The following is a 41,653-nucleotide window of genomic DNA, read 5'->3' as shown; positions in this document are numbered from 1 at the left end:
CCTCCAAGAGCTCCTTGTATAGGCTGTTTCCGCCCATTGAGATCAGGAGCTGCATAACCGTTTCAAAGGGTAACTTTTTCTTTCGCGTAAAGTCTTTTTCGGGGTTTTTGACATACAGTGCTGGTGCGGCTGACATTTCTTGAATAAGGGATGTCAGCTTTTGTTTTAGTGAATTCGCGTACGTATTCATGGGCGAAACCTCCTCGTTTTTTCAAGGGGCTTCGCCACACATTTTCAACTGCTTGTCAAGTTCTTTTACTCTTTTTCACGCAAAAAAGGAGCAGGCTATCTTTCGATAACCTGCTCCTTTGCATAGATATTTGGTTCAACACCTTAACTTAATGACATTGGCTGCTCGGTCCATCTTCGGGTGCTTCGGTATGGGCGGCAATTGAGCAAGCCCGCCGAATTGGAGAGGGCGGGCGTGTACTTTGTATCGCGCCGGACAGCGGCGAGCGGTACTTAAGTATGGGACTGTTCGAATAGCTGCAAGAATCGTAACCGTAACCGCATTTTTGAATCTGTGATCGCTAATCGTTAATCCTTCCATGAATCAAGCACTTCTTGCACAATGGCCCTGCGTTCTTCAATGTAGTCGCGAAACAGCTGCGGCTCCTGTTCGAAGGCGTAATAGGGCCATTTTCGCGTAAAATCGTCCCGAATCGCAGGACCAAGCTTCTCGTACAGGTCCGCAATCATTGGCTCTATCGTTTCCACTGTAAACTTGGTCGCGAGCAGGCTCTTTAATATTTTGCGATACATCACTCTGCAGGACTTGTAGGAAAGCACCTTCCGCGTAAGCGTATTGTACCCCTTCACATCGACAAGATCGCTGCCACAGAGCTTCCCGTAACAGTTTCTTCCCCACGTACCTTCATAATCCCACGGAATGATCCGGTATTTGCTCGTATTCGTATGCTCATACAGCGCGTAGTTCTGGTCGAACCCGTCGTAGTTGCCGGTTAACACCGCGCCTGCGAGCCATTTCAGATATAAATAAATATCAAGCCGGTTTGCCAGGTATGTTCGCAGCGATGAGTTTGCCGGCCGATTAATCCGTTTGACGAAGCGAATAAGCTTCGTTCTCGTATAATCTGTTCCTTTCATGACCCGATAACCTTCGAACTTCGTCTCTTTCTCTTCGTCCGTGTACGGATCGATGATGCTGAAGTTGGCCTTGTCATTCACGGCATAGATCAGCGATCTTGCGCCGATGCCCCGCTTGCGGAAAAACCTCGTATCGACCGATTCAAGCTCCAAATAACAGCCATGCGGGTTGCCGTTCCATTCGAGCCACATATGCTTCGTCTTCGGCGAAGGGACACCGATTATATTGAAAAATTGAAACGAGAGCGCGTTACGAATCATGGATGGATCGTCAAATTCGGCGTTCCAATGCAGGATTCGATTGTATCCATAATGGATCTCATATGATTTCTTCGGATAGTTGCGTGTGTGACCGCCGCGGAACCGGAGTTTTGCGTTCATGACGACGCCGTTCATCTCCAATTTAACGGGAGCGAACTCGTTGCTCCAAACGTCCGATTCCAGCCTCCGCAAATCATCGAGGTCAATAGTTATTTTACGAGTAGGCAGTCCTTCCCCGGACATTAGACCATCTCCTTAGGCAAAAGATAAAGCCTATCGCATTCGATAGGCTTCAGCTTATTTACACTATGCGGGTATTCGTCTAATGGTGCGGCACTGGAGGCGCCGACTTAGCAGCGGTCGCCGCGAGAGCCTTGCGAACCTTGGGAACCGCGGGAGCCTTGCGAACCTTGGCTGCCACGTGAGCCTTGCGAACCTTGGGAACCGCGAGAGCCTTGCGAACCTTGGCTGCCACGTGAGCCTTGGGAACCGCGAGAGCCTTGCGAACCTTGGGAACCGCGCGAACCTTGAGAGCCTTGGGAACCACGCGAACCTTGGGAGCCGCGCGAACCTTGGCTGCCGCCGCTCTTGTTGTTTCCGCCGCTTTTGTTATTTCCTCCGCTTTGGTTATTTCCGCCGCTTTGGTTATTGCGTCCCCGCGTATAAGCATTCATACCAAAGGACCCGTCAGATTTGCTGTTTCCCCAGTCGTATTCATTGCCTCCAGATCCTTCGTAGCCTTCCCAACCGCGAGACCCTTGGGAACCGCGAGAACCTTGCGATCCACGTGAACCTTGCGATCCACGTGAACCTTGCGATCCACGTGAACCTTGAGATCCACGCGATCCTTGGGAACCACGGGAACCTTGAGATCCTTGCGAACCTTGGGAACCACGGGAACCTTGGGAGCCTTGCGAACCCTGGGAACCGCGCGAACCTTGAGTTGGTTGGCTGCCTTGAGATCCTTGGGAACCTTGAGAAGGTTGGTTGCCTTGAGATCCTTGAGATCCTTGCGACATTGTCATTTTTCTTTGCAAGATGTGTTATTCCTCCTTTGATAGTTTCTAATACAAGCTATGTTGCAAATCTATCAATCGCACTGGGTTCGTGCTTAATCTTCTAGAAAATAGATATAAATCTAGTACCTCTATGATACGGGATACATATAAATACATTATAAATTGTCTCCCATGATAGATTTCACCGGGGCAAGTAATGGAGGGATGAATGCCGAAGCGAGATGGATGAACCGTAAGTTTGGTAGTCGAATCGTCAAGTATTTGCACCGGTGTTAACGTCATGGTACAGGTCAAAATCTATTACTTTACGGAGGGATTTTGGTATGGAAGCAAAGAGCAACAACTGGCAAATGGGAAATGGCGGCTGCTGCAACCGCAGCGGATCCGGCAACAGAACACAAGGTAATCAAGGAAATCATGGAAATCAACCACCAAAACATGAATCGGGAGGTCAAAACTTCTTGGAAGCTCAAATGGGTATGAATGTTCGTATTAACCGCGGCGGTCCTGAATCGCTTGATGGCCGCATGATTGGTGTTCAAAAAGGTTATCTCGTGCTTCGCAACAGCACAGGCACCGTGTATGTAAACTCCTCGCATGTGAGAAGCGTAACGGATCTTCCTACTAACTCCAGCCGCGGCATGAGCCAAGCACAATTCATTAAAGCTGACAGCTTCAACGGCGTACTCCACGCACTCACTCGCAAATTCGTTCAAATCAACTGGGGCGGTCCAGAACGCATCGAAGGCTTCATCGCACAAGTAGGCAACCAAGCACTGATGCTTGTTGTTGGTCAAGAATTGGTACAAATCCCGCTCTATCACATCAAAACCGTTAAAACTGCAGGCATCTATGCATCCGGCGGCAGCAAAGGCAGCCAAGGCAGCCGTGGAACAGGCGGCAGCGGCGGTAACAAAAGCGGCGGAAACGCCAACAACAATAACAGCGGTGGCGCAAAAGGCAACCGCAACGCTTCGGCGAAAGGCGGCCGCAGCAGCAAAAGCAGATCCGGGAAATAATTCTCCCACAGTTAATAAGGCCTAGGTCATGTCGGGGCTGCACGTTCAGTCAGCCCCGGCTAAGCCTTAAACGCTGACAAGGGGAGAGATTCATGATTACTTCCAGCACACATACACCATTTCCAGAACGTCTTCCTGTCGATTGGCGGCTGTTTCAGATTTGCATAACCATCGTCGTCGCAAGCGTACGAGATGTGGCAGCAAAGACTCCTTGGCAACTCCTCTTCTTTGCGTTCGGTATTGATGTGATTGTGGACGGCTTGCAGCAAACTGGTCTGATCCGCTTTCTCGCTTCGGAACTTGCTTTCGTAAATCAGTGTCCGCTATTCTCGCCGGCGGCGGGCAACGCTGCTTGCAAGTCTACTCAGTCTCTATTGCATGGACGCATTTAATAGGATGAAAGGAGGCCGATTTCATGAAACATCGTCACCCTTTATTAGATCGTTATGTCGAGCTTGACATCTCAGGAAAGTCCGTCCCTATTCGCGGCAAGCTAATCGATCTAGGTCAAGATATTCTCGTGCTTCATAACGGTACGCAATTTCTGTACGTTCCTTTAATCCATCTGCAGCAGCTCAGGCTGGCCAAGAGCGATTCCCAGCAAGAAATCGATGTACCCGAGCTCCCTTTTGAACCGCAGAACGATCCGATCTCTTACCGCAAAGTGCTCATGAATGCAAAAGGGATGTTCTCCGAGCTCTATATAACAGGCAACCAGTCGATCCATGGTTATTTAACCAGCGTGATGAACGATTTCTTCGTATTCTACTCACCTGTATACCATTCGGTTATCGTCTCTTTGCAGCATCTGAAATATCTAATTCCGTACAATCCTAATGTGACGCCATATACGCTTACACCAGAGCAATTTCCACTCAAGCCCTCTCCGATTACACTCGCCAGAACCTTTGATCAACAGCTTCGCAAGCTGATTGGAGAATTTGTCATACTCGACTTAGGGGAGAATCCGAACAAGATCGGCGTACTCAAGGGCATCGACCAAAATATGATTGAACTGTCTACAGCAGGCGGCAACCCGGTATATCTTCATTTTGATCATGTCAAAACCGTTCATCTGCCATAAGCGAACGTCTCCGCTTTCTTCCCCGCGAGGGGAGAAACGGCTACATAAGAATTGGGAAGCAAGGACACAATAGCCAAGTAAAACTTACATCTCTACATTCGGGAGGTACAGACATTGCTTCAAGCTTTAACAGGCAAGGAACTTGAGTATTTGGTGGATTCGATCTCCAACGAGGATTTGCTCATTAAGCAAAATGCGGTGATGGCGGAGTCTGCAACGAATATGCAATTACGGCAGCTTGGCCAGCAAATGATCCAAACTCACCGGCAGCATGTCCAAATGCTGCTTCAATCCATTAGCCAACATCAGCAGCTTGCACCGCTGCAGCCGCAGCAATAATGCGTAGTAAAGGGGAGGAATAGCGACCATGTATCAGCAATCGTATCAACCGCATCAGCAAGGACAAGCCCAGCATCAACCGATTTTGACCGATGAAGATTTAGCCTATACCGTACTAGCCGACCTGAAGCGTGTCGTGAACGAATATGCGACCGCGGCAACAGAATCCAGCTGCCAGCAAGTGCGCTCGCTCTTTACGAACCTTCTGAACAGCACGCTGCAAATGCAAGGGCAGCTGTTTAAGACGATGGAACAGAACAACATGTACAGCACATCATCGCCTGCGCTTCGTCAGGAGATCGATAAACAGTTGAAACAGAATCAGCAGACTGCGCAGAAGACAGACCAGTTCCTGCAGCAGCTCTCGCTTGGCGGCCGTATGCAGCAGCCATATCAGCAGGCTCAAGCGCCATATATGAACCAACAGCAGAACAATCCATATTCGCCAAATAGTCAGTATCAGCAGCAGTCCGGCCAGTCTGGGCAGCATCATCACGGACCGAATCCTTACTATATGTAAGGAGCGCTGCACCTCAAGACCCCTCGGGGTCTTTTTTGATGGGAGACATGGAGCAAGGTGCGCTTTAATGCTTTGCAGGACGCACTAATTCGTTGTAATATAATCTTTATAGCTATTTCACTTTGGGAGCTTGGAAGCTTCGCATCGTGAAGGAAACAGGAGGGTTTGACGATGAATGAACAGAAACGGAAAATACTTGAACTGCTTAAAGAGGATGCAAGACGCAGCGCGGATCTAATCGCGACAATGCTTGACGCGCCCGCCGCGGAGGTAAAGCAGGCGATTGCGGAATTGGAGCAGGATCATGTCATCGTCAAATATGCGACCGTTGTGAATTGGAGCAAGGTTGAAGACGAGAAAGTCACTGCACTGATCGAAGTTCAAATTACACCGGAGCGGGGCCGCGGTTTCGAAGGCATCGCAGAACGGATTTATTTATATCCTGAAGTGAAATCGGTTTATCTGATGTCCGGCGCTTACGATTTGCTCGTTGAAGTGCAAGGCAAGACGCTCAAGGACGTTGCTTCCTTCGTCTCGAATAAGCTGTCGCCAATCGACGCAGTACTCTCTACGAAAACGTTCTTTATTCTTAAGAAATATAAGCAGGACGGCATTATATTCGAAGAGCATGAGGACGATCACCGTCTTCTTGTCTCACCGTAAAGGGGAGTAATTCCGTATGATTAAGGACGAGGAAAAGCAAACCGGAACGTTAATACGCCGCGCATCGATGGCGGACTATCTGTCGGAGCAGGTACGGTCCATTAAACCTTCAGGCATTCGCCGCTTCTTCGATTTGGCAAGCGGCCGCAAAGATATTATTACGCTTGGCGTCGGTGAGCCTGATTTTGTAACGCCATGGCATGTGCGCGAAGCAAGCGTGTATGCGCTTGAAACAGGCAAGACGCAGTATACGTCGAATGCCGGAACGCCTGAGCTGCGTGAGGAAATCGGCATTTATTTGAACCGCGAATTTGACGTCACTTACGATCCGGCGAAAGAAATCCTTGTCACGGTCGGCGGCAGTGAAGCGATTGACCTTGCACTTCGTGCCTTGATTGAACCAGGCGATGAAATTCTTGTGCCTGAGCCATGTTATATCTCGTATTCACCGATTACTGCGCTTAGCGGCGGTGTTGCCGTAGGCGTTGAGACGTTCGCGAAGGATAACTTCAAGCTGACGGCAGAGTCGCTCAAAACAGCGATTACACCGCGCTCGAAGGTGCTTATCCTATGCTACCCGAGCAACCCGACCGGCGGGATTATGACGTATGAGGATTGGCTCCCAATTGCGAAGATCGTTGAGGAGCATGATCTTATCGTCATCTCAGACGAAATCTATGCGGAGCTGACTTATGGCACGAAGCATGTCAGCTTCCCATCGATCCCTGGCATGAAGGATCGCACCATTCTGGTCAGCGGCTTTTCCAAGGCGTTTGCAATGACTGGATGGCGGATCGGCTACGCTTGCGGTCATCCCGAGCTGATCGCTGCCATGCTTAAGATTCACCAGTACACGGTAATGTGTGCGTCCAACATGGCACAGGTAGCAGCGCTTGAAGCGCTTCGCAACGGAATGGAAGAGAAGGACCGGATGATTGAATCGTACAATCAGCGCCGTAGAATCGTCGTGCGCGGTTTCCGCGAGATCGGTCTGGAATGCCACGAGCCGCAAGGTGCATTTTACGCATTCCCGTCTATTGCTGGCCTAGGGCTCACTTCGGAGGAATTTGCGACAGGACTCTTGAATAAGCATAGCGTTGCGGCGGTACCTGGCGATGTATTCGGTCTCGGCGGCGAAGGCCATCTCCGCTGCTCGTACGCGACTCAAGTGAACTTGATTACCGAAGCGATCGAGCGGATCGGCAATTACGTGAGGGAGCTGAAAGGAAACTAGTACTTCAATTGTGTGTAATAGGTCGTTTTTACTAAAATTGGATACTACTCAGATTTCCCAATCTTTGTTATAATTTAATAAAACTTTATAACAGGTGCGCGCAAGTTACGTTCGTTGAGCTGATGACAGGAGGGATGGCAATGGCTTGTGCAAAAACGGGTCGTAAGCTTATGTCCTCATCCATACGTCTTCTTGAAGACGAGATCTATGCGCTGCGAATCAAAATGGAGCAATCCTATATTGAAGAAGCGACATTTAGTTCGGAGAAGGTTATCGATTTAAGCCGGCTTCTCGATATGAAAATAAACGAATATATGCAATTTCGAAGAAGCTTCGCGGGTCAGCAGTCTTAATTAAGACTTCGCTTGGCCACGAGGCTAGGCTCCGGAAGAGGAAGAGGTCCTGACAAGGACTTCTTTTCTTTTTTGCAACGAGTAGAAGGAGTATACGACAACGCATGAAATCCCCCGCTAATTTGCGCTTATTTAATTTTTTATTTTTCGCCCTGCTGGCGATGTTTATTTCGTTCTTGCCCGTCTATCTGGATGCGCAAGGGCAATCCGCAACACGAATCGGCATCATTATTGGAACAGGCGGCTTCGTATCCATCTTCGCGCAGCCGTTCTGGGGCATGATCAGCGACCGCGCGAAAACAATCCGCAAGGTGCTGCTTGTCCTAATCGCGTGCTCGGCCGTACTTGGCTACTTGCTCTATGCTTCAGGGAGCTTCTTGCTGCTCGTACTGTTTACGATGCTGCTCTACTGCTTCCTGCTGCCGATGGATCCGTTGACAGAGAGCCTCAACTTCCAGACGTCGGAGCTGCACGGTGTCAGCTATGGCTCGATCCGTACCTTCGGTGCGCTGGGCTATGCGGTTATGTCGCTGGCGGTCGGTTACGTCATGCTTTATTTTGGCGTGAACGGCATGGCGCCGCTATTCGCTGCATTATGCGCGGTGAGTTTCATCGTCTGCATGACGTTGACGGATGCGCCTGCGGCGAGCAAGCCCGTCTCGATGAAGAGCTTGGGTAAGTTTCTGAGCCATCGCGAAACATTGATGTTTCTTGTATTGATCTTTATCGCTGCAGTGCCATCCCGGATGAACGATACGTACATGGGGGTTTCGCTGCATGATTTGGGAGGCAGTCCAGAGCTTGTCGGTCAGGCGTGGTTCTTGGCGGCGGGTACGGAAATTCTCGTCTTCGCGCTGAGCTTCTGGTGGATGCGCAAAGGGCATGAGCTGGCGATGATCGCTTTTGCAAGCTTCTTCTACTTCCTGCGGTTCTTTATATCGGCATGGGTGACGGACCCGCACGCGCTCGTTTTCATTCAAGGGCTTCAAATGTTCACTTTCCCGATCTTCTACTCGGCAGCGATTCAATATTTGTATCGGATCGTACCGGAGGAGTGGAAGGCGACCGGCCAGACAGTGCTGGCGCTGCTGTTCTTCGGCGTGTCTGGTATCGTCGCATCCTATGCGGGCGGGGTTATTTATGAGGCTGCAGGCGTTCATTACTTCTATATCATCATCTCGTGCGTGTCGCTATGCGCGCTGTTGTTCAGCCTCGTTCTGCTTGCCAAGTATGGGAAGCGGGGCAGTGTGGCTGCACAGGAAATTGGCACCACCTAGGGCGATTGAGGCGGGCTTTTGTGCTATGATGGATAGTAGGTTTTTGCGATCGATAGGACGGGATGGTGGCGAGCGGTGAAACTGTATACACGTACAGGTGATAAAGGCAATACTTCGGTCAAAGGCGGCCGTGTCCGCAAAGACGACAGCCGCGTTGAAGCATACGGCACGGTGGATGAACTGAACAGCTTCGTTGGTCAGGCAGCAGCAGTCGCTGCGTCGGCGGGACTGAAGGAACTCGTAGAAGAGCTGTTTGAAATTCAGCAGGAGCTGTTCGATTGCGGCTCGGATCTCGCGTTCGCCGATCCAAACGGACGCGAGCTGAAGATGACGGCGGCTTCGGCACAGCGGCTTGAAGGCTGGATCGATGCGCATACGGATGCGGCTCCGGCGATTGCGAAGTTTATTTTGCCTGGGGGAAGTGAAGTATCTGCGCTGCTGCATCTATGCCGGACGGTGTGCCGCAGAGCGGAGCGCCGCATTGTGACGCTGGCTGGAGAGCTGCCGGTACATGAGCCGGTGCAGACGTACATGAACCGGTTGTCCGATTATTTCTTCGCGGCTGCGCGCGCGGCGAATGCGAAGCTTGGCGTGCCGGATACGGAATATATTCGGAGTGCGGATGTGTTCAGCAAGAAGAGTGAAGACGGAAAAGAGAGACAGGAAGGAAGCAATGGAACATCATAGTAGAATCGTGCCAGTAGCAGCGGAATATTATGAGCCGCTTGCAGTGGTTGTTAGCAGCGAAGATGACGGAAAAATGGTGCGTAATGTGCTGGAGCGCCGCCTCGGCGTCTCCCGCAAGCTGCTGTCAAGGCTGAAGCTGACGGAGCTGGGTATTACGGTCAATGGCGAGCGAGTCTATACGAATGACCGCGTCGCCGGGGGAGATCTGGTCGAGATCCGGATGGAGCAGGAAGAATCCGATGATATCCTGCCAGAGCCGATCGCGCTCGATATCGTGTACGAGGATAAGTACTTACTCATCGTGAACAAGCCGCCAGGGCTTATTGTTCATCCAACGCAGGGGCATTATACGGGCACGCTGGCAAATGGTGCTGTGTACCATTGGAAGTCGCGCGGGGAGCGAGTGCGATTCCGCCCGATTCACAGATTGGATGAGGAGACGAGCGGGCTTGTCGCGATCGCAAAAAATCCATACATTCACCAGCAGATGTCCGAGCAGCTGCAAGCTGGTGAGGTGAATAAGCGGTATCGCACCTATGTATACGGCGCACCTGCTGCTGCAGCTGGCACGGTGGATGAGCCGATTGACCGCGATACGGACAATCCGCATCTGCGCGTAGTGCGTGAGGACGGTTATCCGTCCGTTACGCACTATGAGGTTGAAGCCGTCTACGGCGGCGGTGCCGCTGCGAAGGTGCGCATCAAGCTGGAGACAGGCCGAACGCACCAAATCCGGGTGCATATGAAGCATATCGGCTGCCCGCTCATCGGCGATAAGCTGTACGGCTTCGCCGGCGAAGGAGCCGAAGGCGGCTCCGCAGCGCTGGAAGCAGCCGTGCAGCGCCAAGCGCTCCATGCGGCGATCCTCTCATTCAAGCACCCGATGACGGGGGAGCAAATGACCTTCGAAGCCGCGCTGCCCGATGATTTGCAGCAGCTGGAAGCAGCGCTCCGCGCGCTGGAGTAGCGGCGCTTCGAAGCGCTAGTCGCGTTCGCGCGGCTGGTGGCGCCAATATAGCTGGCTAGACCAGCAACATTGGAAAAGAGTATCCCTCAGGGATACACATTGGCTGATATTCGCCGAAATCGGCTAAAGAGTATCCCTCAGGGATACACATGGGCGGAAATTCGCCGAAAGTGGTCAAAGAGTATCCTCCAGGGATACACATGGGCGGAAATCCGCCGAAAATGTTCAAAGAGGATAATCTAAGTATCTTCTTTAGCATGAGCCATTCGCTCGAGATGGTGAGAGTCGGATTTTCCTACTCTCGGCTCTGGAATGGCGGCTTTTATTTACTGAGAGTGGGATTTTCCGACGCCCAACTCTGGATTGACGCATCTCAGTAACCTTAACACCATTTCTACGCACCACGTCTTTCAACTAACAATCAGCGCCGATCGTGAAGCGTGTCCCGTAAGGGACGAAAGCGATCCATCCACTAAAACCACAATCGAGCACATATCTAACTCAGACGTTACACCTTTCGGGTGTCCAGAGGGGGAGCCCTCGGGGTCCCCCTTCTAGAGGGATTTAGGGGGTGTCCCAAATCCTTTCGGGTGTCCAGAGGGCGGGAGACCTTGGGGTCCCCCTTCTAGGGGGATTTAGGGGGGGGCCAAATCCTTTCGGGTGTCCAGAGGGCGGAGCCCTCGGAATCCCCCACTAGGGGGACGTAGGGGGTGTCCCTCCGATTTAGGGGGGGCGTCCCTCTGACTTAGGGGTAGTCTATATTTTAGGAGTAGATTTCATTGAAAAAACTAACCATCTACGAATATCCAAAATGCGGTACATGCCGCAGCGCAATAAAAGTACTGAAGAATAAAGGCTACGAGCTCGACTCGCACAACGTGTTCGAGTCAGCGCCGCCGGTGAAAGACCTCGAGCGCATCATCAAGCTGAGCGGGCTCGAAGTGAAGAAGTTCTTCAACACTTCCGGTGAAGTGTACAAGGAGCTTGGCTTGAAAGACAAGCTGCCTAGCATGTCCGATCAAGAGAAGATTGAGCTGCTCGCATCGAATGGACGCCTGATCAAGCGCCCTGTCGTCACAGACGGCAAAACGGTGACAGTCGGCTTCAAAGAAGAAGAGTTCGAACAAGTTTGGCGCGGGTAGAAACCGGATCGCAACCGGATCGACAACCATGGGGGAGGCACACTGACGGTGACTACGAAAGGATGGCGAGCAGAGCGATTGTCGCATCTGGGCTCGTCAATTTTTGCGGAAGTAGCAGAGTGGAAGAAAGCGGCGATCGACCGTGGTGTCGACGTCATCGATTTAAGCATCGGCAGCCCGGACCTGCCGCCATCGCAAGAGATTCGCAGCGCACTAAGCGAAGCGGTGCTGCGTGACAACGCATACGGCTACCCCGGCTCCAAAGGGTCCGTTCGCTTCCTGAAGCATGCCTCGGACTGGCTGGCATACCGCTTCGGCGTGCAGATCGATCCGGAGCATGAGCTCGTCTCGCTAATGGGCTCCCAAGACGGTCTCGGTCACTTGGCGCTGTCGTTATGCAACCCAGGGGATATCGCTCTTTTACCAGATCCTGGGTACCCGGTCTATGCCGCTGGTCTTGCACTGGCAGGCGTAGAACCGTATCTCATGCCGCTGCGGGAAGAGAATCAGTTCCTTCCCGAGTTTGACGCGATTCCGGAGCAGGTGTGGCAGCGGACGAAATTTATGCTGCTGAACTACCCGAGCAATCCGGTGTCTGCCACAGCGGACCTGGACTTCTTCAAGAAAGCAGTCGCGGTCGCGAAGCAGCATAATGTGCTGATCGTTCACGATCTTGCTTACTCGGAAATGGCATTTGACGGCTACAGGCCTCCTAGTATTTTGCAAGTGGAAGGTGCATTAGATGTAGCAGTAGAGTTCCATTCCTTATCCAAAAGCTTCAACATGGCCGGCTGCCGCATCGGCTTTCTCGCGGGGAATCGAGAAGCAGTCGGAGCGCTGCGTGAGCTGAAGGCGAACATCGATTACGGCGTGTTCCTCCCCGTCCAAGAGGCTGGAATCATAGCCCTTCAAGAGGATATGAAAGGTATCAACAAACCGGTCGGGACGCTCTACGAGAAGCGTAGAGATCAGTTCGTTCAGGCACTCCGAAGCCATGGCTGGGAAGTGCCGTACCCGAAAGCGACCATGTTCATCTGGGCGAAACTCCCGGTTATGCAATGGGAGCTGTCGGAACCATGGGACTCCCGTCGCATTTCCCGGGAAATGCTCGAACGGGCAGGAGTAGCTGTGATTCCAGGCGATGCTTTTGGCGCTGAAGGAGAGGGCTATGTCCGAATCGCACTCGTAGAGAGCGAAGAGAGATTAGTAGAAGCTGCAGCACGAATCGGCAAATTCATAAGAGGCGAGCAGCAATCATAGATTCATATAAACACACCACACATCATGGGGGAGATAAAATGTCTGAGAGCACGAACCGTAAAGTGCTGCTTGTTGACGGGATGGCTATACTGTTCCGCGCGTTCTACGCCACATCCTATACCGGCTACATCCGCAAGACGAAGGCAGGACTGCCGACGAACGCGGTCTACGGCTTTATCCAATATTTCTTTGACGCGATTAATACGTTCAAACCAACGCATGTGGTCTGCTGCTGGGATATGGGGAGCAAGACGTTCCGCACCGAGCAATTCGCCGATTACAAAGGCAATCGGGGCGAAGCGCCGCTCGAGCTCATTCCGCAATTCGACCTTGTAAAAGAAGTCACTGAAGCGATGGGCATTCAAAATATCGGCGTCGTCGGCTTTGAAGCGGATGATTGCCTCGGCACGCTTGCGTCACAACTGAGCACGGACTCGGAAGTGTTTATTCTGACAGGTGACCATGATATGCTCCAGCTCGTCAGCGAGACTGTGAAAGTGGTCATCATGAAGAAAGGCAAGCTGAACTACGCGGTCTACGATCCGGCGGTTCTGCTTGAAGAGAAGCAGCTGACCCCGCCGCAAGTCATCGATCTGAAAGGCTTCATGGGGGACACGAGCGATAACTATCCTGGCGTGAAAGGGATTGGCGAGAAAACAGCGCTTAAGCTCATTCAAGAATACCAGTCTATCGAAGGCGTGTTGCTGAACCTGGAAAAGCTGCCGAAGGGCGTTCGTTCCAAAATCGAAGCCGATCTCGATATGCTGCACCTCTCCCGTGACCTCGCGACGATTCGCATTAATGCGCCGGTAAGCTGCGAGCTGCACACTTGCACGTGGCATATAACGAAGGAGATTGCTGCGCAGAAGTTTGAAGAGCTCGAGTTTGGCGCACTGGTGAAAATCCTTGATGGCCATCCGGTACGTGAGCTGGACCCATTCGCTGCCGTATAATAAGCATCATTTTTCCCAAGCAATAACCGAGGCGCTTTTCATCCGTTCTCGGTTTTTTGACATTCCGCTTCAAAAATTTCTTTGTTGACAGCTGAAACGCTTACATGCTAGTCTATCGCTGTGAATGCGGTTCCAAAATGAACCATTTTTTTTATAGGGATATGTAACCGGTACCATATGATTTACCACACCTGCATGCCGAAAGGAGTCCTTATGAAAAAGTCACCTCTTTTGCATCCGGAAATATCAAGAGTAATCGCAGAGCTCGGCCATTTGGATGAGCTAGTTATCTGTGATAGCGGGTATCCGATTCCTGCGGGCGTGAAGCGAATTGACCTTGCGCTCACGAAAGGCATACCCGGTTTTATCGAGACGCTGCAGGTCGTACTGGACGAATTGTGCGTGCAGGAGCTTTACATTGCGGAAGAAATGATTGCGAAGAGCTCGGAGACGTACGCTCAACTGAGGGCGTTGACAGGAGCGCTGCCCATTCATCAAATGTCACATCAAGCATTCAAAACGCATGTGCAGCAAGGTGCGAGGGCGATCATCCGGACAGGTGAATTTACTCCATACGCGAATGTATCTCTTGTATGCGGAGTTGTATTTTAGCTAAGGGAAGGGGAAGCAGCGTGACGACTAAGCCGTTTTATTATTTATTTTGCAATCATTGGACCCAAGGGGGCATCGGCTTCGCATTTCCATCCGGATGGCTGGACGGGAAGAAGTACGTCAGAACCTATTCATCAGTGTACACGATTCAGAAGATGCTCGATGCCGCGGATGATTTTCCAGGGCTAAAGGTGTCAATGGAGCTGGATGCGTATTTGTACGAGGAAGTAGCCAAGGAAGATCCGGCATGCATCGAACGGCTGAAGCGCTACATCGCGGAAGGGAAAGCCGGTGTCGACGGAGGCACCTACGGCCAGCCGTTCGGACAGGATTATGGCTGGGAGCCGAACATCCGCCAGTTAACCTTCGGCCGCCAATCTCTCCTTGACACGCTCGGCGCGGATATCAAGGCATTCCTGGTCGAAGAGCAGTGGTTCCATCCGCAGCTCCCGCAGCTGCTGCTCCAATCCGGATTCAAATATGCCTCGCTGCAAAATCAAAACTCCGGTCAAGTGATGCCGATGAACGAATCGATGATCAATTGGCGCGGCATAGACGGCTCGGTCATTCCGGCTGTGCCGGCAAACGACCTGCAGGTGTCCTGCGTCAGACAGTACACCGATTATTCCGCGTACGCGGAACGGCTGGGCGGCTACGAGCGGCCGCTTCTCTTCCAATGGGTCGAAATTTGGCCGCCGGGCATGGATTGGGGCGCGAGCGCGCTGCCTTTCAAGGAAGCCATTCAACAGGTGCTGGAATGGGGCGGACGTCCGGTAACGCTTGGCGATTATTTCGAAGCGGAAGCCGACAGGACGGATTTGAAGGACATCTACATTCCGCTCGACGCATCGAACTACGCGAACAATTGGTATCAAGGCGGCGGCTGGGGCTATGACGGCGACCGCATCCTTCAAGCGGACAAACGCGCTGAACGGGCATTGCTTGCTTGGGAAACGCTCGCAGCCTGGAATGCGGTCCGCAGCGGCGGCAACGTCGATGAAGCGCTCTGGGAGCGGGAATGGAAAGAGATCATGGTGCTGCAAAATCACGACTATTCCGTCGCCCGAAGCTACCGCGCCGTGACCGAGCAGGGTATCGTCACGAACGCAGGCTCATATGGCGTTATCGCCTATGATGCGATGACAAGCCGCAACATGCAGCGCGCAGGCGAGCTTGCAGCAGGCAAGAACAAGCCGATGATCGTTAATCCGATTGGCGTCGCTTACCGGAGAACTGTCGAGTTGCCGGATGGGGTCATGGCTGCTCGTGAGGGCGAAATGCTTCGCATTAACGGAGCTTCGGTACCGACCCAAAAGGTAAAGCGCGGAGGGCGGGACAAATGGATAACTGTCATCGAGCTTCCAGCTTACGGTGAAGCAGGGTTCGATACGGTGCCGCAAGCTGGAGATGCTGCGGCATCGGATGAAGTTCAGCGCTGGGAAACCGGTTTCGAGGATGAGCGATACCGCGTCGAATGGGTCAAGCCGCGCTGGGATGTCTGGATTACGGACAAGCAGCAGCAGGTGTCTTGGACGGTCAAAGGCTTTACAGGCTCGATCGGTAAAGTGAATGAGCATGACGGAGCGATGTTCCACGCGCTGAGCCCGGGCCATGAGCAGTTTGCGTTCGCGTTCGACGGCACGACGCATGCGCCGGATCAGCTCGCTTGGGTGACGGCAAGCGTTGAAGAGTCGGGGCCGGTACGCACGACTCTCTGTTTGCGCAGCGATCTTGTTACGCTGCATACGACGAATACGCCAGTCGCTTTTGCGGAAGCTCGCATCAGCGTCGATCATGTCACAGGCCGCATCGAAATCCGCAACCATCTAAATGCAGGCGTTTACTTGAACGTGCAGAACTGGATGGAGCTGGCCTACGACATTGCAGGCGCGGAGGTTTATCGCGACTTCCCGTTCGGCGAAGAGAAGACGGACATCCGCGATTTGTATCCGAACACGTACACGCGAGTAAGCAATGGCAGCCAAGGCTTTACGCTGGTCCATACCGGCACGCAGCGCATGAAGCTGGAACGTACGGCGGAGGGCGGAACGATCCGCCATCTGCAAGCGCGCGACCGGGTTCACGGCGACTACGAATGGATATTCACGCTCGTCCCAGGCTGCCACGAACCGTGGGAAAGCGCTCAGCTGGCGCAGGTGCTGACGACGGAGCCGGTATTTGCCGCTCTGAACGCCGCAGCAGCGCAGGAGCAGTTACAGGCGCCGCATGCGAGCGGTAATCAGCCTGGCATCGCTGGCTTTACATCGAGCGATGCCAGGCTCATTCCTTCCGCGCTCTATATGAAGGACGGACAGCTCTTCCTGCGCATCGTCAACTATTCGCCGGATGCGGTTCAAGAAGCAGCCTTATCGCTGCGTCATCCGTTCACGAAGGCGGCCGTTACGAACATGGAGGGTTGCTTGGTCCAATCCGTTGCGCTGCGAAGCGATGCGGAAAGCGTCATGTGGAACCAGTCGTTCAACCCGTGGCAGATTGTGACCATCGCATTGTCTTAAATCGAATCGCACGTACTTACTTAATGAGAAAGGTGAATGCATAATGGCTACGATTCGCGAAGTGGCTGCACTCGCCGGCGTTTCCGTTGCGACGGTTTCCCGGTTAATCAATCGCAACGGTTACGTGAACAAGGAGACCGAGTTCAAAATCAACAAAGCCATCGAGGAGCTGAATTATCAGCCGAGCTCGATCGCCCGCGGACTGGCGGGGAAGCGGATGGACGTTGTCGCGCTCGTGCTGCCGGATATCAACAACCCCTTCTTCCCGGAGCTCGCCCGCGCAGTCGAGGATATATGCCTCAGCCGAGGCTATACGCTCATTCTGTGCAACTCGGATAATGACCGGGAGAAGGAGCTTAACTATATCAAGTCGCTGAGCCGCAACAGCGTCTCCGGTTTTATATTTGCGACGGATTCGTTGTCGCAGGAGGATCTGCAGGAGCTGCGCCAATCCGGCACGCCGATTGTCGTGCTCGACCGCAGCGGCAATGCGGACAACTGCAGCATTATCCGCGCGGACAGCCGCAAGGGCGCGATGATGGCGGTGCAGCATTTGCTCGATAAAGGCCGCCGCAAAATCGCCCACATTTACGGTCCGCAGTCGATTGTCACCGCGCGCGAGCGTCTCGAGGGGTATGAGCAAATTGCGCAGCAATACGATTGGTATTCGCCTTCGCTGCTGATCCCGGGAAATTTTCGGCTTGAAAGCGGAATTGAGGCGGTCGAGCTGCTGCTGGAACGCCATCCCGATGTGGACGGCATCTTCGCGGGCAACGATATGATGGCAATCGGCGCGCTGAAAGGCTTGATCCGGCGGGGAATCCGGGTGCCGGAGCAGATCGCACTGTGCGGCTTTGACGGCATCGGCATGACGCGCATGACCGAGCCTGAATTGACGACGATTGCTCAGCCGATTGCGGAGATGGGCAAGATGGCGGCAGAAATATTGATCGGCAAGATTGAATCGAACGGCGGGGAAAACCGGTTTTATGAGCTTGACGTTCATCTTATTGAACGAAGCTCGACCTAGCATTAATCGCGATAGGGAGTGGCGGAGAAAGCATGCTGAAGCAAACGGTAACATTGACGGACAATTGGGAGCTTTTATTCGATTTTGATCATCAATACGAGAATCCGGCCGATGCGCTCGCGTCGTCAGCGTGGCGGGCAGCGAAGGTTCCGGGTTGCTGGGATGTGCTGACGGACAACAAGCTCGCAGATGGAGCGGTATGGTATAAGCTGACTTTCACCGCGCCAAGCGAGTACGGCGGCGAGCAGGCCGCGATTGATTTTGAAGGCGTGAACTACTTCTCCGAAATATGGCTCAATGGGCAAAAGATCGGCGAGCACGAAGGCGGCTGGAGCGGCTTCCGTATCGTAACCGGCGAAGCGCTTCGGGTAGGGGAAACGAACGACCTCGTGCTGCGCATTTACAAGCAGGGGGAGAAGTATCCGTTGCGCCAATGCTTAGCGGGATTCCTGCCGGACGTCGGCATTATTTTCGGCGGCATCTGGAAGCCGGTTCATCTGGGCGTAATCCCGCAGGGAGAGCTGGCGGACGTATTCGTGGAGACGCACACGCTCGAAGGCACGCCTCGCGCAGCGATCTCCTACCGCTTGGAAACGGCGGCAAGCGCGGGAGCATGGACTGTCGACGCGCGGCTGCGCGGAGTGGACGGAAGCGTCGTGACGGAGCGGCTCGGCATTTCGGCATCAGACGGGAATGGCATAATCGAACTGTCCGGGAATGAGAGCATCGCGCTTTGGTCGCCGGAGAAGCCCGTGCTGTACACGGTGGAATTGACGCTTTCCCATAGCGGGGAGGCGATAGACCGCTACGAGCATCGCTTCGGCTTCAAAACGTGGTCGATCGAAGGCGAGCGGCTGCTGCTGAACGGCAATCCGGTGCATATGCGCGGCATTTTGCATTGGGGCTGGTACGGAGACCTTATCGCGCCGATCCCGGACCGCGAGACCATTCGCGCGGAGCTGAGCCGGTTGAAGGAAGGCGGCTTCAACATGGTGAAGCACTGCCTGTACGTGCCTGTCCGGGAGTATTATGAGCTGGCGGACGAGCTTGGTTTCATTCTGTGGCAGGAGCTTCCGATGTGGCTGCCGGAAGTCAACGAGGAGTTCAAGGCACGTGCGTTCGAGCAGTACGAAGCGATTATCAAGGAGATCCGCAGCTATACGTCGATCGGGATCTGGACGCTTGGCTGCGAGCTGAATCATGAGGCGGACTCCGAGTTTCTGAAGGATCTCTACGAGCAGGCGAAGAGGCTGACCGGCGGCGCGATTATCCGTGACAACAGCGGTTCAGGCGAATGCTATGGCGGCTTGCTCAAGGAGTATGCGGATTTCTACGACTATCATTTCTATACCGACGTTCACTTCTATCCGGACCTGTTGAGCCGGTTCGCAGGACCATGGCGCGAGAAGAAGCCTTGGGTGTTCGGCGAGTTCTGCGATTATGACGAGTTCAGGCCGATCAGCCGAGTGATCGAACGCAAAGGCGAACGTCCATGGTGGCTGCAATCCGACATCGAGGCCAATCCAATCGCCCGCGACGTCAGAGTTCAGTACCATAGGCAGGATGCGAAGCTGAACATGCTTCCGCTGCCGTTCACCGAAGCGGAGCTGACGGCGAATTCGCGCGAGAGCGCATATGTGTACCGCAAGGCGGTGCTTGAACAGGTACGTGCTTATCCGCATATTAACGGCTACACGCTGACGTCGATTCAAGATTCCGGCCTTGCGTCCAGCGCCGTGTTCGACGACTTCGGCGAGTGGAAACAGCCGCCTGCACGCTTCAAGCAAATTAACGGTGCGACGATGATTACCGTTACTTGGGACGCGCGAAGAAATTGGATTAACGGGGGCGACCGACTTACGCCTTGGGATTCGTTCAACTACAACCCGGGAGAAACGATCCGTCCTCATCTAGCCATCTCCCATTACGGAGATACCGCTATTGAAGCGGGTACGCTGCGCTGGACTTGGACGATTGACGGACAGCTCGCAAGCAGCGGCGAACGTACAGTAGAGCACCTCGCTTCTGGCGACTTTAAAGAAATTGCTGTCGCCGAGTGGACGCTGCCGCAGACGGAAGTACCGCTCCAATTGGTCCTTCACGCAGAGGTGGAAGCGAACGGTCAGGTAATCGCGACGAACGAGTGGCCGATTTGGGTGCTGCCGAAGGCGGCTCGACCAGCTGAGCAGCTTGCTGCGATTGCGATTGACGACGGCGGAAACGGACAGTTCCGCGGCTGGGCAGAAGCGAATCCAGGTGTTCGCAAGTGGAAGGAGACCGGCGACAACGATGGCGCTCGCGTATTGCTGACGGCAAGATGGACACCGGCAATGGAGAAGTTCGTTGCCGATGGCGGTCATGCGCTCTATGTGGAGCGCGGCTACGGTCCGCTAGCGGTGAAGCCGATGCCGTTCTGGCGCGAATCGCTGCAATTATTCCATAAACACCCGATTATGGACGCATTCCCGCACCGCGACCACACTTCGATGCTGCTGTACGGGCTCGCGACAGATCTTGTATTGGACCGTCTGCAGCTCGGCGAGCATACGCCGATCATGGACCGTCTCGATGCGCGGATTTTTGAGCTGGACCGCTACATGATTGAGGAACGAGTCGGCGCAGGCAAGCGCATATCGACAACGCTTCGGCTTGAAGGCGGACTCGGCAGCCAGCCGAACGGGCTCATGAGTAATCCGGCTGCGCTCTATTTGCTGGACTGTATCTTAAACGAACTGCTATAAGGAGGAACGATTGCAATGACTATGGGCTACTCTTCCATGGCAGACCTGGCACGCCTTCGCGATGCGAGACGGCGCCGCGTATCGAGCTATGACCGAACCGGAGGTAACTACGACTGGACGATCATTCCTGGGGGGGAAACCTCCGTCATTATGGATGTGAAAGGTGCAGGTTCCATCCGGCACATCTGGTGCACGCTGTTCGCGGCTGAGGAAGGCATCACGCCATCCGACGAGCAGCATGTGCTGCGCAAGCTAATCATACGCATGTACTGGGACGGCGAGACCGAGCCGAGCGTCGAAGCGCCAATCGGCGACTTCTTCGGTATTGGCCATGGCGTGACGCGTAATTTCTGGTCGCTGCCTTTTGTCATGGCGCCAGATGAGGGCCGTGGCTTCAACTGTTTCTTCGCGATGCCTTACGGGGATTCGGCGAGGGTGGAAATCGTGAATGATTGCGATAGCCAAGTGAATTTCTATTACTATATCGACTATGAAGAGTACGACCAGCTGGAGCAAGGTCTTGGTCGATTCCACGCGCAGTGGAGACGCGAAAATGCAACCGATTCGTGGGGAGCAGAACTGCCGCTCGACGCACCGCTTGGTTCGACGCACGAGGGGCATATCAAGCTGACGCAGGAGCTGTGGAAGGTGCCGAACCTGGACGGCAAGGGAAACTATGTCATCCTGGAGGCGAAAGGCCGCGGCCACTATGTCGGCTGCAACCTCAACATCGACTGCTTCGCACAGGAGAAGAACAATTGGTACGGCGAAGGCGATGACATGATCTTCATCGATGGCGATCCGCTGCCGACGTTGTACGGCACAGGGACGGAGGATTATTTTAACACCGCATTCTGTCCGCGTACGGAATTCAGCACGCCTTACTTCGGCATCCATATGAACTCGGGCGATGAAGAGAACCCTTGGCGCGGCAAAAATTCAATGTACCGGTTCCACATCGAGGACCCGATTCACTTCAGAGAGTCGATCCGCGTCACGATTGAGCATGGACATGCGAACAAGCTTGGCAACGACTATTCCAGCACGGCGTATTGGTACCAAACGGAGCCGCATGAGCCGTTCCCGAAGATGCTGCCAGTAGAGCAGCGGCTGCCTAGACCATAATTCAAACCGGAGGAGGTCACGCGATGGAAGGACATGGACGTTTTACGAAGATTGGACGCAGCTTCGGCATTGGCATTGTTGGACTTGGCGAGGGCAAAGGGCTTGTAAAAGGACTTGCGGGCCATCCCGAGCTTACTGTCGCAGCCGTATGCGATGCGAATGAGCAGCTGGCGCAATCCATTGCGCAGCAGTTCGGCGTTCCGCACCACTACAGCTCGCTAGAAGCGATGCTCGCGCGCGAAGATATCGATATCGTGGCGATCTATACGCCGGATCAGCTTCATTTTACGCATATTCGGCAAGCATTCGAGGCGGGCAAGCACGTGCTGTGCACGAAGCCGCTCGTGAATACGCTCGATGAAGCCAGAGAGGTCGTCGAGTATGTGCGTGCGAACCCGGAGCGCCAGCTGATGGTCGGACAGAGCTCGCGTTTCTTCGGTCCGATGCAGCATCAGCGGCAGGCGTATGAAGCGGGCAAGCTTGGTGCGCTCAGCTTCGCGGAGACGCAATATGTGCACGATATGCGCTGGTTCTACAATGAACGCGCTTGGGCGCGCGAAGGCGGCTTCGATCTGCTGTTCGCCTGCTGCTCGCATCCGGTCGATCTCATTCGCTGGTATATGGGCGATGTAGAGGAGGTTACGGCGTACGCGAGCCAATCCGAGATCGCGCAGGAGAATGGATTCCACGGCAATGATACGTTCGTCATTAACTTGAAATTCAAGAGCGGCAAAGTTGGACGCGTGCTCGGCTTGTACGGCTTGGAGCATCTTCACCAGACACGCCCATGGATTGAAGTGGCGCTGTACGGCTCGAAAGGGACGTTCATCGGCAAATATCCGCAGCTCGAGGCGCAGATCAAATACGAGGGCGAGAAAGAACGGACCGAGCACTACTTCGAAGATATCTATCACTACTTCCAATTCGAAGGCGTCAATCATCATGCAGGTGAGTTCGTGAACTATGCGGAGCACTTTGCGAGATGCTTGCATCAAGGTGTGCCTGCGCAGCCGGATGCGGAAGACGGCTTCAAAACCATCGCAACACTCGAGGCGATCCGCCAGTCGATCCGCGAGGGCTCTCCAGTTCGGGTGCAAGAGCTGTAGTCAGCAGGAGAGCAGGAGCTAAAGGGTTGTTCAAAAACCAGTTGTAGACGATTATTTGCAATCGATTGCAAATAATCGTTGCAACAGTTTGTGCAATCGATTACAATGACTGTAATACATAAATTGAAAACGGTTGCAGCACGTTTCATGCGATTTTGCAATCGATTGCACGCTTTTAGTCACAGGTCTAGCACAATTGGAGGAGAGAATCGTTGGTTAGCATCTATGATATCGCCAAAGCAGCCGGAATGTCGGCGGCGACCGTCTCGCGGGCACTTGCAGATAATCCGAAGATTAGCCGCGCATCCCGCGAGCGCATTCATCGCATTGCTGAAGAAATGGGTTATCGCCCGAATTTGCTCGCACGCAATTTCCGGCAGAAGTCTTCGTCCATGATCGGTCTCATCACGGACGATGTATCCGACGAGCTGAGCGGAATGATTGCCAAAGGGGTCGAGCAAGCGCTTCGCGAGCATGGATTCACGATGCTCGTACGCAATGTGCATCACGACTCGGAGATCGAGCAGGAAGCAATCGATTATTTTGGGGACATGCAGATGGACGGCGTTATCTTGGCAGACTCGACGCTCGATGCGCTGGCAGACGTGCCGAAGACGAAGCTGCCATTCGTACTCATTAACCGCTATTGCAGTGCGGAAGATCCGATCAGCATCGTCTGCACGGATGACTTCGCAGGCGGGTACGATGCGACGGAGTATCTCATTCAGCTGAAGCATCGCAAAATCGCCTACATCAACGGGCCAGAGGACTGGTACTCCAGTATCCGGCGTCTGACCGGATATACAGAAGCGCTTGGCAAGCACGAGATCGGGTACCGCGCGGACTATATCAAGCACGGCAACTGGTTCGAAGACAGCGGCTACCGTCTGGCGCTCGAATTGTTCCGCTCGGACGACCCGCCGACAGCCGTATTCGCTGCCAACGACATGATGGCGATCGGGGTCATCGACGCCGCTCGCGAATGCGGACTTCGCGTGCCGGAGGACGTATCGGTGATGGGCTACGATGATCGGACCATTGCGAAGTACGCGAGACCGCGATTGACGACCATTTCGCTGCCGATGTTTGAAGTCGGGATGATGGCAGGGCATGCGTTATGCGAGATGATCGCGAAAGGGCAGATGCCAGATGGTAAATCTGATCGGCTGCTCGTACGCGGGAAGGTAATCGAGCGGGACACGACGGCGCCATACAAGGCAGAGCCGACAATCGCATCAGAGACCGCGCAGGATTTTAACAAATAGAGCGAGGTGTGAACATGCAAGGGGCAGTAAGCGAGCTGGATCCAGTTCCGAGCGTAGTTCCGAGTGCAGGCCGAAGCAAGCTGCAAAGAGTGAAGCGGGAACTAAACCGCGGGAAATATGTATATCTCATGCTGCTTCCCGTGATGCTCTACTATTTGATTTTTCAATATCTCCCGATGGTTGGTATCGTCATTTCATTCCAGAACTACGCCCCGGGACTTGGATTCTTTGAGAGCAAATGGGTGGGCTTTAAACATTTCATCGATTTTTTTAACGGCTATTACTTCTGGAGATTGATTAAGAACACGCTTCTGCTGAACTTCTGGCTTCTCGTGTTCGGGTTTCCGGCGCCGATCCTGCTTGCGCTGCTCTTGAATGAAGTGAGAAGCGCGCTGTTTAAACGTACCGTACAAACCGTTACCTATATTCCGCACTTTATTTCAATGGTCGTTATTGTCGGCATGATCAAAGACTTTGTATCCTCCGACGGCTTGATCAATCAAGTTCGCGATCTGCTTGGGAAGGAATCGATTGCCTTTCTGCAGCTTCCGGAATTTTTCCGAACGATCTATGTGACGAGCGATATATGGCAAAGCATCGGATGGAGTTCAATCATTTATTTCGCAGCATTGTCCGCCGTCAACCCCGATCTTTACGAGGCTTCCGAAATGGACGGGGCAGGCAGGTACAGGAAGATCTGGCATATTACATTGCCGGCGATTCAACCGACGATCGTGATTCTGTTGATCCTGACAATCGGCAACTTGCTCAGCTCAGGCTTCGAGAAGATATTGCTGCTCTATCAGCCGCTTACCTATGAAACTTCGGATGTCATCTCCACTTATGTATACCGCAAAGGGATTCAAGATTCATCGTTCAGCTTCGCTTCAGCAGTCGGTTTGTTTAACACGGTTGTCAACTTCTTGCTGCTCATAATAGCAAACCGAATAAGCCGAAAAATTTCCGAGAGCAGCTTATGGTAGGAGGGGCAGCAAGTCATGGTGTACAAACCATCGTTTGGCGATCGGCTGTTTGATTATATCAACTATATTTTATTGACGCTCCTCATGCTTTCCACCTTTTATCCGCTCTATTACGTTTTTGTCGTATCGCTCAGCTCGATTGGAGAGATTGCCAAGCACGGCTCGCTTATGTTTTTCCCTCGCGGCTTTACGCTAGAAGCGTATCAATCCGTAATCGCAAATAACTACATATTGAAAGGCTTCAGAAATACCGTCTTCTACGTTGTGCTGGGAACGTCTATCAACATGATCATGACTATTCTTGCAGCTTATGCCTTGTCCCGGAAATGGCTGATGGGGCGCAAGGTCTTCATGATTATCATCGTAATCACGATGTTTTTCAGCGGCGGACTTATTCCAACTTTTATCGTCATCCAGAAGCTGCATCTGTACAACACCATCTGGGCGCTTATGCTGCCTGGCGCAATGAGCGCATTCAACATGATCATGATGCGCACTTATTTTCAAGGCATTCCAGAGAGCTTGGAAGAGTCTGCACGCATCGACGGTGCGCATGATTTTCAAATCTTATTCCGGATTATCCTTCCGGTCTCGATGCCCATCATTGCGGTAATGATCTTGTTTTATGCGGTTGGGCACTGGAATTCCTGGTTCTCGGCATCGATTTATTTGCAGAATCGGGAGCTGTTCCCGCTCCAATTAATATTAAGAGAGATTTTGATCCAAGGCCGAATCTCCGACATGGGCGGAGATACTTCAAACGTCGCGCACCAAGTGGCGAAAAACTTGAAGTATGCGACGATCATCGTAAGCACGGTGCCGATTTTGCTCGTGTATCCGTTTATACAGAAGTACTTCGTCAAGGGGGTTTTGCTCGGCTCCTTGAAGGAATAGCCTTCCGTCAAAACGCAAGTGTCCGGATTCAGAATCGATTGAGTGCTGGCCTGTTCCAGGCAAATTCTTACTAGGGGGAGTTTTTTATTATGAAGAAAGCTTTCAAAGGAATTAGTTTGGCATTATCCATGATCGTGGTTCTCTCCGCATGCGGCGGCAATGGCAACTCCAACACAACGAATGCGAATACAACGCCCGCGAATACAGATACAAGTGCTAGTGAACCGGCAAATACGGCATCGACCGATAACCAATCGGGCGAAGATGCATCGGCGAATAAGTTGAAAGAATTCAGCCTCTGGACGTGGCTCGGCTCGGTCGAATCCTGGGGCGGGAAAAGCTACGATGAAGTGCTGGCTTACCAGGAGCTCGAGAAACGTTCGGGCGTGAAAGTGAAATACGTGCATCCGACAGGAGATGCAGTAGAATCGTTCAATCTGATGATGACGTCCGGGGAAATGACGGATGCCATCTGGTACCGTTGGAACCCGGAGAGAATGAAGCAATATTCCGATGCAGGCCGCATCATTGACATTTATCCGCTTGTTAAAGAGCATGCGCCGAACCTGATGGCGCTCATGGAATCCGATGCTTCCCTGAAGAAGCAGCTGGTAGACCCGGAAGGACATATGTACTACATGCCTTGGATTACGCAGGATAAGTTCCTTGGATTCGGTGAAGGCCTCGTTCTTCGTGAGGATTGGTTGAATAAAGCTGGCATGGGCGTACCGAAAACGAATGATGAGCTGTATAACACTTTGAAAGCGATGAAAGACAAGAAAGTCAGCGGCACCAAGCCGTTCGTCGGCTTGACCGGTTATGCATCGCAAATCTATAAGCTCTTCTACGGATTCGGTGTTGCTGATGACTGGTTCGTCGATAATGGCAAAGTCGTTTATGGACCTACGTCCGACCGTTATAAGGAAGCATTGAAATGGTTTAACAAATTGTACAAAGAAGGCTTGCTTGACAAGGATTATCTGACAGGCGAAACAGATATCTATAACAAGCATATAGCGGATGGGCAAGCGGCAGGTCTGATCGACAATACGGACGCGGAAGGCACAGCGGCAAAAATGGCTGCGGATGCAGGCAATCCGTTCAAATTCGTCGGTATTCCTTACATGCAGTACAACGGTAAGTCTGTATCCCTGAACTCGACGGCGAAACGCGTTGCCCAGCCTTACGGCTTGGCAATTACAAGCACGGCGAAAGATCCTGCTGGCATCGTCGCTTATCTGGATTACGGTTTCTCCGATGAAGGGAAAACGCTCTTTAACTGGGGTATCGAAGGCGACACATTCGAAGTGAAAGACGGCAAGAAAGTATACACAGACAAGATTATGAAAGCGGCGGACAATGTTCCTGGCGTAGAGATGACCAAATACGTGAATCCATGGTGGATTACGGTAACCGATGCCGATTCCGCCAAAGCGCTTCTGGATGCCGATGGCTTGAAAACACGCGAAACATGGGCTGATGTCGACACTTCAATGGCGTTCGAGCCGACGCTCTTCATGACACCTGATGAAAGCGAAGTGATGTCAAGCGCATCGACGGACATTGCAACGTTCAAGGATTCGATGAGAGACGGCTTCATTACTGGTGCGAAAAACATCGATTCCGAGTGGGACGGTTATGTGAAGACGCTGAACGGAATGGGCATTGAGAACGTACAGAAGGTGCAGCAATCCGCGTACGACAGATTCGCGGCGACGAAATAAGGCAAACGGGGCGTCTCAAACGTCTGTCTCCACGGACAATGGGACGCCTCTTTCTTACCTGCTAATTCCTACAGGAAGCTAATTCATAATCAAGGAGTTGTCATGATGAGCCTAACGGTGAAGCCTTTTTCAGGAATGATTATTACGGAAGATGTCACTTTTGAGCCAGGTGAATACATATTCAAAGACGGACGCGGCATTGTTGTGGCAGGCAGCGGGATTACGATCGACGGCAACGGAGCGGTTATTCGCGGCCGTGGAAAAGTCGGCAGCATTTACAGCTATGCAGGTAACGGTTTGTTCGCGAGCGGTCACAGTGATGTAACGGTGAAGTCACTAATCCTCAGTGGCTTTCAAATCGGGATGAAAATTATGAACGGCAAGAACTGGACCATCGAGGATAACGATCTGTCCGACAATTATACCGATCCGGATTTTGGCTGGGGAGACGGCGAGCCGTTCGGCGCTCTTTATCTGGAGAACGTCTCTCATAGCCGGGTTTGCAATAACAAGGGCAATAACGTATGGAACGGTCTCAACCTCAAATACAGCAATAATAACGTGGTGACCGGCAACGAGATGTCGCATTGCACCAATGTTTGCTTGAAGCTGTGGGGCTCATCCAACAATGAAATTAACGACAATGTCATGAATTACGGCATTCGGATTGCGCCCGGAGAAGTGCATGCGCGTGATTCCTCTTCCGTTCTTATCGAGAACGGCTCTGATAACAATCGATTTATGTTCAATGATTTCACTTACGGCGGGGATGGCGTATTTATTCGTTCGTTGAACGGTTGGGTTAGCCGCAGGAATTATTTTGAAGGCAATGATGCTTCCTACGCGCATAACAACGCTTGGGAAGTGTGGGATCCTGACAATACGTTCGTCAACAATAAAGGGAACTACTCCAGCTACGGTTTTTGGCTCGGCGGCTCCTGCCATGCCGTGCTGATCGGGAACGAAGCGGCTTATAACGGGACAAGAATCGCTAACGCGCCGGAGCCGTTCGGCAACGCAGGCATTGCGGTCGTGAACGGATCAAGCAGCCATTTCGTGATGCGGAACAATCATATTCATCATAACAAAAGCGCGGGTCTAGCCATTGGATTCAAGGAAGGCTACGAATCCTACCACTGGATTATCGAACAGAATGTCATAACGGATAACGATACGTACGGCATCTATTTGAAGCATGCGAACTGGATCGCGATTGCAGGCAATCTTATTGAGAACAACGGACTCGGCGACATTCATGAGGACATGAATGTTTCGAATGTCATTTACAATAAAAGTACTTCCGTACCGGATGCGGAGCCGCCCAAAGCAAACGCGCACATGCTGACATCGCGTCCGGAAGCGGGACAATCCATTCGATTTGAGGCAACCGGCAGCGAAAATATTCGTGGCGAGGCGCTTTCCTTCCGCTGGGAAATGGGGGATGGCACCGTACTCGAGTCCCGTGAAGTAACTCACTCCTATGCGAAGCCTGGCTTCTACAGGGTAGCCTTAACAGTGTCTGACGGCGTGCTGTCGTCACTGGACTGGATCGACATCCATGTCGTTCCAAGCTCGGAATCGGTCGTATTGAAGATGCAGCCGGAGTCGGCAGCACTTTCGGGCATCCCGCAAGATCAATTTGCGGCGCTGCAGGTAGACGGCAAACAGCGTCTGTGCAACGAATCGTCCCTTCATGTGAAATCGACTGCAACACTGACGCAAATTAACATTCCGATTCAGGCAGAGACCAAGCTTGCGGATGCGAGTCAGCTCGGATTTTGGATGAAATACCAGCATGAGGTTAGAGACGGCTTCGGACATGGATCGATAATCGTCAGGCTCATCCAGGATGATCGCAATTATATTCAATATGTAATCAACTCTCCCTTCTATAACTGGAGCAAAATCGCATCGGAAGCGAGATACGGATGGAGCTGCTTCGAGCTTCCTCTCGCAATCCGCGAATCCGACCCGAATTCCGATGCATGGCAAGTAAGCGAAGTGGGCGCTCCAATGCTTGCGCATTTGCAGCAAATGTCGATTTCCTATGCTTCTCATGGCGGTTATTTCAGCGCGTGGCTGACCGAGATTGCATTTACAAACTAAACCGAGGGAGACGTAGACGGCATGACACTAATGAATAATGCAGCTCTCTCGCACCAGACCTTGACGGGGGTGCCGTTCACGAGCGTATCGATCGAGGACCGTTTCTGGAACAATCGGATTCGGGCGACACAGAAGTCGACCCTTGCCGCTTGCTTGACGCAATGCGAAGCAACAGGCCGGATCTCGAACTTTGCCAAAGCCGGCGGCTTGATGGAAGGCGGCTTCGAGGGGATTTTCTATAACGATTCCGATGTGTATAAGGTGCTGGAAGGCATTGCGTACTCGCTCATGATCGAGCGCGATGAAGAGATGGAAGCGCAGGCGGACCGGATTATTGATCTCATTGCTGCTGCTCAGCAGGAGGATGGTTATCTGCAGACGTTCTTCACGCTTGCCGAGCCGGAAAACAAATGGAAGGATATGAACAAGCACGAGGAGTACTGCGCTGGTCATATGATTGAGGCGGCGATTGCTTACAAGCAGGCGACGGGCAAAAGATTGTTCCTCGATGTCGCGATCAAGCTCGCAGACCATATCGATTCGTTGTTCGGACCGGGCAAGCGTCACTGGGTGCCGGGGCATCAGGAGATCGAGCTTGCTCTGGTGAAGCTCTACGTGGAAACAGGCGAGGAGCGCTATTGGAAGCTGGCGTACTGGCTGCTCGAGGAGCGCGGTCATGGACATGGCGTCGGCTACAGCTGGGCTCGCTCGGACTGGGGTGCCGCATATTCGCAGGATGATGTACCGGTGCGGGATATTGAGCGGGTAACCGGGCATGCCGTTCGTGCCATGTATATGTACGCAGGGATGACGGACGTTGCCATGCTGAACGGCGATCAAGGTTATATTGATGCGTTGGATCGGATTTGGCACAATGTGGTGGACCGGAATATGTACATCACAGGGGGCATCGGCCCTTCGCGCCATAATGAAGGCTTCACGGAAGACTATGATCTGCCAAATGACAGCGCATATTGCGAGACCTGTGCCTCCATCGGGATGGTGCTGTGGAATCACCGGATGAATCTGCTGCATGGCGATTCGAAGTATGCGGATATCGTGGAGCGAGCGATGTATAACGGTTCGATTTCGGGCGTTTCGTTGTCCGGCGACAAGTTCTTCTACGTTAATCCGCTAGAGGCAGACGGTACCCATCACCGGGTTCCGTGGTATGACTGCTCATGCTGTCCGACGCAGATCGCGCGGTTTATTCCGTCGATCGGCAGCTATGTTTATGCTGTGAGCGGCAACCATGTAGTCGTGAATCAGTATGTCGCGGGAACAGGGAGCTTGAACCTTGAAGGCGGCGAAGTCGTGCTGCGTCAAGTAACGGAGTATCCGTGGAATGGCCGCATTGCGCTGCGCGTTGAGAAGTGTGAACCCAAGGCAGCGTTCGGGATTTCGCTCCGGATTCCGGATTGGTGCAAATCGTACCGACTTGCTGTCGGCGGGCAAGAAGTGAACGACGCTGTGACCGTGCGGGGTTATGTTCGTTTGCATCAAGAATGGCAGCCTGGCGACGAAATTACGCTGGAGCTGACGATGCAGGTGGAACGCGTATACGCTCATCCGCTTGTTCAGGCGAATGCGGGCAAGGTTGCGCTGCAGCGCGGTCCGCTCGTGTACTGTGTCGAGGAGATCGATAACCTGCATTATGATGCGCTAAAAGTCGATTCATCGACGAGATTCCGTACGCGTTACGAGGCGGATCTGCTCGAAGGCGTTGTGGCTGTTTATGGCGCGAATCCTAACGGCGACGGGCAGTTCAAGGCAGTGCCGTACTACGCCTGGGACAACCGGACGCCTGGCAAAATGAAGGTGTGGCTGCCGGAGCAAGTGGATTATGCGAGGCTGTATCGGTTCTGATCGATTAGGGAAGAAGAGGGAAAAAGCAAAAGGCAAGAGTAAAGCAAAAGCAAAAGCAAAGGCGAAGGCGGTTCTGCCAGGCTCAGATGAGCGGTAGAATCGCCTTCTTTCTTTTCTATCGACAGCGCTAAGTGTGGCTAACGGACCGTAGAGCGCTTATTTGCACGAAATAACCTCTTCGCAAACTTTAACGGACTCCAGCGTCATCAAACGCGCTTTCCATCCCATCAACGCCCTTTGACACCGCGAAGAAGATAAACGGTCCTTCCGACTTCAGCACATGATTCTCGATCAAGTCGTACTCCTCAGGACGATAATCTTGGAACTTGACCGTCTGTGCTTCGATCCTTTGCCGAATCTGATCCATTACGCTTTCGACATCGGCTGTATGCTTCAATTTAATGACGGCAAATTCGTCCGCCTTTACGTTGGATACAGCTGTGTAAAGTACGAAGTCCGACACTACGCTCGGATCTATGTGATACAGCTTTTGCAGCTTCTTCGTATCCCCCGCTTTCATTTGGCTGAAATAAGCCGATTGCCCGATGCGTGTATTAATATCGGTAACCGTTATATTATCGTAATTCCCGCGATCATCCGAGCATCCGCTCAAAATCCCCACGGTCATAGTCGCAAGCAATAAGCCTCTTCGCGGTTTCATTGAATTCCCTCCATAATGTTCAAGATAGACGAATCTTCGAAAAAAGTTTTGATATTGTACAGGATGAGCAGGTCGCTGATCTTCCGTTCCTGGATGAGCGGGAGCAGCGAATCCTCGTAATAGCGCAGGTCGACGACGTCAATCTCCCCGAAGTGCCTCGTCACGAAAGGGATCATGCTGTTGGCATACGAATCTTTGACCACGAGCAGCTTCTTATTCGCCGGACCGTCTGTCAGAATCCGAATCAACGCATGATTGCCGTTCAGGAAGACGCTGTACTTGTCCTTCTTCTGGAGATTGTCCAGAACGTACAGGGAGTCCGACATCGTCCCGTCATCTTCGTACTTGACCTTGACGCTGTTGCTGCTCTTTGCCGCTTCGTTTCCAACAGAATTCATCGATTGTGACTGAGCCTGAGCAGTATGGTCTGAACTGCCACAAGCCCCAGTAAGCTAGATTTGTTTTTCATCAATTTTCATTTCCCCTTCCGTGTGATAAAAGGAACTTTACAGGATGGAGTTCAAGACGATGTGCAGTTGAAATGCAGATCACAAAAAAACGCAGAACCGAAGTTCTACGTTTTGCCGATTTTATTCAATTCCATATAGAACAAGACGCCTTCCTCCGTATTGGCTGCTCCTCGATCATAGAGACAATAATGCTCTCGCCTTCTGGCGTATAACGAATCGCGTTCGTCAGGAAGTTAACGATAACCTGCTCGATACGAAGCGGGTTCGCGACAACCTCGGCAGGGGTGAAGCTGGCATGCAGCTGCAGCCGCCTGTCTGTCATATCTGGGGCCAGCTTCTCACATACTTTGGCTAGAACAACGTCGATGCGGAAGAGGGAGAGCTCCATTTGGTACGTGCCGGATTCATATTTGGCGAGCTCCAGCATGTCTGCAACGAGCAGATCCATCTTCTTCACTTCATCTTCCATCGCACTGAAATAATAGCCTCGTTTCGGACTGTCCGGTTTATCTCTCAGCACATACAGGCAGCTCTCGATTACGCTGAGCGGGGTTTTCAATTCATGGGATACCCCGGCTATAAACTCTTTACGCGTCTGCTCCAGCCTTTTCTATTGCGCAATATCCTGCTCCAGCCGGACGATATGAACATGACAAACTGCCGATTTCGTCATCGGAGTTTACCGGAATCCGAGCGGTGAAGTCGAGTCCCGCTATTTGCTGCGTCGCGTCATTCATCCGCAGAAACGGACGTGCGATGCGGCGGGCATAGTAGAAGGAGACGAGCAGGACGAGCAACAATGCCGCAGCTGCGATATAACCGTAATAATGGCGCATGACGATCGCTGCTTCGTTAACGGGCTGGAGCGATGTCATGGCTATGAGGAATCCATCGTTGCCGGTCTGATTCGACAGACGTTTCACGACAATTTTGTAAGGGACATTGTTTGCTTCGTAATTCATTACGGTATCCGCTGATGCGCTGAAATCTCCGTAAAGCAAGTCAGCTTGAAAAGCTTTAATCCGTTCCAGGAACAGATGGTTCGTGTAGCGAGACTCATTCGTTCCATTCGGCACGCGTGCTTGTGTAACGGTGCCTTGCACGAGAATACTAGGGTAACGCTCATGATATTCAGTCGGACTATTGAATCTCGGAACCACTTCGTATTCCTTGCGAACGAGCGGTTCGTTCTCAAGCCGGTTCTCCTCCCGCAAATTAGCAGCGCTGCTGCCGATTCTCTGCGGGAATAGCTGATTGTTAATCAGGACGCCTTCAATGGCAATGCTTGATGAAGAAATCAGGCTGAAGCGGATTGGCCTCACTTAATTGCTCCACTTCCATCACCGTATACAGAGGAATATGGATCGGCTTGCCGGAGAGGGCGAGGGTATCCGCAGTGTTGTCCAATCGAGCTACGACCTCGAAATCGTCCGTATACTTCAGGTTGCCAAGCGAGTCCAGGCGAGCGGTCCAAGTATTATATTTTTGATAAAATAGCTGTTCGTTCCGGAAAGCGGTCATCGCATCCTTGGCATTCCCATCTTCATGAGAAGCGGCACTTAGAGTCTTCTGAACGCTGCCTACTTTCTGCTGCACATAGATTTGTTTGAAGAACACAGATTGCACAATGAAGAGGCCCGCGATTACAACGGTGCACAGGCTTGCCGTCATCAGAAACAGCTTAATGACGATGCTCTTCCTCATGGGAGTTCCTCGAATTTATAGCCTGACCGAATGACGGTAACGATGTGTGCCGCATGCTCTTCCAGCTTGGACCGCAAATTTCGGATATGACTGCTGAGCGTACGATCGTCCCCGTCAAAATCATAGCCCCATATTTTCGTAATCAACTGATCTCTCGTTAGGATGATGCCTTTGTTCCGAAGCAAACAAGCTAATAGTTCGAACTCTGTATGCGTTAAGCTGCAAGGCTTGCCATCGAGCGTGACCGTTCTGGAAGGAAGATGGAGCGTAATGCCTCCTCCAGATAACGTATCTCCCGCATCGAGGATTTGCCGATTGCCAAGCAGCCGTTTGGCCCGAGCCTGCAGGATAGGAGGGCTGCACGGCTTGATCACATAATCGTCCGCGCCAAGCTCAAATCCGAGCAGCGTATCGTCTTCGTCGGAGCGGATGTCAGCATTAGAATCGGGACGGCGGACTTTCCTTCATCGACCAAATACTCCTTCATAATTTCCCGAAGTACTTGTTGATCCTCCACCACTAAGATCGTTTTCGGCATGTCGGCATCCTCCGTCCATTTTTCAACACGATGTTACCATGTTTAGGTACATGCCTCAACTTATATCGCGAAGTGTCATAGCATAGAAAAAACCGTTTGGCAGGTGCCAAACGGTTTTATTATCGCAAAGCTCAGCTTTGTCTATATGCGGTGGTCACGGTTCATCCATAGCATCCGGGTAGGTGTCATCACCTGGATAATCACGCTCTATGCCTGCATGAAGCTCATGATTCTCGTAGTCGAACCGGTTCGGGGAACGTTGTTCGATCCGCCAAGGCCTGTTCGTGCTCAGCGACTCGGCTTGGACCCGGTTAGAGCCGTAAGAACCATCGGGAAACTCTTCTGCGGCAAGGTCATTGCGCTGGGATTCGACCGTTTTCAAGTCAGAATAGGGCGGGCGATTATCATTAAACATAGGTACCTCCTGATGGCGGCTATTGTTTTACCGTCACAGTGTACCCGGGATTAGTCGGTAAAATTCACCGTTCCAACCACTAATTCTAAAAATTGGCGAAGATCCGCCGCTTCTTCCTCGGTCAGCTTAAATGTAAATTCCAGATAGCCTTCCTCGTCTAGATCATCTTGTCCGATAATTGCGGTACGCCCCATTTGCAGGTCCGTTATGAGCTTCTTGCCATAAAACCGGTTCGTCGTCGTAATCGCAAGATCGAACCGTTTCAAGTTCGGCGTGATGAACGTTACGAAGCGGGTCGAGGTATCTTCCGTAGAATCGGACATAAAATCATAATTCGTCATTTGCATCGACTGTCGTTCCTCCTTTATTTCTCGCTCTATCATAGCATCACTCTTCGGAAAGGGGCAACGATACCGCTCGGCATCATTTGGAAAAATTGGATATTGCCATGGTTGTCCCGCTATGCTATGATGTGAGCAATCAAATCGTTGTACGTGAGGAAGCACCTCTTTCGCCAGTTTACTGGCGTTAGGGGTGCTTTTTTTTTGTTGTACGGTTCCAGCCGTGTAATGGCACCTTACGCTACCCGAGATGATACAACTATACGGAGGTGTGCCTGCATGCAGGTCGTATTTTTGAACACGTTTGAGAAAGCGGGAACAGATCGCGGTGTGGAGCAAGCTCAGTTATCCATCTGTGAGCAAAATGGGGTATGGTCCGTCATTTGGACAGGCTCGTCCAATGATTCGCGGACGGATGAGCAATTTGTCTGGTTCGAAGGCGGGTCATGGGAAGAAATGATGACGTCATTTCGCCACGGCGTTGCGGTTCGCATGGGAGAAGGCTATGCGCCGCTGATAGATGGGATGCTGGACGAGCGCCGCAGCTTGGACGAGAACGGCAGTCTGTTCTCGATGATTCAATGCTACGGAGAGACGAACCCGAATGAAGCCATCTTCGAAGAGCTGCGCGATTGGCGCAGGCGGACAGCGGTGGCAGCCAAGAAATCCGCCTACCTCGTCGCGACGAATCGGATGCTCTGGATGATTAGCAGCTACGTTCCGCAGCAGGCGGAAGAGCTGCTGCAAATTCCCGGCTGGGGCGAGTCCAAGCAGGCGACATATGGTGAAGAGGTGCTGGCGATTACCCGCAAGTTCGAGCGCCAGACGTCTTTTCCGCTTGATTGGGTGGCGGAATCGCTCGACCCAAAGCAGTTTACGGGCTGGATCTACAAGCAGAAGGAGAATAAGTATAAGGCGCAGATGGACCGGCAGAATCAGAAACGTGCGCTGCTGCAGGCAATTGCAGAAGGCAAAACGATTGACGAGCTGCTGATTGAGGTGGAACTTCCGAGAAGAGATCTGATGGACCGGATTGAGAAGCTGGAGACAGAGGGCTACGATATTGAGCCTCTGATTGAGAAAGAGCTGCGCGACGTCCCGCCATCGGAGCAGCAGCAATTATGGGATGCGCTGCTCACAGTCGGGGATCGATACTTGAAGCCGGTACTGAATCAGGTTTACGGCGAGGAAATGATGCAAGGAAGAGGCAAGTCGATTGACCAGCTCTACGACCGGCTGCGGCTATTGCGGCTTCGTTACCGCCGGACGAAGAGCGATCAAGTGTCATAGCGACAACGACGGCCAGATCGGGTCCTCATATTGAATGGTGGCATTGCTTTCGCAAGGAAGCCCGGTTTCGTAGGAGCGGTTCCCGATTAGCAGGGCTGCCGCTTCGCGAAGCTGGTTGCGGGAAGGCGCTTCGCGATTCAACTCCTGCTGCGAGGAATCTTCAGCGCGGAGCCACACAAGGACAGCGCGGACGACCGGAATTGCTTCCTCCAGAGCGATGTCCCACAAGTCCCATACGCTCTCGGTATGTAAGGTTTGTCCGTCGGTTGGATCAAGCCACGGACGATGAGTTTCGTTCAGTATATCCAGCGCAGGCAGCTCGCGTCTAAAGACGAACGGTTCAATTTGGCCCAATGTAAGCAGTCGTTTTATGCCAGTCGGATCATAAAATAGCCGCTGCGCACCGATCATGTCAAGCATCGCATCTCGCCAATCCTCACGGCGAATTCTCGCGGCAAGCGCAGGATAATGGACAGCTGCGATTTGTTCAAATGCATTGACGATAAGCGGCGGCAGCTCGCCGCGAATATCGATATCCTTCCAAACCTCGGTTTTCCACGTTTCGACACCACGGAGCTTTCGTACGATCAGCGTATCCATCATAATTTCGAACCGCTGGTGATCCCATTTGCGTGAGCCGGATCTGCTAAATACGTATGGATGCATCACACGGTCCAGCAGGTGATGCAGCAAGAAGCCAAGCGCATAGACGAGCGCAAATTGCTGTTTCGATTGGGGCGCTGCTTGTCCTTCCAGTGTATCAAGCATATCCATAATAACTTCGCCGCAGTGATGCTGATGCATTTCCGAACCTAGCAAGCTCATGCGGGTATCTTTCTTCCAAGGCAGGAAGTTATGGTAGAACAGAAAATCAGGGCCTTGACAGCCCATATTAAACATTCGTTCCAGGTGCGGTGAAGCGATCAGTTCTGCTTCTCCGAGCTCCTGCAGGCACTTCTGCCCGAATAAGAAATGCGTCCAAATATTCGGCACGTCAATCCTCCTAAGGACTCTATTGTTGAGGAATCACTTGAAATCTTTAAAATATTGCACGAATTGAGTAGTATACTTGACCTAGCTAATCTTGTATAATCGATTAAAGATGAATGCAATCGAATTAAGTCGAAAAGGGGCGCTACACCCAAATGAAGGCCGAATACATTAATCCCTTCCTAGAGTCCGCCAAAGTCGTCATAGAACAATTAATTCAGGTCAAGCCTTCAACGGGCCAACTCGGCGTCAAAGAGATTAAGTTTGTAGAAAACTACATATGGATTCAAATCGGTATAAATGGCCAAATGAACGGCGATATCGTATTTGGCTTAAGCGAGGAAGTAGCGCTCAAGATGGTATCGGCGATGATGGGCGGATTCGTGATTTCAGAGATGGATGAAATGGGTAAAAGCGCGATCTCTGAGCTTGGCAATATGATCAGCGGCAATGCCAGCACGATGTTATTCAACCAAGGCGTACGGGTCGACATTACACCACCGAAGGTTCTGCATTCCGCACAAACCGCAGGCTTCAACGCTTCGAAGGCGTTAACGATACCGCTCATTATGGAAGGCATTGGCGAACTTGATATTCAAGTACTAATTGCATCGTAACACGAGTCAAGCTCCCGGGGGAGCTTTTTTTCGTATTTGGGCTTATTTTGCCTATTTGCACCTGTTGCAGTAAACTGAAAGTTAAGGTGATTCGATTGTTGCATGGGAAAATTGTACTGATTACCGGCGCGGCAAGCGGCATTGGCGCTGAAACGGCGCGGCTGCTAGCGGCTTCAGGCGCGATCCCGATCATAACCGGTCGCAGGCTCGATAAGCTCGAGCAAATGGCATCCTCCCTTACTAGTACGTATGGATGCTATAAGCTGGATGTAACGAATTTTGACGAAATTGTTGCGGTTATGAATCAGGTGACGCAGGATTATGGTCGCATTGATGTACTGCTGAACAATGCCGGCTATGGAGTGTTTGAGCATTTTGCGGATGCGCCGGTGGAGCGTTTCGCGGAGATGATGGACACGAATTATATGGGCATCGTTCGCTGCAGCAAAGCGGTACTGCCGATTATGCAGAGGCAAGGCGGCGGCCATATTATTAATGTCGCCTCGATGGCAGGCAAGCTGAGCACTGCGAAATCATCGGGTTACGCGGCCACGAAGCATGCCGTTCTTGGCTTGACGAATGCAATGCGGACAGAGCTTGCACCGATGAATATCGTTGTTTCGGCGATTAATCCGGGACCGATTGATACGCCTTTCTTACATACAGCCGACCCTGAAGGTACGTACGCGAACAATGTTCGCGGCTACATGCTGACGCCTGAGCGGGTTGCGAAAGCGATTGTACAAATGATTAAACGCAGAACGCCGGAGGTGGATTTGCCGCTGTCGGCTTCTGTTGGCATTAAGCTTTATGGTTTGTTCCCGAGGCTGGCAGATCGTATCGCAGGCCGATGGTTGAACCGCAAATAGGACGCTGCTACATGAGGAGAATTGATAAGAGTGACATGGGAAACATTGAAGCTGCAGCCGCAGCTAATTGAAGCATTGAAAGGAAACAAGATCGAGACGCCTACTCCGGTTCAGACGGCTACAATTCCAGTGCTGATGGAAGGACATGATGTGTCCGCGAAGTCACAGACGGGTACGGGCAAGACGCTCGCGTATATGCTGCCGGCGATTGAGCGCGTGGATGTAATGAACCAGGCCGTGCAGGTGATGGTGCTGGCGCCGACGCAGGAGCTGGCGATGCAAATCTTCCGGGTCGCCGAAACTTACGGCGAACCGATCGGCGTGAAGACGCAGCAGCTGATCGGCGGCGCGTCGATGCAGCGGCAGGTGGAGAAGCTGCGGCTTCATCCGCATATCGTCGTCGGTACGCCGGGGCGTATTCACGAGCTCGTAAATTCCGGGAAGCTGAAGCTGCACCAAATCCGGCTCGTCATTATCGACGAGGCGGATCAAGTGTTTAACCTCGGCTCCACGATTGAGGTGGAGACGCTGCTGCGCGGCATGATGCGCGATCGGCAGATCGCCTTCTTCTCCGCGACGCGTCCGCAGGCAATGGCGGAGGTGGAGGAGCGGTGGATGCGCGATCCGCAGCGGATCGATGTGTCGCCGGAGCAGAATGCGGGCAAGCAAGTGGAGCATTATTTTGTCGTGAGCGAGCGCCGCGACAAGGTGGATACGGCGAGAAGGCTCATTCGGATGCTGAAGCCGAAGTCGGCGCTGCTGTTCATCAATGACACCGATGAAATTGCGAATTATGAAGCGAAGCTGAGATTTGAAGGTTTTACCGTTGAGACGCTGTACGGCGATTCGGACAAGCAGCGGCGCGCGGCGACACTTGCACGCTTCCGCGATGGACGCTGCCAGCTGCTGCTCGCAACGGATGTTGCGGCGCGGGGACTCGATATCGCCGACCTGCCGCTGGTCGTTCATCTCGATCCGGCGCTGGATGCGGATCATTATGTTCACCGTTCCGGCCGAACGGGGCGGATGGGCAAATCAGGCACAGTCTTCTCCATCGTGACGCGGAACCAGCTGTTCATTATGGATAAATTCCGCAAGCAGCTTGGCATCGACTTGCAGGAGAAGACCTTGTTCGCCGGGAAGCTGTGGAATCCCGGCGAAGAGCAGCGCCGCGACTTTGGCCGCGGCGGCAGCGGCAGTGCGCGTCCGGCGGCGCCGGCACGCGCGGCTGCGCCGGCGAGCCCGCGCAGCGCGGCGGCGGGAAGCGCGCCGCGCGCGAGCGAAGGCGCCGGCCGGCCGAGCGGTGCTGGCGCGGCCGGTGCTGGCCGCGCGATAGCCGGCGCTGGTGCAGCCGCAGGCGCGAGAGCAGCGGCGAAGCCGACGAAGTCGAAGCGCGAGCAGGAACGCGAGCGCAAGAACAAAGGCGCGCCGAAGTGGCTGAAGGCGAAGCAGCAGGGCGAGGAGAAGTAAATATCATAGGAAAATGCCGAGGGTGTGGCGAGTTGCACTCTTGGCTTTTTTTATTTCGAATGAAGCAAGCTACGGCTACTAGTCGAAAGATATATTGGATAAAGAGTCAATTTCATAAGTCTATGATCGCTAGGTAGCACTCACTCAAAACCCAAGGATTTTAAAAAAAATCAGGCTGCACAGCGTGTCCTTCTCAATTCTTGGTTCAGTTTATCAAGGGCGAACTTGCATAATGTGTAGGTCAGACAAGTAAGGTCCATCTCAACGAAGGCCCGCTTTTTGCGTTTGCGCGTTCCCGTTAGTCCAAAGTAGCTTTTTAAATAGGCAAATACACGCTCGACAGCTGTGCGACGTGAATACAGTGTTGCAAACTTGCTGCTGCCGCGAGCCGGGACCGTGTATTTGCGGATGTCTTTCTCTCGCTTTATCTTGTGA

At 52.6% G+C, this 41,653-nt stretch carries 42 protein-coding genes and 3 pseudogenes; 32 read left to right on the top strand and 13 right to left on the bottom strand.

The window, feature by feature from the left end:
- A pseudogene (locus A8990_RS28090) lies at positions 1–190 on the bottom strand (IS4 family transposase); the annotation flags it as partial.
- A 161-nt stretch (positions 191–351) separates the two neighbouring features.
- Here A8990_RS28090 and A8990_RS32410 point away from each other — a divergent pair.
- Positions 352–486, top strand: a pseudogene (locus tag A8990_RS32410) (cysteine synthase A); the annotation flags it as partial.
- Positions 487–537: 51 nt separating this feature from the next.
- Here the strand turns inward: A8990_RS32410 and A8990_RS28080 are convergent.
- Positions 538–1,611: a CotH kinase family protein gene (locus tag A8990_RS28080; protein WP_116192329.1), complete on the bottom strand. Its 1,074-nt coding sequence runs from the start codon at positions 1,609–1,611 to the stop codon at positions 538–540.
- Between the two features lie 107 nt (positions 1,612–1,718).
- Entirely contained in the window at positions 1,719–2,042 is a 324-nt protein-coding gene (locus A8990_RS28075) for a hypothetical protein (RefSeq protein WP_147306888.1), read from the bottom strand.
- A gap of 663 nt (positions 2,043–2,705) precedes the next feature.
- Between A8990_RS28075 and A8990_RS31740 the strand changes: the two genes are divergently transcribed.
- The 27 genes from A8990_RS31740 to A8990_RS27935 all read left to right on the top strand — a co-directional run bounded on the left by A8990_RS31740 (position 2,706) and on the right by A8990_RS27935 (position 31,853).
- Positions 2,706–2,870 carry a hypothetical protein gene (locus A8990_RS31740; RefSeq protein WP_181909816.1) on the top strand — a complete coding sequence of 55 codons (165 nt, stop codon included), beginning with the start codon at positions 2,706–2,708 and terminating at the stop codon, positions 2,868–2,870.
- Entirely contained in the window at positions 2,849–3,406 is a 558-nt protein-coding gene (locus A8990_RS28065; RefSeq protein ID WP_147306887.1) for a hypothetical protein, read from the top strand. The genes A8990_RS31740 and A8990_RS28065 overlap by 22 nt, the downstream gene beginning before the upstream one ends.
- 92 nt (positions 3,407–3,498) lie before the next feature.
- Complete coding sequence (locus tag A8990_RS28060) at positions 3,499–3,798, top strand: hypothetical protein (RefSeq protein ID WP_116192325.1); 300 nt, start codon at positions 3,499–3,501, stop codon at positions 3,796–3,798.
- A gap of 23 nt (positions 3,799–3,821) precedes the next feature.
- On the top strand, positions 3,822–4,490 hold the full coding sequence (locus tag A8990_RS28055; protein ID WP_116192324.1) for a DUF2642 domain-containing protein: 669 nt from the start codon (positions 3,822–3,824) through the stop codon (positions 4,488–4,490).
- Positions 4,491–4,604: 114 nt separating this feature from the next.
- Positions 4,605–4,829 (top strand): hypothetical protein, encoded by a 225-nt coding sequence (locus tag A8990_RS28050; RefSeq protein ID WP_116192323.1) that lies wholly within the window; start codon positions 4,605–4,607, stop codon positions 4,827–4,829.
- Positions 4,830–4,857: 28 nt separating this feature from the next.
- Entirely contained in the window at positions 4,858–5,349 is a 492-nt protein-coding gene (locus tag A8990_RS28045; RefSeq protein ID WP_116192322.1) for a spore coat protein, read from the top strand.
- A 171-nt stretch (positions 5,350–5,520) separates the two neighbouring features.
- Positions 5,521–6,012, top strand: a complete 492-nt coding sequence (locus A8990_RS28040; protein WP_116192321.1) for an Lrp/AsnC family transcriptional regulator — start codon at positions 5,521–5,523, stop codon at positions 6,010–6,012.
- 16 nt (positions 6,013–6,028) lie between these two features.
- On the top strand, positions 6,029–7,246 hold the full coding sequence (locus A8990_RS28035) for an aminotransferase class I/II-fold pyridoxal phosphate-dependent enzyme (protein WP_181909815.1): 1,218 nt from the start codon (positions 6,029–6,031) through the stop codon (positions 7,244–7,246).
- Positions 7,247–7,386: 140 nt separating this feature from the next.
- Positions 7,387–7,599 (top strand): aspartyl-phosphate phosphatase Spo0E family protein, encoded by a 213-nt coding sequence (locus tag A8990_RS28030; RefSeq protein ID WP_245996270.1) that lies wholly within the window; start codon positions 7,387–7,389, stop codon positions 7,597–7,599.
- Positions 7,600–7,703: 104 nt separating this feature from the next.
- Positions 7,704–8,876, top strand: a complete 1,173-nt coding sequence (locus tag A8990_RS28025) for an MFS transporter (RefSeq protein ID WP_116192319.1) — start codon at positions 7,704–7,706, stop codon at positions 8,874–8,876.
- Positions 8,877–8,951: 75 nt separating this feature from the next.
- On the top strand, positions 8,952–9,563 hold the full coding sequence (locus tag A8990_RS28020; RefSeq protein WP_116192318.1) for a cob(I)yrinic acid a,c-diamide adenosyltransferase: 612 nt from the start codon (positions 8,952–8,954) through the stop codon (positions 9,561–9,563).
- The gene (locus A8990_RS28015) at positions 9,550–10,530 is read left to right on the top strand and encodes an RluA family pseudouridine synthase (RefSeq protein WP_116192317.1); all 981 of its coding nucleotides are present in this window, start codon (positions 9,550–9,552) and stop codon (positions 10,528–10,530) included. The genes A8990_RS28020 and A8990_RS28015 overlap by 14 nt, the downstream gene beginning before the upstream one ends.
- 779 nt (positions 10,531–11,309) lie before the next feature.
- Positions 11,310–11,672: an arsenate reductase family protein gene (locus A8990_RS28005; RefSeq protein WP_116192315.1), complete on the top strand. Its 363-nt coding sequence runs from the start codon at positions 11,310–11,312 to the stop codon at positions 11,670–11,672.
- A gap of 48 nt (positions 11,673–11,720) precedes the next feature.
- Positions 11,721–12,932, top strand: a complete 1,212-nt coding sequence (locus A8990_RS28000; RefSeq protein ID WP_116192314.1) for an aminotransferase class I/II-fold pyridoxal phosphate-dependent enzyme — start codon at positions 11,721–11,723, stop codon at positions 12,930–12,932.
- Between the two features lie 38 nt (positions 12,933–12,970).
- Complete coding sequence (locus tag A8990_RS27995) at positions 12,971–13,885, top strand: 5'-3' exonuclease (RefSeq protein WP_116192313.1); 915 nt, start codon at positions 12,971–12,973, stop codon at positions 13,883–13,885.
- A gap of 213 nt (positions 13,886–14,098) precedes the next feature.
- Positions 14,099–14,497, top strand: coding sequence for a D-ribose pyranase (rbsD, locus tag A8990_RS27990; protein WP_116192312.1), 399 nt, complete (start codon positions 14,099–14,101; stop codon positions 14,495–14,497).
- Between the two features lie 20 nt (positions 14,498–14,517).
- The gene (locus A8990_RS27985) at positions 14,518–17,013 is read left to right on the top strand and encodes a glycoside hydrolase family 38 N-terminal domain-containing protein (protein WP_181909814.1); all 2,496 of its coding nucleotides are present in this window, start codon (positions 14,518–14,520) and stop codon (positions 17,011–17,013) included.
- A gap of 43 nt (positions 17,014–17,056) precedes the next feature.
- The gene (locus A8990_RS27980; RefSeq protein WP_116192310.1) at positions 17,057–18,043 is read left to right on the top strand and encodes a LacI family DNA-binding transcriptional regulator; all 987 of its coding nucleotides are present in this window, start codon (positions 17,057–17,059) and stop codon (positions 18,041–18,043) included.
- Between the two features lie 32 nt (positions 18,044–18,075).
- Positions 18,076–20,784 (top strand): glycoside hydrolase family 2 protein, encoded by a 2,709-nt coding sequence (locus A8990_RS27975; RefSeq protein WP_116192309.1) that lies wholly within the window; start codon positions 18,076–18,078, stop codon positions 20,782–20,784.
- A 15-nt stretch (positions 20,785–20,799) separates the two neighbouring features.
- Positions 20,800–21,909 (top strand): glycoside hydrolase family 172 protein, encoded by a 1,110-nt coding sequence (locus A8990_RS27970; protein ID WP_116192308.1) that lies wholly within the window; start codon positions 20,800–20,802, stop codon positions 21,907–21,909.
- A 23-nt stretch (positions 21,910–21,932) separates the two neighbouring features.
- Positions 21,933–23,015: a Gfo/Idh/MocA family protein gene (locus A8990_RS27965; RefSeq protein WP_116192307.1), complete on the top strand. Its 1,083-nt coding sequence runs from the start codon at positions 21,933–21,935 to the stop codon at positions 23,013–23,015.
- A gap of 212 nt (positions 23,016–23,227) precedes the next feature.
- Positions 23,228–24,280, top strand: a complete 1,053-nt coding sequence (locus tag A8990_RS27960) for a LacI family DNA-binding transcriptional regulator (RefSeq protein ID WP_116192306.1) — start codon at positions 23,228–23,230, stop codon at positions 24,278–24,280.
- A gap of 14 nt (positions 24,281–24,294) precedes the next feature.
- Complete coding sequence (locus tag A8990_RS27955; RefSeq protein WP_116192305.1) at positions 24,295–25,263, top strand: ABC transporter permease; 969 nt, start codon at positions 24,295–24,297, stop codon at positions 25,261–25,263.
- A gap of 15 nt (positions 25,264–25,278) precedes the next feature.
- Positions 25,279–26,157: a carbohydrate ABC transporter permease gene (locus A8990_RS27950; protein ID WP_116192304.1), complete on the top strand. Its 879-nt coding sequence runs from the start codon at positions 25,279–25,281 to the stop codon at positions 26,155–26,157.
- 89 nt (positions 26,158–26,246) lie between these two features.
- Complete coding sequence (locus A8990_RS27945) at positions 26,247–27,881, top strand: type 2 periplasmic-binding domain-containing protein (RefSeq protein ID WP_116192303.1); 1,635 nt, start codon at positions 26,247–26,249, stop codon at positions 27,879–27,881.
- Between the two features lie 102 nt (positions 27,882–27,983).
- On the top strand, positions 27,984–29,987 hold the full coding sequence (locus A8990_RS27940; protein ID WP_116192302.1) for a right-handed parallel beta-helix repeat-containing protein: 2,004 nt from the start codon (positions 27,984–27,986) through the stop codon (positions 29,985–29,987).
- A gap of 21 nt (positions 29,988–30,008) precedes the next feature.
- On the top strand, positions 30,009–31,853 hold the full coding sequence (locus A8990_RS27935) for a glycoside hydrolase family 127 protein (RefSeq protein ID WP_116192301.1): 1,845 nt from the start codon (positions 30,009–30,011) through the stop codon (positions 31,851–31,853).
- Between the two features lie 187 nt (positions 31,854–32,040).
- Here the strand turns inward: A8990_RS27935 and A8990_RS27930 are convergent, their stop codons facing one another.
- The 8 genes and pseudogenes from A8990_RS27930 to A8990_RS27905 form a co-directional block, all read right to left on the bottom strand.
- The gene (locus A8990_RS27930) at positions 32,041–32,514 is read right to left on the bottom strand and encodes a DUF4358 domain-containing protein (protein WP_116192300.1); all 474 of its coding nucleotides are present in this window, start codon (positions 32,512–32,514) and stop codon (positions 32,041–32,043) included.
- A complete protein-coding gene (locus tag A8990_RS27925) occupies positions 32,511–32,912 on the bottom strand; it encodes a DHHW family protein (protein ID WP_116192299.1) in 402 nt (133 codons plus the stop codon). Before A8990_RS27925 ends, A8990_RS27930 begins: the two co-directional genes overlap by 4 nt.
- A 196-nt stretch (positions 32,913–33,108) precedes the next feature.
- The gene (locus A8990_RS32405; protein WP_245996269.1) at positions 33,109–33,543 is read right to left on the bottom strand and encodes a sensor histidine kinase; all 435 of its coding nucleotides are present in this window, start codon (positions 33,541–33,543) and stop codon (positions 33,109–33,111) included.
- Positions 33,544–33,571: 28 nt separating this feature from the next.
- Positions 33,572–34,306: a HAMP domain-containing protein gene (locus A8990_RS32400; RefSeq protein WP_245996267.1), complete on the bottom strand. Its 735-nt coding sequence runs from the start codon at positions 34,304–34,306 to the stop codon at positions 33,572–33,574.
- Complete coding sequence (locus tag A8990_RS32395; RefSeq protein ID WP_245996265.1) at positions 34,257–34,688, bottom strand: hypothetical protein; 432 nt, start codon at positions 34,686–34,688, stop codon at positions 34,257–34,259. Before A8990_RS32395 ends, A8990_RS32400 begins: the two co-directional genes overlap by 50 nt.
- Positions 34,685–35,226, bottom strand: a pseudogene (locus tag A8990_RS27915) (response regulator transcription factor). The gene A8990_RS32395 and the pseudogene A8990_RS27915 overlap by 4 nt, the downstream one beginning before the upstream one ends.
- A 154-nt stretch (positions 35,227–35,380) precedes the next feature.
- On the bottom strand, positions 35,381–35,641 hold the full coding sequence (locus A8990_RS27910; protein WP_116192298.1) for a hypothetical protein: 261 nt from the start codon (positions 35,639–35,641) through the stop codon (positions 35,381–35,383).
- A gap of 50 nt (positions 35,642–35,691) precedes the next feature.
- A complete protein-coding gene (locus tag A8990_RS27905) occupies positions 35,692–35,988 on the bottom strand; it encodes a DUF3055 domain-containing protein (protein ID WP_181909813.1) in 297 nt (98 codons plus the stop codon).
- A gap of 273 nt (positions 35,989–36,261) precedes the next feature.
- Between A8990_RS27905 and A8990_RS27900 the strand changes: the two genes are divergently transcribed.
- Positions 36,262–37,272: an HRDC domain-containing protein gene (locus A8990_RS27900; RefSeq protein WP_116192297.1), complete on the top strand. Its 1,011-nt coding sequence runs from the start codon at positions 36,262–36,264 to the stop codon at positions 37,270–37,272.
- Here the strand turns inward: A8990_RS27900 and A8990_RS27895 are convergent.
- Complete coding sequence (locus tag A8990_RS27895) at positions 37,267–38,265, bottom strand: zinc dependent phospholipase C family protein (RefSeq protein ID WP_116192296.1); 999 nt, start codon at positions 38,263–38,265, stop codon at positions 37,267–37,269. The two genes, A8990_RS27900 and A8990_RS27895, sit on opposite strands and share 6 nt — an antisense overlap.
- A gap of 152 nt (positions 38,266–38,417) precedes the next feature.
- Between A8990_RS27895 and A8990_RS27890 the strand changes: the two genes are divergently transcribed.
- The 3 genes from A8990_RS27890 to A8990_RS27880 all read left to right on the top strand — a co-directional run bounded on the left by A8990_RS27890 (position 38,418) and on the right by A8990_RS27880 (position 41,218).
- Complete coding sequence (locus tag A8990_RS27890; RefSeq protein WP_116192295.1) at positions 38,418–38,879, top strand: chemotaxis protein CheX; 462 nt, start codon at positions 38,418–38,420, stop codon at positions 38,877–38,879.
- Positions 38,880–38,974: 95 nt separating this feature from the next.
- Positions 38,975–39,748 carry an SDR family NAD(P)-dependent oxidoreductase gene (locus A8990_RS27885; RefSeq protein WP_116192294.1) on the top strand — a complete coding sequence of 258 codons (774 nt, stop codon included), beginning with the start codon at positions 38,975–38,977 and terminating at the stop codon, positions 39,746–39,748.
- A gap of 30 nt (positions 39,749–39,778) precedes the next feature.
- Positions 39,779–41,218, top strand: a complete 1,440-nt coding sequence (locus A8990_RS27880; RefSeq protein ID WP_245996263.1) for a DEAD/DEAH box helicase — start codon at positions 39,779–39,781, stop codon at positions 41,216–41,218.
- Between the two features lie 170 nt (positions 41,219–41,388).
- Here A8990_RS27880 and A8990_RS27875 read toward each other — a convergent pair.
- On the bottom strand, positions 41,389–41,653 hold a 265-nt coding region (locus A8990_RS27875), incomplete at its 5' end, for a transposase (RefSeq protein WP_147306886.1).

It is taken from the genome of Paenibacillus taihuensis (genome assembly GCF_003386535.1).
GTDB lineage: Bacteria > Bacillota > Bacilli > Paenibacillales > Paenibacillaceae > Paenibacillus_Z > Paenibacillus_Z taihuensis.
This window is presented reverse-complemented; position numbering and strand designations above follow the sequence as displayed.

Coding starts and splice junctions, on each gene's coding strand:
- A8990_RS27925 (WP_116192299.1), bottom strand. CDS start 32,912: ATGAATTCTGTTGGAAACGAAGCGGCAAAGAGCAGCAACAGCGTCAAG.
- A8990_RS28055 (WP_116192324.1), top strand. CDS start 3,822: ATGAAACATCGTCACCCTTTATTAGATCGTTATGTCGAGCTTGACATC.
- A8990_RS27965 (WP_116192307.1), top strand. CDS start 21,933: ATGGAAGGACATGGACGTTTTACGAAGATTGGACGCAGCTTCGGCATT.
- A8990_RS28060 (WP_116192325.1), top strand. CDS start 3,499: ATGATTACTTCCAGCACACATACACCATTTCCAGAACGTCTTCCTGTC.
- A8990_RS27980 (WP_116192310.1), top strand. CDS start 17,057: ATGGCTACGATTCGCGAAGTGGCTGCACTCGCCGGCGTTTCCGTTGCG.
- A8990_RS28030 (WP_245996270.1), top strand. CDS start 7,387: ATGGCTTGTGCAAAAACGGGTCGTAAGCTTATGTCCTCATCCATACGT.
- A8990_RS28035 (WP_181909815.1), top strand. CDS start 6,029: ATGATTAAGGACGAGGAAAAGCAAACCGGAACGTTAATACGCCGCGCA.
- A8990_RS27955 (WP_116192305.1), top strand. CDS start 24,295: ATGCAAGGGGCAGTAAGCGAGCTGGATCCAGTTCCGAGCGTAGTTCCG.
- A8990_RS27930 (WP_116192300.1), bottom strand. CDS start 32,514: ATGAAACCGCGAAGAGGCTTATTGCTTGCGACTATGACCGTGGGGATT.
- A8990_RS27935 (WP_116192301.1), top strand. CDS start 30,009: ATGACACTAATGAATAATGCAGCTCTCTCGCACCAGACCTTGACGGGG.
- A8990_RS28015 (WP_116192317.1), top strand. CDS start 9,550: ATGGAACATCATAGTAGAATCGTGCCAGTAGCAGCGGAATATTATGAG.
- rbsD (WP_116192312.1), top strand. CDS start 14,099: ATGAAAAAGTCACCTCTTTTGCATCCGGAAATATCAAGAGTAATCGCA.
- A8990_RS27910 (WP_116192298.1), bottom strand. CDS start 35,641: ATGTTTAATGATAATCGCCCGCCCTATTCTGACTTGAAAACGGTCGAA.
- A8990_RS27940 (WP_116192302.1), top strand. CDS start 27,984: ATGATGAGCCTAACGGTGAAGCCTTTTTCAGGAATGATTATTACGGAA.
- A8990_RS27975 (WP_116192309.1), top strand. CDS start 18,076: ATGCTGAAGCAAACGGTAACATTGACGGACAATTGGGAGCTTTTATTC.
- A8990_RS28025 (WP_116192319.1), top strand. CDS start 7,704: ATGAAATCCCCCGCTAATTTGCGCTTATTTAATTTTTTATTTTTCGCC.
- A8990_RS28080 (WP_116192329.1), bottom strand. CDS start 1,611: ATGTCCGGGGAAGGACTGCCTACTCGTAAAATAACTATTGACCTCGAT.
- A8990_RS27970 (WP_116192308.1), top strand. CDS start 20,800: ATGACTATGGGCTACTCTTCCATGGCAGACCTGGCACGCCTTCGCGAT.
- A8990_RS32395 (WP_245996265.1), bottom strand. CDS start 34,688: ATGAGGAAGAGCATCGTCATTAAGCTGTTTCTGATGACGGCAAGCCTG.
- A8990_RS28045 (WP_116192322.1), top strand. CDS start 4,858: ATGTATCAGCAATCGTATCAACCGCATCAGCAAGGACAAGCCCAGCAT.
- A8990_RS27905 (WP_181909813.1), bottom strand. CDS start 35,988: ATGCAAATGACGAATTATGATTTTATGTCCGATTCTACGGAAGATACC.
- A8990_RS27890 (WP_116192295.1), top strand. CDS start 38,418: ATGAAGGCCGAATACATTAATCCCTTCCTAGAGTCCGCCAAAGTCGTC.
- A8990_RS28040 (WP_116192321.1), top strand. CDS start 5,521: ATGAATGAACAGAAACGGAAAATACTTGAACTGCTTAAAGAGGATGCA.
- A8990_RS27900 (WP_116192297.1), top strand. CDS start 36,262: ATGCAGGTCGTATTTTTGAACACGTTTGAGAAAGCGGGAACAGATCGC.
- A8990_RS27950 (WP_116192304.1), top strand. CDS start 25,279: ATGGTGTACAAACCATCGTTTGGCGATCGGCTGTTTGATTATATCAAC.
- A8990_RS28075 (WP_147306888.1), bottom strand. CDS start 2,042: ATGAATGCTTATACGCGGGGACGCAATAACCAAAGCGGCGGAAATAAC.
- A8990_RS27995 (WP_116192313.1), top strand. CDS start 12,971: ATGTCTGAGAGCACGAACCGTAAAGTGCTGCTTGTTGACGGGATGGCT.
- A8990_RS27945 (WP_116192303.1), top strand. CDS start 26,247: ATGAAGAAAGCTTTCAAAGGAATTAGTTTGGCATTATCCATGATCGTG.